The 57,671-nt window shown below is 35.8% G+C and carries 51 protein-coding genes (2 of these 51 running past the window's edge); 10 read left to right on the top strand and 41 right to left on the bottom strand.

Going from position 1 to position 57,671, the window contains the following annotated elements; genetic code table 11:
- Positions 1-358 carry the 5' portion of a MarR family winged helix-turn-helix transcriptional regulator gene (locus AB3I42_RS02545; protein ID WP_010719678.1) on the bottom strand. It extends 83 nt beyond the left edge of the window, so 358 of the gene's 441 nt are visible here — the first part of the coding sequence; the start codon lies at positions 356-358; its stop codon lies off the left edge, out of view.
- Positions 359-703: 345 nt separating this feature from the next.
- On the opposite strand from AB3I42_RS02545, the gene AB3I42_RS02540 reads away from it, so the two are divergent.
- Entirely contained in the window at positions 704-1,576 is an 873-nt protein-coding gene (locus tag AB3I42_RS02540; protein WP_179133086.1) for a GIY-YIG nuclease family protein, read from the top strand.
- Between the two features lie 342 nt (positions 1,577-1,918).
- Here the strand turns inward: AB3I42_RS02540 and AB3I42_RS02535 are convergent, their stop codons facing one another.
- The 6 genes from AB3I42_RS02535 to AB3I42_RS02510 form a co-directional block, all read right to left on the bottom strand.
- Complete coding sequence (locus AB3I42_RS02535; RefSeq protein ID WP_010719680.1) at positions 1,919-2,149, bottom strand: YkuJ family protein; 231 nt, start codon at positions 2,147-2,149, stop codon at positions 1,919-1,921.
- A gap of 86 nt (positions 2,150-2,235) precedes the next feature.
- Complete coding sequence (locus tag AB3I42_RS02530; RefSeq protein ID WP_010738140.1) at positions 2,236-3,123, bottom strand: NAD(P)-dependent oxidoreductase; 888 nt, start codon at positions 3,121-3,123, stop codon at positions 2,236-2,238.
- Positions 3,124-3,212: 89 nt separating this feature from the next.
- On the bottom strand, positions 3,213-4,436 hold the full coding sequence (locus AB3I42_RS02525) for a glycosyltransferase family 4 protein (protein WP_010719682.1): 1,224 nt from the start codon (positions 4,434-4,436) through the stop codon (positions 3,213-3,215).
- 17 nt (positions 4,437-4,453) lie between these two features.
- Positions 4,454-5,497, bottom strand: coding sequence for a glycosyltransferase (locus AB3I42_RS02520; RefSeq protein WP_014834761.1), 1,044 nt, complete (start codon positions 5,495-5,497; stop codon positions 4,454-4,456).
- 173 nt (positions 5,498-5,670) lie between these two features.
- The gene (gene ptsP / locus AB3I42_RS02515; protein ID WP_010719684.1) at positions 5,671-7,398 is read right to left on the bottom strand and encodes a phosphoenolpyruvate--protein phosphotransferase; all 1,728 of its coding nucleotides are present in this window, start codon (positions 7,396-7,398) and stop codon (positions 5,671-5,673) included.
- Complete coding sequence (locus tag AB3I42_RS02510) at positions 7,398-7,664, bottom strand: phosphocarrier protein HPr (RefSeq protein WP_010719685.1); 267 nt, start codon at positions 7,662-7,664, stop codon at positions 7,398-7,400. Before AB3I42_RS02510 ends, ptsP begins: the two co-directional genes overlap by 1 nt.
- 553 nt (positions 7,665-8,217) lie before the next feature.
- Here AB3I42_RS02510 and AB3I42_RS02505 point away from each other — a divergent pair.
- Together AB3I42_RS02505 and AB3I42_RS02500 are read left to right on the top strand one after the other, a co-directional pair.
- Positions 8,218-10,455, top strand: a complete 2,238-nt coding sequence (locus AB3I42_RS02505) for an AAA family ATPase (RefSeq protein ID WP_368022243.1) — start codon at positions 8,218-8,220, stop codon at positions 10,453-10,455.
- A 203-nt stretch (positions 10,456-10,658) separates the two neighbouring features.
- On the top strand, positions 10,659-10,979 hold the full coding sequence (locus AB3I42_RS02500; RefSeq protein ID WP_010719687.1) for a DUF1827 family protein: 321 nt from the start codon (positions 10,659-10,661) through the stop codon (positions 10,977-10,979).
- Between the two features lie 99 nt (positions 10,980-11,078).
- On the opposite strand, the gene AB3I42_RS02495 is transcribed toward AB3I42_RS02500, so the two are convergent.
- From AB3I42_RS02495 to AB3I42_RS02470, 6 genes are all read right to left on the bottom strand, one after another.
- The gene (locus AB3I42_RS02495; RefSeq protein ID WP_010719688.1) at positions 11,079-11,252 is read right to left on the bottom strand and encodes a hypothetical protein; all 174 of its coding nucleotides are present in this window, start codon (positions 11,250-11,252) and stop codon (positions 11,079-11,081) included.
- Positions 11,253-11,399: 147 nt separating this feature from the next.
- Positions 11,400-12,500, bottom strand: coding sequence for a non-hydrolyzing UDP-N-acetylglucosamine 2-epimerase (gene wecB, locus AB3I42_RS02490; protein ID WP_081123507.1), 1,101 nt, complete (start codon positions 12,498-12,500; stop codon positions 11,400-11,402).
- An 80-nt stretch (positions 12,501-12,580) separates the two neighbouring features.
- Positions 12,581-14,161, bottom strand: coding sequence for a peptide chain release factor 3 (locus AB3I42_RS02485; protein ID WP_010738143.1), 1,581 nt, complete (start codon positions 14,159-14,161; stop codon positions 12,581-12,583).
- A 348-nt stretch (positions 14,162-14,509) separates the two neighbouring features.
- Positions 14,510-18,421 carry a polysaccharide lyase family 8 super-sandwich domain-containing protein gene (locus AB3I42_RS02480; RefSeq protein ID WP_368022239.1) on the bottom strand — a complete coding sequence of 1,304 codons (3,912 nt, stop codon included), beginning with the start codon at positions 18,419-18,421 and terminating at the stop codon, positions 14,510-14,512.
- A gap of 634 nt (positions 18,422-19,055) precedes the next feature.
- On the bottom strand, positions 19,056-20,432 hold the full coding sequence (locus tag AB3I42_RS02475; protein ID WP_010738146.1) for a hemolysin family protein: 1,377 nt from the start codon (positions 20,430-20,432) through the stop codon (positions 19,056-19,058).
- Between the two features lie 151 nt (positions 20,433-20,583).
- Positions 20,584-21,675 (bottom strand): AI-2E family transporter, encoded by a 1,092-nt coding sequence (locus AB3I42_RS02470; protein ID WP_223603381.1) that lies wholly within the window; start codon positions 21,673-21,675, stop codon positions 20,584-20,586.
- 172 nt (positions 21,676-21,847) lie between these two features.
- On the opposite strand from AB3I42_RS02470, the gene AB3I42_RS02465 reads away from it, so the two are divergent.
- On the top strand, positions 21,848-22,282 hold the full coding sequence (locus AB3I42_RS02465; RefSeq protein ID WP_010719695.1) for a GNAT family N-acetyltransferase: 435 nt from the start codon (positions 21,848-21,850) through the stop codon (positions 22,280-22,282).
- A gap of 127 nt (positions 22,283-22,409) precedes the next feature.
- On the opposite strand, the gene AB3I42_RS02460 is transcribed toward AB3I42_RS02465, so the two are convergent.
- The 3 genes from AB3I42_RS02460 to recX form a co-directional block, all read right to left on the bottom strand.
- Positions 22,410-22,943 (bottom strand): DUF402 domain-containing protein, encoded by a 534-nt coding sequence (locus AB3I42_RS02460; RefSeq protein WP_010719696.1) that lies wholly within the window; start codon positions 22,941-22,943, stop codon positions 22,410-22,412.
- A gap of 93 nt (positions 22,944-23,036) precedes the next feature.
- The gene (gene mutY / locus AB3I42_RS02455; RefSeq protein ID WP_034698908.1) at positions 23,037-24,218 is read right to left on the bottom strand and encodes an A/G-specific adenine glycosylase; all 1,182 of its coding nucleotides are present in this window, start codon (positions 24,216-24,218) and stop codon (positions 23,037-23,039) included.
- Positions 24,211-25,008: a recombination regulator RecX gene (recX, locus tag AB3I42_RS02450; protein WP_010738148.1), complete on the bottom strand. Its 798-nt coding sequence runs from the start codon at positions 25,006-25,008 to the stop codon at positions 24,211-24,213. The genes mutY and recX overlap by 8 nt, the downstream gene beginning before the upstream one ends.
- Before the next feature lie 107 nt (positions 25,009-25,115).
- Between recX and rlmD the strand changes: the two genes are divergently transcribed.
- Positions 25,116-26,513, top strand: coding sequence for a 23S rRNA (uracil(1939)-C(5))-methyltransferase RlmD (gene rlmD / locus AB3I42_RS02445; RefSeq protein ID WP_010738149.1), 1,398 nt, complete (start codon positions 25,116-25,118; stop codon positions 26,511-26,513).
- Positions 26,514-26,676: 163 nt separating this feature from the next.
- On the opposite strand, the gene AB3I42_RS02440 is transcribed toward rlmD, so the two are convergent.
- The 3 genes from AB3I42_RS02440 to AB3I42_RS02430 form a co-directional block, all read right to left on the bottom strand.
- The gene (locus AB3I42_RS02440; RefSeq protein WP_010738150.1) at positions 26,677-27,357 is read right to left on the bottom strand and encodes a YcjF family protein; all 681 of its coding nucleotides are present in this window, start codon (positions 27,355-27,357) and stop codon (positions 26,677-26,679) included.
- A gap of 386 nt (positions 27,358-27,743) precedes the next feature.
- Positions 27,744-28,322, bottom strand: a complete 579-nt coding sequence (locus AB3I42_RS02435) for a lytic polysaccharide monooxygenase (RefSeq protein WP_010719701.1) — start codon at positions 28,320-28,322, stop codon at positions 27,744-27,746.
- A gap of 77 nt (positions 28,323-28,399) precedes the next feature.
- The gene (locus AB3I42_RS02430) at positions 28,400-29,953 is read right to left on the bottom strand and encodes a carbohydrate-binding protein (protein ID WP_181914583.1); all 1,554 of its coding nucleotides are present in this window, start codon (positions 29,951-29,953) and stop codon (positions 28,400-28,402) included.
- Between the two features lie 329 nt (positions 29,954-30,282).
- On the opposite strand from AB3I42_RS02430, the gene AB3I42_RS02425 reads away from it, so the two are divergent.
- Positions 30,283-30,753: a TspO/MBR family protein gene (locus AB3I42_RS02425; protein WP_010738152.1), complete on the top strand. Its 471-nt coding sequence runs from the start codon at positions 30,283-30,285 to the stop codon at positions 30,751-30,753.
- A gap of 52 nt (positions 30,754-30,805) precedes the next feature.
- Here the strand turns inward: AB3I42_RS02425 and AB3I42_RS02420 are convergent, their stop codons facing one another.
- From AB3I42_RS02420 to AB3I42_RS02400, 5 genes are all read right to left on the bottom strand, one after another.
- Entirely contained in the window at positions 30,806-32,023 is a 1,218-nt protein-coding gene (locus tag AB3I42_RS02420; RefSeq protein WP_010738153.1) for an LCP family protein, read from the bottom strand.
- Between the two features lie 346 nt (positions 32,024-32,369).
- Positions 32,370-33,854 (bottom strand): UDP-N-acetylmuramoyl-tripeptide--D-alanyl-D-alanine ligase, encoded by a 1,485-nt coding sequence (locus tag AB3I42_RS02415; RefSeq protein WP_034867859.1) that lies wholly within the window; start codon positions 33,852-33,854, stop codon positions 32,370-32,372.
- 31 nt (positions 33,855-33,885) lie between these two features.
- On the bottom strand, positions 33,886-34,125 hold the full coding sequence (locus tag AB3I42_RS02410; RefSeq protein ID WP_034698894.1) for a hypothetical protein: 240 nt from the start codon (positions 34,123-34,125) through the stop codon (positions 33,886-33,888).
- 22 nt (positions 34,126-34,147) lie between these two features.
- The gene (locus AB3I42_RS02405; RefSeq protein WP_034867856.1) at positions 34,148-35,812 is read right to left on the bottom strand and encodes a hypothetical protein; all 1,665 of its coding nucleotides are present in this window, start codon (positions 35,810-35,812) and stop codon (positions 34,148-34,150) included.
- A 91-nt stretch (positions 35,813-35,903) separates the two neighbouring features.
- Complete coding sequence (locus AB3I42_RS02400; protein ID WP_368022238.1) at positions 35,904-37,712, bottom strand: adhesive domain-containing protein; 1,809 nt, start codon at positions 37,710-37,712, stop codon at positions 35,904-35,906.
- A 531-nt stretch (positions 37,713-38,243) separates the two neighbouring features.
- Here AB3I42_RS02400 and AB3I42_RS02395 point away from each other — a divergent pair.
- Together AB3I42_RS02395 and AB3I42_RS02390 are read left to right on the top strand one after the other, a co-directional pair.
- On the top strand, positions 38,244-38,885 hold the full coding sequence (locus AB3I42_RS02395) for a helix-turn-helix domain-containing protein (RefSeq protein ID WP_368022237.1): 642 nt from the start codon (positions 38,244-38,246) through the stop codon (positions 38,883-38,885).
- A 9-nt stretch (positions 38,886-38,894) separates the two neighbouring features.
- Entirely contained in the window at positions 38,895-39,692 is a 798-nt protein-coding gene (locus AB3I42_RS02390; protein WP_010738160.1) for a hypothetical protein, read from the top strand.
- A gap of 98 nt (positions 39,693-39,790) precedes the next feature.
- Here AB3I42_RS02390 and AB3I42_RS02385 read toward each other — a convergent pair whose 3' ends face one another.
- The 3 genes from AB3I42_RS02385 to AB3I42_RS02375 all read right to left on the bottom strand — a co-directional run bounded on the left by AB3I42_RS02385 (position 39,791) and on the right by AB3I42_RS02375 (position 41,285).
- Positions 39,791-39,991 (bottom strand): cold-shock protein, encoded by a 201-nt coding sequence (locus tag AB3I42_RS02385; protein WP_010719711.1) that lies wholly within the window; start codon positions 39,989-39,991, stop codon positions 39,791-39,793.
- A 123-nt stretch (positions 39,992-40,114) separates the two neighbouring features.
- A complete protein-coding gene (locus AB3I42_RS02380; protein ID WP_034867853.1) occupies positions 40,115-40,723 on the bottom strand; it encodes a superoxide dismutase in 609 nt (202 codons plus the stop codon).
- 97 nt (positions 40,724-40,820) lie between these two features.
- Positions 40,821-41,285 (bottom strand): GtrA family protein, encoded by a 465-nt coding sequence (locus AB3I42_RS02375; protein ID WP_010719713.1) that lies wholly within the window; start codon positions 41,283-41,285, stop codon positions 40,821-40,823.
- A 240-nt stretch (positions 41,286-41,525) separates the two neighbouring features.
- Between AB3I42_RS02375 and AB3I42_RS02370 the strand changes: the two genes are divergently transcribed.
- Positions 41,526-42,323, top strand: a complete 798-nt coding sequence (locus AB3I42_RS02370) for a DUF1189 domain-containing protein (RefSeq protein ID WP_025480226.1) — start codon at positions 41,526-41,528, stop codon at positions 42,321-42,323.
- 100 nt (positions 42,324-42,423) lie between these two features.
- On the opposite strand, the gene AB3I42_RS02365 is transcribed toward AB3I42_RS02370, so the two are convergent.
- The 8 genes from AB3I42_RS02365 to mltG all read right to left on the bottom strand — a co-directional run bounded on the left by AB3I42_RS02365 (position 42,424) and on the right by mltG (position 49,022).
- On the bottom strand, positions 42,424-43,371 hold the full coding sequence (locus AB3I42_RS02365; protein ID WP_181914585.1) for a phosphoglycerate dehydrogenase: 948 nt from the start codon (positions 43,369-43,371) through the stop codon (positions 42,424-42,426).
- A 128-nt stretch (positions 43,372-43,499) separates the two neighbouring features.
- Positions 43,500-43,793: a HesB/YadR/YfhF family protein gene (locus AB3I42_RS02360; RefSeq protein WP_010719716.1), complete on the bottom strand. Its 294-nt coding sequence runs from the start codon at positions 43,791-43,793 to the stop codon at positions 43,500-43,502.
- A gap of 12 nt (positions 43,794-43,805) precedes the next feature.
- The gene (locus tag AB3I42_RS02355; RefSeq protein ID WP_010719717.1) at positions 43,806-44,471 is read right to left on the bottom strand and encodes a TrkA family potassium uptake protein; all 666 of its coding nucleotides are present in this window, start codon (positions 44,469-44,471) and stop codon (positions 43,806-43,808) included.
- 85 nt (positions 44,472-44,556) lie between these two features.
- Positions 44,557-45,189 carry a response regulator transcription factor gene (locus tag AB3I42_RS02350; protein ID WP_010719718.1) on the bottom strand — a complete coding sequence of 211 codons (633 nt, stop codon included), beginning with the start codon at positions 45,187-45,189 and terminating at the stop codon, positions 44,557-44,559.
- A 6-nt stretch (positions 45,190-45,195) separates the two neighbouring features.
- The gene (liaS, locus tag AB3I42_RS02345) at positions 45,196-46,263 is read right to left on the bottom strand and encodes a two-component system sensor histidine kinase LiaS (RefSeq protein WP_010719719.1); all 1,068 of its coding nucleotides are present in this window, start codon (positions 46,261-46,263) and stop codon (positions 45,196-45,198) included.
- The gene (gene liaF, locus AB3I42_RS02340) at positions 46,260-46,991 is read right to left on the bottom strand and encodes a cell wall-active antibiotics response protein LiaF (protein WP_010719720.1); all 732 of its coding nucleotides are present in this window, start codon (positions 46,989-46,991) and stop codon (positions 46,260-46,262) included. Before liaF ends, liaS begins: the two co-directional genes overlap by 4 nt.
- Positions 46,992-47,221: 230 nt before the next feature.
- On the bottom strand, positions 47,222-47,701 hold the full coding sequence (greA, locus tag AB3I42_RS02335; RefSeq protein WP_010719721.1) for a transcription elongation factor GreA: 480 nt from the start codon (positions 47,699-47,701) through the stop codon (positions 47,222-47,224).
- Positions 47,702-47,843: 142 nt separating this feature from the next.
- Complete coding sequence (mltG, locus tag AB3I42_RS02330; RefSeq protein WP_010738164.1) at positions 47,844-49,022, bottom strand: endolytic transglycosylase MltG; 1,179 nt, start codon at positions 49,020-49,022, stop codon at positions 47,844-47,846.
- Between the two features lie 193 nt (positions 49,023-49,215).
- Between mltG and AB3I42_RS02325 the strand changes: the two genes are divergently transcribed.
- Entirely contained in the window at positions 49,216-50,388 is a 1,173-nt protein-coding gene (locus AB3I42_RS02325) for a serine hydrolase (RefSeq protein ID WP_174270248.1), read from the top strand.
- A 219-nt stretch (positions 50,389-50,607) separates the two neighbouring features.
- Here the strand turns inward: AB3I42_RS02325 and AB3I42_RS02320 are convergent, their stop codons facing one another.
- The 6 genes from AB3I42_RS02320 to AB3I42_RS02295 all read right to left on the bottom strand — a co-directional run.
- On the bottom strand, positions 50,608-51,552 hold the full coding sequence (locus tag AB3I42_RS02320; RefSeq protein ID WP_010738166.1) for an NAD-dependent epimerase/dehydratase family protein: 945 nt from the start codon (positions 51,550-51,552) through the stop codon (positions 50,608-50,610).
- Between the two features lie 323 nt (positions 51,553-51,875).
- Positions 51,876-53,300, bottom strand: a complete 1,425-nt coding sequence (locus AB3I42_RS02315; RefSeq protein ID WP_368022236.1) for a lipopolysaccharide biosynthesis protein — start codon at positions 53,298-53,300, stop codon at positions 51,876-51,878.
- Between the two features lie 9 nt (positions 53,301-53,309).
- Positions 53,310-54,281 carry a glycosyltransferase gene (locus AB3I42_RS02310; RefSeq protein WP_010738168.1) on the bottom strand — a complete coding sequence of 324 codons (972 nt, stop codon included), beginning with the start codon at positions 54,279-54,281 and terminating at the stop codon, positions 53,310-53,312.
- Positions 54,282-54,361: 80 nt separating this feature from the next.
- Positions 54,362-55,186 (bottom strand): phosphorylcholine transferase LicD, encoded by an 825-nt coding sequence (locus AB3I42_RS02305; protein ID WP_010738169.1) that lies wholly within the window; start codon positions 55,184-55,186, stop codon positions 54,362-54,364.
- Between the two features lie 138 nt (positions 55,187-55,324).
- Positions 55,325-56,761 (bottom strand): O-antigen ligase, encoded by a 1,437-nt coding sequence (locus AB3I42_RS02300; RefSeq protein ID WP_010738170.1) that lies wholly within the window; start codon positions 56,759-56,761, stop codon positions 55,325-55,327.
- A 40-nt stretch (positions 56,762-56,801) separates the two neighbouring features.
- Positions 56,802-57,671: the 3' portion of a glycosyltransferase family 2 protein gene (locus AB3I42_RS02295; protein ID WP_010719729.1), read on the bottom strand. Its footprint extends 105 nt past the window's final position; only the last 870 of its 975 coding nucleotides appear in the window; its start codon lies beyond the right edge, outside the window — the gene reads right to left on this strand; its stop codon occupies positions 56,802-56,804.

Below are 57,671 nucleotides of genomic sequence, written 5' to 3'. Positions count from 1 at the left end.
AGATATTTTTGACCATTTCACGATGAAAGTGCTGATGGACACGATATAAAAGTTTGCCTTTTTTTGTCAGTCCTAATTTCACCACTCGTCGATCATCTTCACTTCGAATGCGTTCAACATAGTCTTTCTTTACTAACTTATTGATAGCAGTGGTCAAGGTCCCAACAGTAATCGACAGTTCTTTGGCTACTTCTGAAGTCGTTTTTTTCTTGTACATACCGATTGCCTCGATCGTATGCATCTCTGTAATTGACAAATCTTTGAACTGAGATTTTTTTAATTCAGATTCTTCGATTGTCAAAATATCATTGAAGACACTAACAAGATAATCATTTACTGTTTTCAAATCTGGTTCCATGTTCCACCATCCACTAATTAGTTTGATTATCAAATCATTTGATGTTCAAACTATATCTTAACTTTTTTCAAAATGCAACCTAAAAAGCTAATTTTTTTCGATTATGAACTTTTTCTAAGAAAAAATTCATTTTAAAATCCTATTAAATCAACAATCACTCATTTAAACATTAAAAATATTTCTCAAATAAATATTTTGATTATCAAACTATTTTTACTTAATACTCAGCAAACGAAAAGGTTGTTCCTTTGCCGTAAATTTGATATAGTATTTTTTGATAAAAAAGGAGAAAGAACGTTGAAAGAAAAAGTAAAAAAACTCCCCTTGCTTCCTGGGGTATACTTGATGAAAGATCATACCGGAACTGTGATTTACGTGGGAAAAGCGAAACAATTAAAAAATCGTGTAAGTAGTTATTTTCGTCATAGTAAACAACATTCAAAAAAAGTTCGCCGATTGATTCATCATATCGCTGACTTTGATTTTGTCGTCGTGGATACTGAATTAGATGCACTATTGTTAGAATGTCAATTAATCCAGTACTACCGCCCTTTTTACAACCGTCAAATGAACTATTTTAGTAACTATAATTATTTACATATTACAAATAATGGTTTTTCCCTTTCGGATATGCCACTTGCCCGTACTTACGGTCCCTTTCGACTTTACAAAAAAATGCCGGCTATTTTACGCATCATTGAAGAAACCTATCAGATGCCGTGGCTGTCTGAAATCAGCCTTTTAGCTTTAAATACACAATTACCGGAAATGAATCAGTTGTCATTTGAACAAAAGAAAAAAGAGATTCAAAATCTGTTGCAAGGGCGCAATAAAAAACTAATCACTTACTTGAAGAAAAGGCAAAATCATTTTATCGAACAATTGAATTTTGAAAAAGCTGCCCAAATCCAACAAGATATTGAGTTATCCACAGCTTTCATTAAAAGAATACAGGCGCAGAAACTATTTCTAAGGACGCCTAAAATCACTTTCCATTTACCTCTGGCAGCGGACGAAACGAAACAAAAACATTATTTGATTTGTTACGGTCAACTGGCTGAAACGGCCATTACGTCTAATGATGAATCTCCTTATTTTTATTATGAAAATGCAAAAGCTGGTTTGTCCTTGAAGCGACAGTTGCAAAAAGAAGAAATTGACCCCGTCCTTATACTAATGAGTTACCATAAGAAAATTCACGCCCAAAATGAATTGTAAAATAAAAAGAAACCTTGAACTACCAAACATTGGTCTACAGTTCACGGTTTCTTTTCGTTGTTTTATCCATTTAACCAATTATTCCCCTAATCTTCTCACTAGCCGAAAAAAATCTAAGGAAAAATAGGCGTCACACTTTTTCTTCTATTCATCGGAGCAGTCTCTTGCTGATACGAACGCTTGTGGATAGAACACGCCCATCCTGGTCACTTCAAGAAGACTTCTTACGAACGAAGCCTGATCCATTAAGCCATAAAAAAAGCAGCTCTAAAGCACCAAGAGAAGATTTTCTAAAAAATCCTCTCTTGGTTGCTCAGAGCTGAACGCTTCTTTCATGATCTTTTATTGGATCAAGTCATAAATTTCCATTGCAACGATATCGATATTGTCAAATTCATATTGTTGATGTGAATCTGTTTCAGTTAATTCAAATGTTTCAGTTGCTTTGTCATAAGTAACTGTACATTTTTCAACGCCCTCTTTTTCAAAACGACGGACTTGCAGTTCATTATCTGCTGATTCGACCATTGCCTCCAGTCGTTTAATGATTGCAACTAATTGTGAATGTGCCATCGGAGGTCCTCCTTTTCTTATTTCTGTTATATTGTAACAAAAGCACAGACGACTTGCATTGATTTTCTCCAAAAAAAGCGAGTTTTTTAAGATTTTTTTTCTGGGTTCTTTCCTTCAGGCCACCAAAGCTTAATCAATGCTTGAGTACCGTCATTTTCAAATCCCTGATCTGCTAATTGTTCATATAATTTTAAAGCTTGCGTTGTCGCTGGTAACTTCAATGCCATTTTATCTGCTTCATCTAACGCAATTTTCAAATCTTTAATAAAATGTTTAACAAAAAATCCTGGCGTATAATCCTCTTTTAAAATACGAGGAGCATAATTACTTAATGACCAGTTTGCAGCACTGCCTCCTGAGACTGTTTCAATGACTTTTTCAAAGTCAAGTCCTGCTTTTGAAGCATAAGCAAGTAACTCGGTCATGCCTGTCATAGTCCCTGCAATCATGATTTGATTTGCCATTTTCGCATGTTGGCCTTTTCCTGCTGTCCCATGTAAAGTAAAAGTAGATCCCATCACTTGAAACAAAGGTAAAACTTTTTCATAGACACTTTTTTCACCACCAACCATGATTGTCAAAGTGGCATTCTTCGCACCCAGATCTCCACCTGAAACTGGTGCATCTAAAGCAGCTGCACCTTTTTCTGTGGCTGTTTTTGCAATTTTTTCTGCAAGCGTTGGGGTACTAGTTGTTAGATCAACCAAAATTCGATCTTGGACATCCGTTGCAAAGATCCCATTTTCGCCATAGTAAATTTCTTCTACATCTTGGGGATAACCAACCATCGAAAAGATGATCTCACTATTTTTAGTGACATCTTTAGGTGTTTCAGCCCAAATGGCTCCTTTTTTGACTAGCTCATCCGTTTTTGCTTTTGTTCGATTATAGACAGTTACTTCATGTCCTGCGTTCATAAGATGCTCAGTGATTGCGCGTCCCATGACTCCTGTCCCGATAAAACCTAATTTCATATTCGTGACCTCCTAAAAATCAAAAAATCTTTGTCTCTATGCTAAGTATACGCCAGAAACAAAGATTTTTTTAGGATAAATACCTAAATTTATCGTTTAAATGAATTTAATTTGATTTTTATTCTTTCGATGGATGCCTCTTCTTCTTTTCGTTGCATTTCTTTTTCATGATAGATAATCATATCTTCATAAAATTCAATCATCGCTTCTCCAAAGTGCGTAGAGGAAATATCATATAATTTTGATTCCAATACTTTTTGGTCACGAGGGACTTCACTTTTTATATAATCAATAAGTGCTGGTGCGAAATCCTCATCGGTTTCAAATGTTTTCCCAAGGGAGGGATGATCAAACAAACGATTAAGATAAGCATTTCCCTCAATTACACAAGGTGTCCCTGAAGCCATTGCTTCCGTATAAGTTAAACCTTGTGTTTCTGAAGTTGAGGCACTAACAAAGTAATCAGCTGCTTTATAATACAATGCCACATCTTCGTTATCGACTTCTCCAGTAAATTGGACAAATTCATCCAATGCTAGTTCGTTGATTAGCTCTTGCAACTCTTCAAGGTAAGGCCCTTTGCCAACGATCACCATTCGTGCATTGGGATATGCTTTTAGAACTTGGGGAAACCCCTGGACCAATGCTTGAATATTTTTTTCATAAGAGATACGACTTAAAGATAAGATCATTAACTCATCATCTTTGATATTCAGCGATCCTCTGATTTCTTTGATAGCTTTTTGCGTGATTCCTTCCCTTTTAAATTTCTCAATATCGATCCCTGTAGGAATCACTCGAAGTGGTGCGACAACACCATAACTTCTTAATGTATCAATTACTCGTTCACTGGGACAGACAACTCCTGTTGTATGGTTAACAAATAAGCGGGAGAGATATCTGACATGAGATTGACGTATCACTTTGCCTTTAGCAATATAGTGTAGATAATCTTCATACATCGTATGATACGTATGGATCAATGGTATTTTCAGCTTTTTAGCAACCATTTTACCTAAAATCCCTGCACCAAATTCTGTATGAGTATGAATCAGTTCTAATTCAAGTTCCTTCGCTACTAAATAAGCGTACCACATACCTCGTACCACTATTCGCCGATCTTTAAAGGAAACGAATGGAACACTCGGCATACGAATGACATCTTTTTCTATTTTATCAGCATTTGGATCGGTTGTCGTAAAAATATAGACTTCATGTCCATGTTTTTCTAGTTCATTTTTTAAGGTTTTGATCGATGTAGCAACTCCGCTTACCTGCGGAAAATAGGTATCGGTAAAAAAGCCAATTTTCATGATTTTTTGCCTCCAAACTACCCTTTATTATTTTGTCTTTCATTTATGGAAGAATCTGCTTCTTCTAACACTTGTGTATACACCAATTTCAGTTGCTCACCAATTTTCTCAATACTTCGTGCTTGGGCAGTCTGATATCCAGCTGCCACTAGACTAGGAACTTCTTCTTCCACGATCTTTTTGATCAATACGGTAAATTCTTCATTAGAGCGACCCATGTAACAATTTTTTTTATCTTCTAACCAGCCATCATAGACTGGAATGTCTCGTACAAGAACATTTTGCTTACTTGCTAGTGCCTCTAATACTACAATTCCTTCTGTTTCTTCATAAGATGGGAAGAAAAAAAGGTCAGCGCCTGAGTATGCACCCTCAATAATTTCTCCCCGAATATATCCTGGAAAGATCACATTATCTGGGTGTTCTTCTTTCACAATCTGTCGGATATTTTTTGGGATCGAATACATAGGTACATGTCCAAACCAAATAAATGTATATTCCGGGAGTTTTTTTGCAATTTCTACAAAATCAATGATCCCTTTACGAGCAAAAAAAAGGCCAACACAGATAATCACTTTCTGATCTGGTGATAATTTGAAATAGTCGCGAAATTTTTGTTCTTTGATTGGATCTGGTTGATATTTTTTTAGATCAATCCCATTTGATATCGATTGGATCGGTAAATCTATGCCGTAACTTTCCAGTAATCGTTTAGAATATGGCGTAGGTGTGATGAGATAATCCGCCTTTTGATATAATCCCACTAAATATTTTTTTACTAATGGCGATAATTGATTAGAGCCAATAAATGAGTTACGAAAATCTTCCTCTGTTGAGTGAGCATGATAGACGATCTTCTTGCCGTCTTTTCTTGCTTTATTGACCATATTGTGACTATTGATACCATATGTATTGATGTGTAAGATATCATAGTCATCTTTACTATCTAGCGTGTAGGGAATCCCCATTTCTTTTAGAGCACGTTTTTGGTGGTCAAGCGCTCGTCCAATACCAGATTTCGCAAGTATTTTTTCACTTTCAAAATATAATAATACCTTCACCTTACGTCCTCCTTCATTTATATAGTATAACATAGCGCTGAACCTGTCACTCAAACTTAAGCCCTATTTTAAAATAACTCTATTTTTCATTCCTTATTTTAACCTATATGTAAAAATCCCATTGTAAAAAGCTGATACAGCTACTATCGCTGTACCAGCTTTTACTCGTATTATTATTTTACGTATTCATTTACAAGTTCAACGACTTCTTCCATCGTGTCACATTCTTTCAAAGCACGATCAGCAAGTTCTGCCATCTTCGTTGTATCTAAACGTTTCATTAAACTACGTGTTTTCAAGATTGATGTTGCACTCATTGAGAATTCATCTAATCCCATACCTACAAGTAGCGGAACTGCGGTTTGATCCCCAGCCATTTCGCCACACATACCAGCCCATTTACCTTCAGCATGCGCTGCATCGATCACGTTTTTAATCAAACGTAGGATTGATGGGTTGTAAGGTTGATACAAGTATGAAACACGTTCGTTCATACGGTCAGCTGCCATAGTGTATTGGATCAAGTCATTCGTTCCTACTGAGAAGAAGTCAACTTCCTTAGCAAACTTGTCAGCTAAGACAGCTGCTGCTGGAATTTCGATCATGATGCCGACTTGGATCGTATCAGATACTTCCACGCCTTCATTCAATAATTTTTGTTTTTCGTCTTCAAAGATTGCTTTTGCAGCACGGAATTCTTTAAGAGTCGCTACCATTGGGAACATGATACGTAAGTTTCCATGAACAGATGCACGTAATAATGCGCGCATTTGCGTACGGAACATTTCGTCACCTTGTTCTGACAAGCTGATTCGTAATGCACGATAGCCTAAGAATGGGTTCATTTCATGAGGCAATTGTAAGTAAGGTAATTCTTTATCGCCACCGATATCCATCGTACGCACGACAACCGGTTTACCTTCCATACCTTCAAGAACTGCTTTATATGCTTCATATTGGTCATCTTCAGTTGGGAAATCAGGAGAATCCATGTACAAGAATTCTGTACGGTAAAGACCAACCGCTTCCCCGCCGTTATTATGAACACCAACTAAATCTTTTGGTGTACCAATATTTGCTGCTAATTCAAAATGTTTGCCATCAGCAGTAACAGTTTCAGCATTTTTTAATTTTTCCCATTCTGCTTTTTGAGCAGCGTATTCAGCACCGATTTTTTCAAATTCAGCTTTTTGTTCAGCTGTAGGATCAACGATTACATCGCCTTCAATCCCGTTAACAGCTAACATGTCGCCTTCTTTGACTTTAGCAGTGATTTCTTTTGTACCTACGATCGCTGGGATTTCTAAAGAACGTGCCATGATCGCTGAGTGTGAAGTACGTCCGCCGATGTCAGTTACAAACGCTTTAACAAAATTGCGATCTAATTGAGCAGTATCACTTGGTGTCAAATCATGAGCAACAACAACTACTTCTTCGTTAATCATTGATGGATTTGGTAATGTCACACCTAGTAAATGCGCTAAAATACGTTTCGCAACGTCGCGGATATCAGCCGCACGTTCTTGCATATAAGCGTTGTCTTCCATAGCTTCGAACATACTGATATACATATCAGTTACTTCTTTTAATGCTGATTCAGCGTTTACGCTGTTATCATTAATGTTTTGTTTAATTTGACCAACCATTTCTGGATCAGACAGAACCATCAAGTGTGCGTCAAATACTTGCGCTTCTGCTTCACCTAAGCTTTGCGCTGCTTTTTCACGAATTTGTTGCAATTCTTCAGTAGATTTTGCTAAAGCATCATCTAAACGAGATGCTTCAGCTGCTGTATCTTCTACTGTTGTCTTACTGAATGTTAAATCCGGTTGAACTAGCAGGTAAGCTTTTGCAACGGCAACGCCGTCACTAGCGGCAATCCCTTTTAGCATTTCAACCATTATTCAGATAATCCTTCTTTCTTCATTGTATCAACGATAGCTGCCATTGCGTCTGCTTCGTCAGCACCTTCAGCTGTGATTGTAACGTCAGAACCTTGACCCACACCTAAAGACATAACGCCCATGATAGATTTCAAGTTTACTGATTTACCTTTATACTCTAAGTTTACATCAGAGTTAAATTTGCTTGCTGTTTGTACTAATAATGTAGCTGGACGTGCGTGGATTCCAGTTTCTGCTACTACGTGAAATTCTTTCTTTTCCATATTAATCGGTCTCCTTTAAGTGAGTGTTGTTTTTATGTGAGGGTTTTCTTTTTTAGCAGTTTACTAAGAACACTAATAAGTAGTACCCTTTCATTTGTAAAGATTACCATTTTTTCCCGATAGATACAACAGTTTTCATTTAAATTCAACTAAAAGTGTGGAAAATAATTAGCACTACTTTTAAAAATATGAATACATAGGATAACAACCGTATTCATTCTACCTCACTTCTTTTTTTAGTTGCTTTGATTCTCTTTACTGATCCCTCAGTAAAGAAGCAAACAAAACTAGACTCTGCCAAGCGAAATATCTCCTTCTATTTATCACTTTTATCGAAGAACGACTTATTCATTTCTTCATTTATTTTGAAAAACTAAATACTTGCACGCGTCCTAAAATTTAGTATAATTATAGCCAAAGGTCAATAATGGTCAATAACATTTTTTGCCTTTTCAACTTTTGAGTAAATGAGGGTTATTCTTTTACCTTCGTAGTCACGCGTTGTAAAATAGAATGGAAACATGTGAATCATGTGAAAGGACGTGAATCATTTATGCTTTGTCAAAATTGTGGGAAAAATGAAGCAACGATCCACTTATATGCAACAGTAAACGGACAGAGAACGCAACTTGATTACTGCCAAAGTTGCTATCAAAAAATTAAAAATCAACAAAATGGAGGTCTGACTAGTATGGCTCAAAATGATCCTTTTGGTTTTGGCAGCTTGGACGACTTATTCCGCTCCATGTCCCGCCAAATGCAACAGCAAGGAAACTATGAACAAACTCCTCCAACCCAATTCGGTGGTAACAACAACTTTAACGGCGGTCAACCACCGCAACAAGGAAATTCCGAAGGTCTTTTAGGAGAATACGGAATCAACATCACCGAACAAGCTCGTCAAGGTGACATTGATCCTGTGATCGGCCGTGATGATGAAATCAAACGTGTGATCGAGATTTTAAACCGTCGAACAAAAAACAATCCGGTATTAATCGGTGAGCCTGGTGTTGGTAAAACTGCCGTAGTTGAAGGACTTGCACAAAAAATCGTAGATGGCGATGTGCCGCAAAAATTAATGGATAAAGAAGTGATTCGTTTAGATGTGGTTTCTTTGGTTCAAGGAACTGGTATCCGTGGACAATTTGAAGAACGGATGCAAAAATTGATCGAAGAAATTAAGCAGGCTGAAAATGTCATATTATTCATTGATGAAGTCCATGAAATTGTCGGTGCTGGTTCTGCTGGTGACGGGAACATGGATGCGGGAAATATTTTAAAACCAGCTCTAGCTCGTGGCGAACTACAAATGGTTGGTGCCACTACATTAAATGAATACCGCATCATCGAGAAAGATGCAGCTTTAGAAAGACGGATGCAACCGGTTCGGGTCGTTGAACCTTCTGTTGAGGAAACAATCAGTATCTTAAAAGGATTGCAAAAACGCTACGAAGACTACCATCACGTCAAATATACCGATGAAGCAATCGAAGCTGCAGCTATTCTCTCAAATCGTTATGTTCAAGATCGTTTCTTACCAGATAAAGCGATTGACTTGCTTGATGAAACTGGCTCAAAGAAAAACTTAACGATTCAAATCGTTGATCCTAAAACCATTGATAAAAAACTTGAAGAAGCACAGGAACAAAAAATCCAAGCTTCTAAAGAAGAAGACTTTGAGAAAGCCGCTTATTATCGTGACCAAATCAGTAAATTAGAAAAGATGAAAGAACGTCAATTAACAGATGAAGAAACGCCTGTTATCACAGAAAAAGATATGGAAAAAATTGTGGAAGAACGTACGGGCATCCCCGTTGGCGATCTAAAAGAAAAAGAGCAAACACAATTGAAGAATCTTGCGACTGATCTAAAAGCACATGTGATTGGACAAGACGATGCCGTAGATCGTGTGGCAAAAGCTATTCGTCGTAATCGGGTTGGCTTGAGCAAGAAAAACCGCCTTATCGGATCATTTTTATTCGTAGGTCCAACTGGTGTCGGCAAAACTGAATTAGCCAAGCAACTGGCATTTGAATTATTCGGTTCCGAAGATTCAATGATTCGTTTTGATATGTCTGAATACATGGAAAAACACAGTGTATCTAAATTGATTGGTTCTCCTCCTGGCTATGTGGGCTATGAAGAGGCAGGTCAACTTACTGAAAAAGTACGTCGTAATCCTTATAGCTTGATTTTATTGGATGAAGTGGAAAAAGCACATCCTGATGTGTTACACATGTTCCTCCAAATTTTGGATGATGGCCGTTTGACTGACGCACAAGGTCGGACAGTAAGCTTTAAAGATACGATCATCATTATGACAAGTAATGCTGGTACAGGTAAAGTCGAAGCAAATGTCGGTTTTGGAGCAGCTCGTGAAGGGATTACTCGTTCTGTTTTAAACCAACTAAACAATTACTTCACACCTGAATTCTTGAACCGTTTCGATGGAATCATCGAATTTAGTGCGCTATCAAAAGAAAACTTAATGACCATCGTTACCTTGATGCTAGATGAAGTCAATGAAATGTTAGCAGCACAACAACTGCATATCGAAGTGCCGACAAATGTCAAAGAAAAACTTGTTGACTTAGGCTATGACCCAGCAATGGGCGCACGCCCTCTTCGTCGAACGATCCAAGAACAAATCGAAGATGGAATTGCTGAATTTTATTTAGACCATCCTTCAATCCATGAACTAAAAGCAAAATTGGATAAAGAAGAAAAAATTGTGATCACTTCTAAACCAGAACGTTTAGTCAAAGAAACGACAAACGAGCCAACAAACTAAACATCTGACAAAAACTTCGCTTTGCGACTGATAAAAAATGAAGCACCCATGAAAAAGCGACAGCTTTTCTCACGGGTGCTTCATTGCTCAAAGCGGATTTTTGATTGTTTTTTGACAAAAAGCAAAATACTGTTCTTTTCATTAGAAAAAAATTATAATGAAATTAAGTTGTATCTAAAATCTACATAAAAGAGGTGAGCGCCATGAAATTTGTCAATGTAACGAATAGTCATTCACGTTTGGTTTTAAACCAATTGGAAAATACAGATGCTCATATGGTGAAGGTTTACACTGCAGGCAATACAATGATTGTTTACACTGAAGCACCGGAACATAACGAGATTTTACTGATTAATGAAAAACGAAAAATACAACCCAAAGAAATTGAAGAAGTCAAAACGTACTTCCTCAATAAAATCCATGACGCCCTATATCAAGAAAACGAAATCCAAGTAATTGAATTAGATGATTTAGTTGAAATCTCGATTCCGAAACATCATCCCCACACTGAGGTTGCAATGTGATGATTACAAATAAACAAAAAAAAGAAACCTTTTTTAGAAGGATCGAAGGATAATGTTTGATTTTATCCTTGATCCAGCTCATTTATAGAGCTGGATCTTCTAAGATTGATTGGTTTCTTTTTTTGGTGTTTTTCCTAGCCGAACGATTGCTCTTACTTCGTTAACGATCGATTCATTATGCTCCCAACCTTCAACATCTAACAGCCTGCATAAACGCTGCATTTCTAACTTTTTTCTTGCTTTACGTTGTTTTCGTTGCTCCAGTGTTTCCATCCAACTCCCCCTTTTTTCTTTTTATATGTACACATCTTTATTTTAATTCATTTTATTTCAAAGAATTTACCAATTTTTTCTTTAAAATAAAAAAACTTTCCACCAAAATTGTTGGAAAGTTTTTTTTGCTTTTTTGGTAACCTGTAATCAATGAAATGAGGCTGCGATAGCCTCTAAGATTCGTTGACTTGCGTAACCATCTCCATAAGGATTTTTTGCTTGTGCCATCTTTTCATAAGCCTTTACATCAGTTAACAATTGTTTTGTCTCGTCATAAACTGTCTCTTCGTCTGTACCAACGAGTTTTAAAGTTCCGGCTTTTACACCTTCCGGTCGTTCAGTGGTATCACGTAAGACAAGAACCGGAACACCTAAAGAAGGTGCCTCTTCTTGAACTCCGCCTGAATCAGTTAATATAAGATAACTTTTGGCTGCACAATTGTGAAAATCAATGACATCTAATGGTTCGATCAGCTGAACATTCTCATATTGTCCTAAAATAGTATCAGCTAATTCTCGTACTTTAGGATTTTTATGCATCGGAAAAATAATGGATACATCAGAAAATTCTTCAGCAATCCTTCCTAATGCTTGAAAAACGTTCGCCATTGGCTCGCCTAGGTTCTCACGTCGATGCATTGTTACTAATAATTGTTTAGTGGAGCTGCTCGAAAGATGATCGCTTTTTTGATCCGCCACGATCGTGTACCTCATCGCATCGATCGCCGTATTGCCAGTAACGAAGATGTTTGCTTCATCGTGGTGCTCTCTTCTAAGATTATCAGCACTTTCATTGGTTGGCGCAAAGTAGAGATCCGCTAAAACATCTGTGGCTTGCCGATTGATTTCTTCAGGAAACGGTGACCATTTGTTCCAAGTTCGTAATCCTGCTTCGACATGTCTGACTTTAATTTGTTGATAAAATGCTGCGGTCGCTGCAGCAAATGTTGTGGTCGTATCTCCATGAACTAAGACGATATCAGGCTGTTCTGCTTGTAAGATTGGTTCTAATGATAAAAGAACTTTCGTTGTAATAGCGGTGAGTGTTTGATTGACACTCATCACATCTAGATCGTGATCAGGAGTAATTTCAAACACTTCTAACACTTGGTCTAACATTTCACGGTGCTGGCCTGTAACCGTCACGATTGATTCAAAGCGCTCATCTTTTTCCAGCGCTTTGATCAAAGGTGCCATTTTTATTGCTTCTGGACGTGTTCCAAAGACCGACATTACTTTAATCATCATTAAATTCCTCCGGATTATTTAGTTATTCTCTCCCGGCTATTTTCATAGTACTCCCAAAGCACCACCATGTGATGAGCGCTTTACATTAAACTTTTTAATTTGACATTTGGGTACTTGTCAGCAAACCAACGTTCAGCAAATTGGTTTTCGAACAAGAATAATGGCTGATCAAAACGGTCACGTGCCAAGATATTACGACTAGAACTCATCTTCTCATCTAAATCTTCGGGCTCGATCCAACGGGCAATTTTATGACCCATAGGAGACATAATCACTTCTGCATTGTATTCATTTAGCATCCGGTATTGGAATACTTCAAATTGAAGTTGTCCAACTGCGCCAATGATGTATTCTTCCGTCAAATAAGTTTTATAGAGTTGGATCGCACCTTCTTGGACTAACTGATAGATACCTTTATGGAATGATTTTTGTTTCATCACATTTTTAGCAGTGACTTTCATAAATAATTCCGGAGTAAAGGATGGTAACTCTTCATACGCCACCTTCAATTTCCCTTCATAAAGAGTATCGCCAATTTGATAATTTCCTGTATCATAGACCCCGATAATATCCCCTGCTACAGCATTCTCGACATTCTCTCTTGAGTCAGCCATAAACTGCGTCACATTACTTAACTTCAATTTTTTACCTGTTCGTTCTAATTGAACATCCATCCCACGTTCAAAAGTTCCAGAACAGATTCGCACAAAAGCAATCCGATCTCGGTGAGCTGGATTCATATTGGCTTGGATCTTAAAGACAAAACCTGAAAATTCTTCTTCATAAGGACTAACTTCTTGTCCTGATTGTGTTTGATGTCCGTAAGGTGAAGGGGCTAATTCCACGAAGGTTTCTAAAAATGTTTGCACACCAAAATTTGTTAACGCTGAACCAAAGAAGACCGGTGTCTGATCTCCCCGAGCAATTTTTTCTTCATTAAAAGAATCTCCTGCTTCTTTCAACAATTCTACTTCTTCAAGAACTTGTTCATACAATGAATTTTCCGTCAAAGGATGGCCTTCTGGCAGCAATCCTTCTTCATCCAAGGCAACAAGGCGCTCATCATTATAGTTTTCTGGACGATAAAACTCAATACGATTATGGTGGATATCATAGAGTCCTTCTAAGCCTTTCCCCATACCAATCGGCCAATTCATTGGATAAGACTCGATATCGAGCAACTCTTCCAATTCTTCTAAAAGTTCTAATGGTTCGCGACCATCTCGATCTAACTTATTGATAAAGGTAAAAATAGGGATTCCTCTTTTTTTAACGACTTGGAATAATTTTTTTGTTTGAGCTTCAATCCCTTTGGCACTATCGATGACCATAACCGCACTATCGACAGCCATCAATGTCCGATACGTATCTTCAGAAAAATCTTCATGCCCTGGGGTATCTAAGATATTGACTCTTTTACCATGATAATCAAACTGCATCACAGAACTGGTAACTGAGATTCCACGTTGCTTCTCAATTTCCATCCAGTCAGATTTTGCAAAGTTACCAGTCTTTTTCCCTTTGACAGTTCCTGCCTGACGTATTGCGCCACCAAATAAAAGCAATTGTTCAGTAATCGTTGTTTTACCAGCATCCGGATGGGAAATAATCGCAAACGTGCGTCGGTTATCTACTTGTTGTTTTAAGTTAGGGTTATTCATGTTTTACTCCATTTCTGTTACATCATTATCATCTTATTCGTCATCCTGTTCGAGGAATGATCGAACTAGCTATCTCAACTTACCAAGTATATCATGGAAACTATCAAAAAATAAACACTTGTTATGAGTCTTCTCTCTTTCTCTGTTGAATATCATATAAACGACTTTTTCAATAGGAGAAAATAAAGCTTTTCCTGCTACTATAACAACTGAAAACAGATTAAACGAAAAAAGTTGAACTTGGAACAGGCTTTTGTTCCAAGTTCAACTGTCTATTTCAATCATCTACAGACAAACGATTATTTATTTTACCTTGTGTTTTTCATCAGATTACTTGCCTAATTTATTTTAACTCCTCTTAGATTCCTTTCGACCTTTCAATAGGAACAAGCTAACGAATACCACTAATAAAATTGTATATCCTAATTTTTGAATAACTTGGTTATTTTTTTCACCTGTTTTTGGTAATAAACCTTCCTTACCGGTCTCTTCACTAATAGAAGATTTACCTATTTCATTGTTGCCCTCTTGTGTATTTTTACCTTGCTCTGCTTTATTATTGATGTTTTTATCTTCCTCAGAGGATGATGCAGTTTCTTTATTCTCTAATTGTTCGATGGCCTGCACCAAATCGTTCATCACTAGTTCGACTTCAGCTTGCGTAGTATTTGAATCAGCTAACACTGCTTGCGCTGCTTCCAGCGCTTTGCGGAACACTTGCCAACTTTCCTCTGTATAACTACTTGCAACTCGGCTTTGGTTTTCTTCGACCAATTTTTTTAATGCTGTTTTGTCTACTTTAGTTACTTCTTGCAGTTGCTCGACGGCTTTTCTCACTGCTTGAACTGCATCGTCTACTTCGGCTTGCGTTGCTTTTGGATCTGTTAACACCGCTTGGGCTAATTCCATTGCCTTAGTGAAGACTTTCCAACTTTCTTTTGTATAGTCGCTTTCGTTTCGGTTTTGGTTTTCTTCGACCAATTTTTCTAATGCTGTTTTGTCTACCTTAGTTACTTCTTGCAGTTGCTCGATGGCTTTTCTCACTGCTTGAACTGCTTCATCTACTTCGGCTTGCGTTGCTTTTGGATCTGTTAACACCGCTTGGGCTAATTCCATTGCCTTAGTGAAGACTTTCCAACTTTCTTTTGTATAGTCGCTTTCGTTTCGGTTTTGATTTTCTTCGACTATTTTTTCTAATGCCGTTTTATCTACTTCTGAAGGAACTTTGATAGTAATTGATCTCGAACTTCCTTTTAACCCTTTGCTATCAAATAGAAATGCTCCTGAATCCATGGTAATTTCGGACTCTTTTTCGATAACCTCAATGATCTCTTTCTCAATCGAAAATTCAATCACCTTATTATTTTGAACAGGATTCGCAATTGACAGTCGATAAGTATCATTACTCAATTTTTCTGCAATAATGGATGCAGGTTCAGATACGTGAACAAAAGCTGCCTGTTGATTTCCACTCCAAGCATTCAACATGAGATAGTCTTTTGTCTCAATCGCTTGGATTTCTGGTGTGTTTGCTAACACATTATAGCTTTTATGTTGCGCCATTTCTGCCATTTCTTCTGCTGTCTTTCCAGCAACAGTCAAATACTCATAAGTATCATTTTGAGCGTTACTTCCATGATTTTTGATGATTTTTACAAATTCTTTTGTATATGATTGATCATTGACAAAATATTCGTTGATATCCAAATATTTGCCAGATCGAATTTCTTTTTGAACGTCAACGTTCGACATGGTATTTGGAAAAATGTAACCTAAATTATTGAGTGGATTTGTCGAAGTAAGATTGATCCAAGTAGAATCAGCTGTTTTCTTTTGGATAATTTGCATGTTACTTGAATCCATCATTCGATTATCAAGGATCGTCTCAATTGTCGCATTCGTTGTTCCGCTGATTCCACTGCCTAAATTAATCAATTTATCTTCTAACAAAAACCATGATTTCTTTGCTACCAAATCCATATTTTCATTTTTCTTATCTAAAAACATTCCGACTGCAGCTACTTTGCCATTATTCGATCCTCCCACCCAAGACTGAGGACTCTTTTTACCAGTAGAAGCACCTTCTGCTAACACTTTTGTGTCTATAGTGGTACCTGGTAAGCGATAAGAATCAATAGTGACCCAATAACCTTCATCAAATTGAGCGAGGTCACCGTTATAAAGATAAACCATCCCATCGGCCGTATGCCATCCTTTTTTATTTTCAGTATTTCCAAATTCATAATTTCCAATACGACTAGAGTACATACTTATTCCGAGACTATAACTCTCGTTTTTTTGAAACACCCGATCCATTGAACCATAAACATTCACGAGATTTCGTTCTTCTTTACTAGTTATCGAAGGCTCATTCATGATTTTCTTAAGATCAATCAACGCTTCAAAGTCTCTTGGATTTTCAAAAAAATCATAAAAATAACTACTATGCTCAAGCCATGCTTTAATAGACGAATCAATTTTCTTGCGTAAAATTTCTGGCGAAAATTTCGCTACTAATGTAAGATTGGCGATTGTTTCCTTTCCAGATTCAAATTCAGAGGTAAAGGGATTCGTCCCAGGAGCTCTAGAAATACTTCGTCCTGATACCATTGAGGGCATTTTTCCATTTACCATCAATTGTAAATAACCTTTATCGGTTACTTGAAACAAGTTATTTATATTGTCATCTTTGATTTCCCAATGTGTCCCTTGCAAAATCGTTTGAACCCGTCCAAAGCCTTTCAGCAATTCATTTCCATAACTTCCGTTATATGGGAAATGACTATGTTGGATTAATGAGCCGTCTGAATATAAGCCATCTCCTCCTGTCACCATTTTTAAAACGGATGGAACAGCGCTTTGAACTGCCTCTACTCGGGAATCATTTTCTAATAAAATGGCTGTTCCTAAGACGGTAATAGATATATCTGTTAAGTTCGCTCCTGTAGCCGTATAGCTAGGCCATTGAACTTTAGGATCTTGCGCATAGTGGTTTAAAGGTTCAACAAATTTAGTTAAGATTGCATCATCTTTTTCGATTAAATCATCATGTAATAAAATCAGTGTGTCTGTTAATGGCTGTGCTGATCCAATTTGCCAATCCCACCAATTCCCACTCCAGTAAGTTCCATTGTAGTTTTTGGTTTCAATCATAAAATCAATTGCTTTCAAAATTTGCGTAAAAACCTCTTGATTCTTATGTAATGAACTCGAAGGATCATAATAACCTAATGTCAATTTTTTGATGTTGGTAAATTGAGTGGTATAGTCTGCTGATAATGTGTCTGAACTTTTTTTCTCCCACAAATAAGTTCTATTTTCTGACTTATTAAGTGTTTGCCATAATTCTAAACTATCTTTGGCTATTCTCGCTCGATATTTTTTTACGTCCGAATCCTGATCAAATTCTTCATGATCTTCTTTAGATCCTAGAAAGCGTGCTTTCCATTTCTCACGCATTTCACGATACTCTGCTTTTTCTTGAATAACCGTAACTGGAATCGTATCACTTAAATCCGTATTTTTGATTCTCACAGTCACCTTTGCTTCTCCGGTTTTGAGTGCTTTCATTCTTCCTTGACTGTCTACATTGACAATACTAGGATCACTACTGCTCCACTCAATTTGTTTTTCAGGAACTTGGACGCCTGTTGGTGTTAATATGTAAGTTAATTGTTTGGATCTTTTCTCGCTGATTTCGGCTGAATCAATCGAAAACTTTATCCCATCAGGTAAACGTGCTTGACGATAAGCTTCCATTGAAATAATGCTCGAACCATAATATTGACCATTCGTGTGCTTCCACATTTTTAGTTGTTGGTATTTAATATATCGAGCTGTTACATTCGCTACTTCAATATATTTTTTTGCTTCTTTCCCGCCACTTCCACGCTCCTCCTTATAGATGGATTGATAATTTTGATTGTCGTTAGAAACTAATACCTCATATTCTGGACTCTCCGCATGAAAGTGTAAAACCACCTGACCAATTGTTTTTTCTTCTCCAATATCAACAGTCAGCCACTGATTATCTGTTTTATCCGCTGACCATCTCGTCGATACATCCCCATCAACCGCTTTTTCACCTACAAATTGCGGATATTTCCAATTATCTCCTTGTTTCCCACCTTCTACTCCTGAGTAGGTAACATTCTTTTGAAACAAAAAATCTTCAGTATCTTCAGCACAAACGATTGGACTGTAAAAAGATGTAACAACAAGCGCCAATCCTGTTAAAGCAAAAATGATTGCCTTCTTCATTAAAAAATTCCTCCTTTAGTTAAATAGAATAGTCGATAAAAAATTTTAAGTCGTGAGGCAAAATGAATGATCATCAATTTTTTATCCATTCTTTGCAACTTTTGTACATACTACTTTTACTTGAGAGAACTACCTAATATTTGTTCTTAGTTTTTTAGTTTCAATTGAGATAAATCATTGGAAGAATCGCTCATATCTGCTTATTCGTAAAATATTTAAAATCTGTCTTTCTACTAAAAACACTACTTTACATTTTTCCCACCTCCTCACTGATTCACTTAAACATATAAAAAAATAGGCATGAAAAAACGACGGAAGACTCCGTACGTGTTTTCCATGCCTAGTATAACCTAGTCACATGAAACTTGTGTTTGCGTTTTCATAATACTCTAGCAAAAATTTATTGTCAACCAACAAAACATTTAAATATACTGGTTATATTATGTATAAGTTAACTGGGAGCATAGGATCTTATTGTATGTTTTAGTAATCTTTACAAAAGGGTAAAGCTCTGCCTCTCTTGCTTCTGACTACCCCTCAACTTAGGGAACCACACTGATTTACGTATCAACTTTGAAAAAAAGAAAAAAACATCCTTGCACAAAATCTCTTCTGTACAAGGATGAAACATATCTTATCTTCTCGGCTCATTTTCATCAAAATCTTTATAAAATAAACGACGGTCCTCATCTGGTTCCACAATTTCTTCTTTAGGATCATGGAACACCACGCGAATTTTTAAAATTCTAGAACCTTCCATTTCTTCAGAAGTCAAAGTAATGTTATCTACATCAAACGATAATTTTTCTCCCTCATCAGGGATCATGCCCAAAGCAGTGATTAAATAGCCTGCCATCGTGTCAACATCGCTCATGTGTAAGTTACTGTCAAATACTTCGTTGAACTCATCGATCAACATTCGTCCTTGGATCACGTATTCATGTTCAGCAACCTTTTCATATAATTTTTCGACTTCATCTGATTCATCATCAATTTCACCGACGATTTCTTCTAGTAAATCTTCTAAAGTCGCTAAACCAACGACTCCACCATATTCATCCAGTAAAATAGCCATCTGGTTTTGAGTTTTTTTCATTTCGTACAAGAGATCATCAATGAATATTGTCTCTGGTACAAATAAAGGTTCTTGCATGATTTTTTGAATATTTAAATGTTCAAAGCCAAATTTATGAGCAGCTTTCAATAAGTTTTTCGTATGAAGAATCCCAACAACTTTGTCTTTGTCTTCATTATAGACCGGAATCCTTGAATAATTTTCTGATAAAACTTCATTGACATTCTCTTCAACGGAGTCATTGATATCGATCATAAAAGCATCTGTTCGAGGAACCATTACTTCCCTAGCTACTTTGGTATCTAAAGAAAAAACACCTTGCAGCATTTCTAACTCTTCATTATCAAGTACACCTTCAGTTTCCAACATATACCGCATTTCATCTCTCGTCATTTTTGAATCTTCATCATCAAAAGTCATTGGTGTGACACGAGCTAGTAAACTAGTCGATGCAGATAATAACCAGACGAAAGGTTTGGCAACCACACCGATCAGACGGATAATTCCTGAAGTAAAGTTGGCTACTTCTTCTGATTTGTTCAAGGCGATTCGTTTAGGATACAATTCACCAAAAACAATCGATACGTAGGTCAAAATAGCTAAAACAATAATATTGGCAATATTTCTTGCTGCTACACTACCACCTAATAATGGTGCTAATTTTTCTGATAATGTATTGGCTAACGAAGCACCGGATAGGATATTGACTAACGTGATTCCTACCTGGATCGTTGACAGAAAGTTATTTGGGTTCTGCAATATTTTTAAAAGCTTTTGAGATTTAACATCTCCTTCTTCCGCTTTTTGCTCGACTCGATTTTTGTTGATCGAAACAACAGCAATCTCGGAAGCAGCTAAAAAAGCATTGATCAAAGTTAAAATGATCAGTAATAAAATTTGCGCTAACAGCGACTGACTCTCAGGGTCAGCATTCATAATCGCATTCTCTCCTTATATTTTTTAATTTTTTTGTTTACGATAGAAAAAAAGCGTGACTATAAAGATAGCCACGCTAAAATGTTATCACAAAGAATTTTTCTTTGCAATAAAAACAACTATGAAGCAATTAGTCGGAATTGCTGATACGTTATTCCAATGTCGTTGCAATTTTTTTCTTTTTTTCATTTTGCTGGTCTTCTTTAACAATTTTGATGACATAAGAAATAATCGTCTTACAAATGGCATAAAACGGTACACCTAAGAAAATCCCGATCAAACCAGCAATGTTTCCTGCTACTAATAACACAATGATGATCGTTAGCGGATGGATTTTTAATGATTTTCCGATGACATTTGGATAAATCACATTTCCATCCAATTGTTGAACGATCAAGACAACGACACAACAAAGCAGTGCTTTAACAGGATCATTGAATACTGTCACTAAAAATGCTGGAGCTAAGCCTAGGTAAGGACCTAGATAAGGAATCAAATTAGTCAAACCAGCGATGACGCCAAATAAAAAGGCATAATTGACCCCTAGAATCAGATACCCCAAAAAAGTAAATGTTCCGACAAAAAGACATTCAATCGCTTGACCACTAATGTAGTTAGCTAATGTTTTGTTCAATTGACCAAGTAATTCAACAATTTGATCTCTTCTCTTTTCAGGAAAGAATTTCTTGACTGTCGGAACCATTTTTTCTCCATCTTTCAACATATAAAACAAAATAAATGGAGCTGTGATGATCACGATTGTAGCAGAAGCGATCGTACCGACAAGCGATCCTAAGCTGTTTGAAATCCCGCTGAGGAACTGTTGGATAATCTTAGCATAAGAAATATCTAATTGATTCAAATAATGATTGATATCTACCTCTTTGAAGATCGGTAGTTGGGCCATATTATTTAACCAAGTCTCTACACGACTAATAAAGTCAGGAATATTCGATGCGATGGATGAAATTTGTTGGATCAAGCTAGGAATCACGCTGAGCAAAATCCAGATGATCGCTGCGACAAGCAAAAGTAATACGATTGCTACCGCCCAAATGCGTTTGATTTTGATTTTCATCAATAGTTTGACAATAGGATTCAACAAATAATACAAAAATCCAGCAATCAAGACTGGTGCGAATAATGTTGAGAAAAACGTTCCAATTGGTTGAAAGATAAAATTGATTTTTGAAGAAACCAAGATCAACGTGGCGATAATGAGTAATTCGCAAGACCAAAACATCAATTTTGATTGTTTCAATTTTTCAAACAATATACTTCCTCCTTTCGTCTTTTTTACTAGTATATATTATTTGTGTGAAAATTTCTTTTATTCTTACTGATATTTGTTTTTTTATCCACTTTTCATTTTATTTTCTTTACAGTATACTAAACGAATGAAAGGTGAGTTTCGGATGAAAGTCGTTCAAACAAAAGATACATTAAGTGATATTTACCTTGATGCCGTTCGTATTAGAAACCAAGTTTTTGTCAAAGAACAAGGCGTTCCTATAACTAGAGAAATTGATCAAAATGAAGCACATTGCATCCACTTTGTTCTTTATTCAGACCAAAATCTACCTTGTGGGACCGTTCGGCTATTACCATTAGAAAATGGAAAAATGAAGTTACAACGAATGGCGATTCTTGCAGATTATCGTCATCAAGGATTAGGTCAAATTTTAGTAGCTGAAGCTGAAGCTTTCGCCAAAAGTCAAGGATATAATACGATTTTGCTAGGCGCCCAAGCAACAGCTGAGAATTTCTATAAAAAATTAGGATTCACTGCTTATGGAGAACCATTTGAAGATGCTGGTATTGCTCATATTGCAATGAAAAAAGTCTTTTAATTATTGACAGGCTATCAAAGCAAGGATCATCCCTTGTCCTTTTTCTTCCATCATCAGTGTCTATGTTGAAGAACCCATAGCAAAAAAGCAGTAAGCGCAAAACTTTTGCGCTTACTGCTTTTTTTGTTTACTTGCGCGACAATTGCTTGTAACGGTTATACCAAATATCAATATAGCCTTCGGAGAAAGGGCCCTCACCATTATTGATCCAGTCAACCAAGATCTTCACGTTTTCTTTTAGGATGAAGTCGATATCATTCGGATAATTCATCATTTGGCTATGCATCTCATATTCATCGACATCTAGTAATCGTTTCTCTCCATCAGGAAAAACTTTGATATCTAAATCATAATCAATATACTTCAATGCCTCATCGTCCAGCAAAAAAGGTGAAGCTAGATTACAATAATAGGAAACCCCCTTTTCTCGAATCATTGCTATTACATTGAACCAGTATTTTTTGTGAAAATACACAATTGCTGGTTCTCGAGTCACCCAACGACGTCCATCAGACTCTGTAACTAGAGTATGATCATTGACACCGATCATCGAATGCTCACTTGTTTTTAATACCATGGTATCACGCCACGTTCGATGCAATTTGCCGTCATGTTTGTAACTTTGGATCGTTACAAACTCACCTTCTTTTGGGACTCCCATAGCAACCCTTCCTTACGCAGCATCTCATGCTTTGTGTTTGGGTGTTCATTACACCGACATCGTAATTATTATATCAATAAAAAAGAGCTTTGCCTAGAAAGGATTACTATTGTTTCGATTTTTCTCTAATTGTTCGTTTAATTTTACCTGTACTTTTGGAAAAGCCACGTTATCGAAGTCTTCTGGTAATAACCATTGTGTTATTTCAGTTTTAGGAAATTTGTCATTTGATTGAGAAGGTATTCGACCGTAAAATAGTAATACGTGCCATTTCAAATGGCTAAAGATATGCGTTACCTCTCCCAAATGCCGCTTTTGCCAAATCAATTGTTCTTTAAAATGAAAGGGTAGCTCTGTTTCTTCTTCTGCAACTTTGTCTTGATCGAATAAGCTTGGTTCATGAGATTGAGCCCATTCAGCTTGCAACCATTCGTATTTCTCTTTTGTGACTTCGACCATCGGGAACGTCCACATGTTTGCTAATAACCTTTGCGTATGTCGTTCCTCAAAATAATAGGCTCCCGCCTCATTTTGAATCGCTGCACACACATAATAGACATCTTTTGGTTTGGCTTTCTTTGTTTTTACTGGAAACGAGGTTTGCTCATTTTTTTTGTAAGCTAAGCAAAATGATTGGATCGGACATGATTCACAATTAGGTGAAGTAGGTGTACAAATGGCCGATCCTAGATCCATCATTGCTTGGTTAAACTCACCAGGATGCTTTTCATCAATGATCTTACGCATCGCCTCATCAAAAATTTTCCGACTAGAAGCTTTGGCGATGTCAGCTTCAATACAAAATAAGCGACTCACGACTCTCATGACATTCCCGTCGATTGCTGGTTCTGGCAAACCAAAAGCAATACTTGAAATAGCGCCTGTAGTATAAGGGCCAATCCCTTTCAATGAACTGATTTCTTCTGGTGTTTGCGGCATACGTCCATCAAATTCTGTCATGATCTGTTGGGCAGCAGCTTGGATATTTCGAACGCGAGAATAATACCCCAATCCTTCCCAAGCCTTTAAAAGTTTTTCTTCTGGTGCCGCAGCTAACGCTTCAATCGTCGGAAACCATTCCATAAAGCGATAAAAATAAGCAATTACCGTATCTACACGGGTTTGTTGAAGCATGATTTCAGAAATCCAGATACGATAAGGATCACGATCATAGCGCCAAGGTAGATTGCGTTTTTCTTTTTCGTACCAGCCAACAAATTGCGTTTGAAACTGTGCGATTTCCTCTTCCGTCCATTTTTCCCATTCTTTATTCACTTGCTTCTTCCTTTTCTACGATAAATCGTTGGATCATTTCTAAATCAAATCCTTTTTGATATAAGCTTTGTTTGATTTTTAAATTACGTTTTTTCGGTTCAAATCTCTCATTTTTACGCCATAACTTGTCTCCTTGTGAAACTAATGCTTCATATTCAGCGTCTTCATCCGTTTCTTGTGGTAAATGGGCGATGGCTTGTTGGATCGCCTCTTGGGTGAATCCCTTTGTCATCAAGTTTTGTTGAATTTTTCTAAAAAGTTCTTTATGACTTTTCCCATGATTTTTATTGAATAATTTTTCTGCCGTTTGCGATGCTATCGCTATTTGTTCTTCTTCTGGATATTGCAACAGTGCCTGCTCGATGATTTCCGGTTTCAAACCCTTTTGTTGTAATTGCTGAGCTATTTTTTTTGGTCCTTTGTCACTTAGTCGTACATTTGTCCGCACGTAGCTTTCACCATAGACGAGGTCATTGATCAAATCTAATTCCTTTAAACGATCCACGATCTTATTACGGTCAGCTAGTTCAATCTCTTTTTCTTTCAAATAAGTTCTAATTTCTTTTTCCGAACGCAATTGATAACTTAGATAATTGAGCGCTTGTTGGAGACCAAAGTCAAACCCACTACTTTTCTTGATTTCCTCAATTGTTTCTTCTGTTAATTCTTGTCCCTTTAACAAGCGGTAACGCACCAAGATATCTTCTGAAACCTTCAAAGAATCTCCTTCAGATAATTCGACTTGATAAAATGGACCTTTGCCTTTACTGATCCTAGTAACTGTTATCATTGAGTTACCTCCTCGAACGTATATTCTTATCATAACATAGAAAATCCCCATCGCTATTAATAATATGTTAGAATAAAACCACACTATTAGAAAAAAGGAAGATACTTATGACAGAAACCATTGTCAAAAACGGCCAAACCATCCCTTTAAAAATCAAACGACTGGGTATCAACGGTGAAGGGATCGGTTATTTCAAACGTTTGATCATCTTTGTCCCTTATGCACTGCCCAAAGAAGAAGTTCTTGTCAAGATCACGAAAGCAACACCTCGCTATGCGGAAGCTCGGTTAATCAAAGTCAAAAAGCAAAGCAAGGATCGAGTGGTGGCGCCTTGTCCAGTGTATTATGAATGTGGTGGCTGTCAGCTTCAACATTTAGCATATCAGGCGCAACTTGATTTCAAAAAAGATTTGCTTATGCAAGCGCTAGAAAAATTCAAACCGGCTGGCTTTCGTTCTTACAAATTACGTCCAACGATTGGCATGGAAGAACCATGGCATTACCGAAACAAAGCACAATTCCAATTAAGAAAAAATAAGAAAACACAACAAATCGAAGCTGGGCTATATCAAGCAAATTCCCATGAACTTGTGCCATTAATCGATTGCTTAGTTCAAGAACCACAGACACAGAAAGTGATGAATACGGTCGTCGAGTTATTGAATAAGTATGACCTTCCTATCTATGATGAACGGAGCAACAGTGGCATTTTTCGGACGATCATGGTACGTGTTGGAATAAAAACGGGTGAATTACAAGTTGTATTTATTACTCGTAGTCAAAAATTTCCACAAAAAAATGCAATCATCCGTGACATTAACCAACAATTGCCAGAGGTTGTTTCAATCATGCAAAATGTTCAACCTGCTAAAACTTCTCTCGTAATGGGCGATGAAACAATCCACCTTTGGGGAAAAGATGCTATTGAAGAACATCTCAATGAAGTTACTTTTGATCTCTCACCACGAGCTTTTTTCCAGTTGAATCCGCAACAAACAGAAGTCCTTTATAATGAAGGAATCAAAGCACTCGCGATCCAACCAAATGAAACGATCGTAGATGCTTACTGTGGTGTGGGAACGATTGGTTTAAGTGTAGCAAAACAAGCGAGAGAAATCCGTGGAATGGATGTGATTCCTCAGGCTATTGATGATGCACGTAAAAACGCTCAACGTTTAGGGTATACTAATACCCATTATGAAGTTGGAACTGCTGAAGAATTATTACCAAAATGGCTTGAAGAAGGATTTGAACCAGATGGGATCATTGTCGATCCCCCTCGTACAGGGCTTGATCCCCAGTTGATTCAATCGATCCTCAACTATCCGCCAACGAAATTAGTATATATTTCCTGCAACGTCTCAACCTTAGCACGAGATCTGGGACAATTAAGTAAGAAATTCAAAGTGGAATATTTGCAGTCAGTGGATATGTTTCCCCAAACGGCTCGATGTGAAGTCGTTGTAAAATTGACTAGAAGATCAAGTGTTACCAGCAAAAACTAGCTGAACTTTTTTCGGTACTTTTTCTGCTCGTCTGACTTAACTCAACCTAAGTAAATAAAAAACATCCAAAACACAGCTCTGTGTTTTGGATGTTTTTGTTATGCAATAGTTCATGATTGTCCACTTTTTTAACTCTTACTAATTCAATTTATCCACTAAATATTTACTTTTTGATACTTTTTAACGCACGAAACAATGTCTGGGATTGTCCTTTGAATGACATGACTTGTTCAAATATATCTTCCCCATCATTCAGCATCTTTACGGTGGTCCACCCTAGTGATTCGGTGATGGCACTTGCAACAGTGGCATTGATCGCTGCCCCTGTAACAGTTCCAACTGCTGGTACAAATTTGACAATATTTCCGACAGTACTTCTTCCTAAACTGACTACTACAAGTTCTTTAGAAACACTTTTCCCTAAACTTTCTGACCAAGATTGTCCAAAAAGTTTATGTAGCCGAGCCATCATAGTCAATTGAACTGGAACTAATAAAAACGCATCTGAAAAAGGGATCGGAGAGCAACCGATGATTGCAGCTGTTAACGAAGCCGCGTGAATGATCCTATGACTTTTTTTGCGTGTCGTTTCATCGACTCCTTTTAAGAAATCTTTAAATACATGATCAAATTTTTCTTGATTTTTTGCAAGGATTTTTTCTGCTACGATTTTCGATTGGTCATAAGCATTAAGGATCACTCTAGCTGATTTTTGTGGCATTTTTTTTAACACTTCAGCAAAGAAAGAGTCGAACTCTTGCTGGTCAAGTGTTTCTTTAGCAAGTGGTGCAACATGATTAGTTTCATCGCTTGTATCTTGCGTATTCTTCTTAAAAAATCTCATCATACTTTTCCCCCTACTAAAAACTACCAATACTCCATTTAATGAAGTATTGTTGTAGCTCTATCATACATTAAACCTTTCCTTAACCAAAATTATTCACTCATGAACAAAAGAAGGTTGAAACAACAATGTTTAGCATCAAGAATTTAGAACGAATTTCCGAAAACTGCTTCTCAAATTTAAAGATGAAAATCTCGAAACAGCTTCTCATGTTTTGAAAAATTCAGGCTTATTTCGAGGAGCTGATGATTGAACACCATTTACACATTTTTAGAAATAAAGAGACTGAAGCAAGTTTTGCCTCAGTCTCCTACACTTGTCTTTGAATAATTGGTATTTCTAGCACATATTCGCTGAAATTGAACCCAAAAGATTCTTATGCTTTATTATTGAATATTCGCATCAATTACTTGATAAAAAGCATTGGTTGTATCACTAATATTCCATACAGCCAAGATCACGTGATAGCCTTTACGATCTTTTGGAATATTGATTGTTTGTTTGACAGTTTGTGGCGGTCTTGCACCTTTGTCATCAATTTTTGATATCAATTCAAAATCACTGATTTTCAATGGTGCATTAGGATTCCAGCCAGTTTTAGTGATATAGTAATCCCAAGTACTTGTACTATGCTGCGCAGTTAAAAACCAAGTAATATTCAAGTTGCCAGTATTGATGATATTTTTATGCCATCTAGTTGCTGTTTGCTCATCTAGTGGCTCAAATCCAGTAACCCCAGCACTTGCTATTTTCCCATCGATAAAGGTATTTTTTGGTGCTTCAATACTTTGTGGCTCCCACTCTGCTCGTCCAACATTTTGGTTCAAATTACCAGCTGCTGCAGTTCCGAAATAAGCACGACTTCCAGGTGAGGTAATATAGCCATGAGCATAGCCAGATGCACCAAATCCAAACAAACCTAACATAACAACGCCAACAAACATTAAGATATTAACCTTTTTCATGATGAACCTCCCATTCATTGATAGGTTCATTGTAAGCGATTTTAATAAAAGAATTAAACATTATGCTTTTATAACTTTTAATAGATTCTTACCCATAAAGCTTCTGTAATATCTGGTTCCCATCCCTCAGTAGCTGGATGTGGTTGAATACAACGATAACGATGTCCCTTATAGGTAACGATATCGCCTATTTTATATGATTTTCCGATAACCCAAGTATCACCTTGCGTACTTTCACTTGTGGTTTTCACTGAGATTGCTTGGCTAAAGTCAGAGGTTCCTGCAGCGTTAACTGCTTTAACTTTATAGCTGTAGGTTGTATTTGCTTGTAAATTTTGATCTTTAAATGTATTCGTTGCACTTGTAGCGATGCGAATATTGTTTCGATAAACTTCATAATGAGTGACTTTTTCTTTTGAAGCATTATTAGTCCAGTTTAAAGTCACTGAATTTTGCGTAACATTACTACTAGTTAAATTTACCGGAATTGATGGTTTAGTTAGCGTTTCTACTGGGTCATTTTCTCCACCAGTCGTTCCATCAGTGAATTGTTGGGCAACAGTTAAGAACTCATATTGATTTTTGACTTGACCTTGACCACCATCGACCATGGCATCACAGTTCATTGACCAATAAGAAACCATCCCGAGTTTTCTTGATTTTGCATGTTGGACGATTTTATTGAACATATCAGTTGTAAAGTATGGATGTGTGTCTCCTTCAAATCCAACGGAAGGGGTTGTTCCTAATTTAGCATAAGCTTGAGCATCAGTTAACGTTTTGTTCGCATAACGTTTGTAGTAATCTTGTAATTGTTTTTTCGTATTGTCCACTGCATCTAGTGAACTTTGCGCATAATCGGGAACAACGCTACCGTAACACATCGTCATGATATTAACAGTAGTTAGATCAACACCTGCCTCAAGATAGGCTTGCAAGACAGATAAACCTGTAGATACCAATCCAAAGTCCATCACTGGTAATGTAAGGGTCACACTAACACCTGTTTCATCTTGGACTTTTTTAATCGCTTTAGCATTAGCTAAATTATGCGCATAATTCATTGCCCCAGCTTCTACGTCGAAATCAACACGAGTTAATCCATAACCATCAATAATTTCTTTATAAGCATTTGCTAAAATGGTTGAATCTTGTGTTGTTTCCCAAAATGCGCCAGAATTTAGACCACCAAATGATACAGCAACATCGCCACCAACTTCTCTTAATTCGCGAATGGATTTTTTGATTCCTTCATATTGCCATTGATCGCTATCACTTTCGCTTAAGCCTCCAAATCCACCCCAGGCCCAGTCGATCTTACCATTTTTAATACCTCTTGATTGCATGAATCCTAAATTGAAGAATTTTTGTCCAGTGCTTTTTACCACTGCAGCTAAATTAAGCGCTCCGTTATTTGATAGATTGCTGCCTGAAACATATGCCGTCATATCGACAAATGGTGCTACTACTTGATCCGCCCATTTGATCCCTTGACCAACGCCAAAACCAGCTTGCTTGTTCGTACTTTGTTCTGTCGCAAATGCCTCTTCCATGTTCAATAATAATGGCGCAATCATCAGACTACAAAGAGTTGCTCCCGCTAACATTTTTTTGATTCTTTTATTTCCCATATCTTCTTCTCCTTTCGTGATCAGTGCTATTATCATCTGTTTTGTAATCGATTACATATATTATCTTATCAGATAAATAACATCAAAAATAACAATAAATTTGACAATTAACGTTATTTAATCTAATTGACTGTTTTCTTTAATAATGTTCGGAGTTACAACATTACAACGACAATTCTTTTCTTTATTCAATAAGAGATAGGGGTTAATATTCTAATATAATAACTGATTTAAAATAACTAAACCAAAAGTATAATCTTCCAAATAAAATTCAAGTATGTTTAAAACGTTCATGGTAAACTAGAATTATAGAAAGGAGTTAAAACAATATGGCTATACTGAAAGATTATCGTTTTTGGGTTTGTACTGTTGGCATAGTGATTTTAGGTTTCTTATCGGGGATACTAAGTGGTAATCCAGGTAGTTATTATTATTCACTTGAGCTACCTCCTTTTGCACCACCTAGTTGGATCTTTGGTCCTATGTGGACAGTGCTATATATTTTAATGGGAATTTCGTTATATTTACTATTGGTAATGAAAAACAAAAGGGTCAAACAAAAATTAATTACATTATTTGTTATTCAATTTGTATGTAATTTTATCTGGTCTGCTTTGTTTTTCAACTTGCAAAACACCTTAATTGCTGCACTAGATATTACTTTATTATTGATCCTTCTCTCCATACTGCTTTATCAACTATGGAACCACTATCGCTTAGTGATGTGGTTACTGGTACCATATTATCTCTGGGTATTATTTGCTACGCTTCTCAACTATTCTATTTTATTTTTAAACTAGTAAAAAAAGCATCCGCACAGTCGGTTATGACTGTTGCGAATGCTTTTTTTACTTAATATCCATTTCCATAATTATATCCTTGTTCATTGTTTTCTTGTTGGTAAGTTTGTTCATTGTTTTGGTTGTAATTCTGATTGTAGTTCTGATTGCCGTACTGATCATAATTTTGATCGGCGCTTTGATTGTATTCTTGATTATACTCGTTGTACTGATTTGTTGTTTGCGAATTTCCTGAATAAGTTGAATTATTCTCACTTGTCGCAGTCTCGTTCGAATCTTCAGCGGATTGCGAGTCATTGTAGAACATGATAGAAGCATTGTCATTTTTTAAATTAGGTAATGTCTTACTTGGTTTGATGTTTAATTGTTTTTTTAATTCGTTTTGGATACTTAATAAATCATTTTCACCTAAAATTTGATAGTAAATACTATCAATGGTTGCATCTTTACCTTGCAATTGATCTTGTTTGATCGTTTCAAATGCTGGTGTGTAATTAGTTGCTACATCTAGCATATCATCCCAATCTAGGTCAGTTGTGACATTTTTTTCGACCGCTTTTAAAATTTTCCGATAATTGCTGACACCATCTAAACTCAATACTTTATTAACAATTTTGGTAACGACTTCACGCTGTCGTGCTTGACGTCCGATATCCCCCTTAGGATCTTCGTGACGCATCCGTGAATAAGCAAGGCCTTTCTTACCATCTAATACTTGTTTACCTACAGGAACATGAACACCATCTAATGTAAAATCAATTTTATTATTGACTTCCACACCTCCGACAGCATTGATCAAATCTTCCATTCCATCTAAATTAATGGTTACATAATGGTCAATGGGGATATCGAGTAACTGTTCGATTGAGTCCATGGCCATTTCAACGCCTCCAAAAGCATAGGCGTGATTCAACTTATCAACAGTACCATGACCAACGATATTGGTATAGATATCACGGTCTAAGCTGACGATCGTTGATTTTTTTTGTTGGGGATTCACCGTTACCACCATCATTGTATCCGATCTTCCTTGTTCGGTTCTACCTAATCCGCCAGTATCCAGTCCTAACAAAAGGACAGAAAAAGGTTCTTTGTCGTCAATACTCACTTTATCTTTACGCTTTGTTGACTGACGATTCGATCCCTTGGATATTTGATTGACTGTTTGGTTTGCTTCACCCATGAGTTTAATTCCATAAGCTGAGACTCCGCCAATAAAAACAACGAGAATTCCCAGTAAAGCTATTACGACTTTTTGCCACCGCTTCATAATGCACCTCTATCTCACATTTTCTTAAAATATTTTCTCATACAACTAATAAATCAGCAAACTACCTATTTAATCATAATAAAACTTTAAAAAAATAGTCGTGAATAAAAAACTAATTAATATGTAATTTTTTGAATTCTTAATTATCATACCATAGCATCATTACAGAGAAAAGCTTGAATCTAAGTATTTCAAAACGCTTTTATTTTTAAGCACTGAAATGCCTCTTACTCGTTCTCTTTCTTAATTACAATGGTCATCTTGGATCTGTCGTTTTATTTGCAAAAAAAGAAACGATGCCATTCAGCAGATATTGTCTCTTTTTTACAAATTGATACCACCTATTTTATACAGCTTTTAACTGTTTTTTATTAGCGATTTTACGGATGTAACGATCTATATCATGAAAATCACTCCCTGTTACAGACCCCTTCGCTAAAATTAGACTGTCTTCGATTAGTAATTCCTCTAGATAATCACTTAACTCTTGTAAAGTAGCAAACCATTTGAATCGTTGATCTTGTATTTGTTCTTCCTCAAAAATCTTTTTAAAATGCTCACCATAACCTAATATATGATCTGCTCCACAATGTTCCATCGAATCTTTCAGTGATTCATGGATTACTTGTGCAGTACTTCCTAAGTCAGCAATCTGTCCAAGTACCAAAATACTTTTTCCTTGATAAAAGGTTCGAACTTCATCAAAATAATCGATAGCATTTTTCATCGCAGGCAAAGAAGCATTATGGGTGTCGTCAATAAATGTGAAATTCGTTCCATTCAAGGAAGCATAATTCGTTTTATCGAGAATCTTAGACAATGGCTTAAATGTAGTAAATGCTGGCAGATACGATCGAATGTCGCCTTTTATTTTCCAGACTGTCAATAAAGCAGCAAAAGCATTAGAAATCATACCTGCAGAAGCAACTGACAAGTTCATCGAAAATTCTTGTCCTAAAAAAGAAAATAAAATTTCACAATACTCTCTTTCTTGTCTCGTTTCAATTAAGAAGACATCCTTTGTTTGATCATACAAAGAGTACGTGAGAATCTCTGCTGTTCTTTTTTTGGCTGCTGTCATTAGAATCGCTAGTTCTTCCTCACCAATATCTGTATTGATGATTGCAGTGCCATCTTGCTTCAGTCCTTCAAAAATTTTTGCCTTATGTCGTGCCACTCCGATAGTATCTTTTAATGAACTAAGGTGTGCTTCTCCAATTGAGGTTACAATCGCAATCTCTGGTTGCACTAAATTAGACATTGATCCAGTGTCATAAGAGTTCAACGCATTGACAGAGACTTCTAAGTTCAACATATCTGGCTCACTTACTAGCTTGCTTAGATATAGAGGAATCGCAAAACGAACATTGTGGTTCCCACGATTTTCTAACACTTTTTCATTTTGGAATAAATGTGAAATCATCATTCGTGTGGATGTTTTTCCTGCCGAACCAGTGATCGCTACAATTGGTTGTACAAAATTACTTCGGATTTTCTCTGAAATTTGTAGTAAAAATTCCCAACTATTTTTAACAATAAATTGAGGTGTTCTAACAGCTGGGTCATCAATGGGGATCTCAGTAATGATTAAACCAAACTCATTTTCCCTTCCTTTGATTTGCTCGTTCCCATCTCGCCAAGCCACTGTCTTTCGATTGATGTAACTTCTTCTTTCTGGTGTCAAACAAACAAATGCTGTGGTATTATAATTGGTTCTTTTGTTTAAATGTCCAGAAAAGTACTCAAAGTTGTCAATTATTTGATCAAGATGGTCGTACTTTTGTAAATACGCACCATCGATATCAGCCAATAATTCTTGGATCTTCCACATTCTTTTACACCTACTTTGTTCTAGATTCTCTCTACCATTTTCCTCGTCTTGGTCTTGCTTGATTCACATACCTTGTTGCTGTTTTTTCAATTCTCTGTGGAGAGTCATCTTGGTCTTCTTCCCAAGGATACAACCCCTCTTCATTTTTTTGATACTGACTCCAATCATTTTCTAAAGTTTCTGATTGATGGTCTTTTTTCTTTTTCAGCCGAAACCCTAAATAGGAAAGACCAATCAATGCTAAAGCAGCAAATCGAATATAACCAACCATTATCTTCACTCCTCTTCTCTTTTTAAAGGCATAAGTAATTGATCAAACCAGATAGAAAATGCTCTGCATCATCTATTCTCATACGGAAACGATCATGACGCGCAAAAAAACCATATTTGATCACTTGCGGTTGTTTGAAAAACTGTGCAAACTCTGGAAACATGACTCCTGTTGTGATTTCATGTAACACTCTTTTTTTCATTACCGTATTGATTCGTGCTTTCGTTTCAAAAAATTCGTTCTCTATCGGAAAAAGCTTATCTTTTAAAGGACTTCTTTCTAATTTGCTGATCATTTTTGAGGCTGCTACTAGTAACTCAAGCATGGTTGGATAAGCTGTATCTCGTTGATCGATAAAGTTGATGTTGACCATTGCATTCTTAATACCAAATTCATAGTAAGTATCTTTTTCTTGATATTTAAGCATCTCATTCGTTGCATAACTTAACCAGTGGTCATGGTATTTTTGATAATTATTTGCGACAAATTGTTCCATCAATCCTTCACAAATCTCAAAAATCTCAATTTGTTTTAAAATCGCATGTGCTCTTAAGAGGGAAAACAGAATTTCACCATCATAATAAATAATTCTAAAACGCTCTTTTGTCATTAATTCGGCATTCAACACATGGATCGTCTGATCATCTGGAGTGATAAATTTTTCTGAAACAGTCGTGATTAAACGACTAAGGGAACTATGAAAGATGGTCTCTTTAGTCACTTCTGAATATTTTGCTAAAGCCAAGATTGCTGTCGCCTGGGCTCCTAACTTATACTCTACTTCTTTATTCAAGTAATCTTTAATCAACAGCTGACCATTGACTTCAGAAGTAAGATTTTCCAATCCCCATAGTAATCCTTCTTTGACTCGTTGCATCAATTCCTGGTCGGATAAATATTCTGCCGATTCAGCTAATGCATACAAAGATGAAAAATGGCGAACCGAATTATACCCTTTTAGTAACTGATCATAGCAAGGATAATAGCCATAAATGAATTTACCAGTAGGAGTCAACTGTTTGGTTAAATAATTCGTTCCTTGTTCAATCACTAGTTCCGTAATCTCATCAAGATTTTCTGTAGTCACTTCTCTGACTTGATTGCCATTGCCATAATCTTTCAAAGGGAATACTTCACCATTTTCAAAATAGAAGGAGGCTGTTTCAAAAAAATAACACTTTGAACGCTCTAAGTAGCTCAAATCACTTTCTTCACGTCCATATTTACGCTTAACATAGCCACGGTAATTTTGGGAATCAATGTGTAACTCAGGATGATTTTTTCCAACTATATGTGCTTTACTTGGTTTAATGATTGCATTTGCTACTAATTCTTCTTTTAAAAAACTTCTTTTTCTGATTCCATCTATTCGCAAATTAAAATCGATGTAATTATTCCTTTTTATTTTGTTTAACCGTTCTTTGACTTGTTGAAAATCAACTTGCTCTTCTTTCGTCACTACATCCAACCTCAGATACGTTTCTGTCTCAAAATGATAGGTTCGATAAGCTGTTAGAAAATTATTCCAAATTGTTTTTAGATTGTTTCCGTAAAATTCATAAGTCTTACCACGCTTACTAAAATCTCCTACGGATACGATTAATAATTTTTTCTCCGTATGAATGACTACTTTTTCAAGTACTTCTTGGATGGTTGCTAAATCATTTTTATCTGTTTGAACTGGCATAGACTCACCCCTATCAAGAATAAAGAGGTTATAACTACATCCATTATGATTTTTAAATCTATTTCTATAGTTATAACCTCTCCGTTAATTATTAGTTATTCTTTTTATTTCTTTTCATTTTCCAAATACCCATTCCCGAAATCAACGATACTAAGCCACCTAACCAAGAAACAGATGAACTTACCGTATCAGAGGTTTTAGGATACATTTTTAGTGTTGAGCCATCATGGTAATTCAATGGTTTTGTATGACTTGTCCCACCATAGTGCAAAGGTAATTGTGGTGGATTTGAACCTGATCCACCAGAAGTGTTGATCGGCACCATTCCTGGGTCGCCGTTCTGATCCGTATCTGTACCATTTCCTGCACTTCCCATGCCGGCATCCGCATCGGCGTCAGCATCCGCATCAGCATCTGCGTCGGCGTCAGCATCAGCGTCGGCATCTGCATCGGCGTCAGCATCGGCATCCGCATCGGCATCGGCATCGGCATCAGCGTCAGCATCAGCGTCGGCGTCGGCATCCGCATCGGCATCAGCGTCAGCATCGGCGTCGGCTTCTTCATCGTCTGGGATCACAGCAGCAGCTGGTAAACTTGGATTGTCATTTTCATCATACGCGATTAATTGGATGTCTTCTAAAGGTGACACATCTGTGGCTGCAATTGGAATCGTAAAGTTTCCATTTTCATCAGCCTGTCCTTCTGCAATCAAATTATTCTCTTGATCATAAATACGAACTGTTGCATTAGGATCTGCCATCCCAGTTACTTCATAACCATCAGTTGAGTTCCCTGTAACAACAACATTATATGGTGGTGTTACTTCAGCAGCTTGATAAAAAACTGGCGAATAGCCATCAGAGCTAGAGGCGATATCGATAGATAAAACATCTGCTTTTACAATATTTCCAACGAAGCCAGCTTCATAAGGAACAGACATATCTACTCCGGCTGCCGCTAAATCACTATAATTAGGATCTTGAATCAATGTCGGAATCGTGACCGTCGTTTCACCTAATACGCTCGCATCAGCTAATGTTCCAATCAATGATGACCCCACACCAACTAAACCTGTTGCAGTAGCAAAAGTAAGATTAAACGCTGGTTTAATCGTTGCGGACAACGCTGTATTGATCGTACCTGCTGCTATCGTACCAAGAGCACCGCTTCCTGCATTCGGTGTCGCTTGGATTGCTTGGACAGCATCATTGATTCCATCTAAAATTTCAGTCAGCCCTTCTCGAATAATTGTTTCTAATGAGCCATCTAATTCACCATAGATATATTCGTCCCCTTGCATTTGAAGATTCAATGCTACTTCAGCTGACGTCAATGTACTAAGGTTCTCTAATAATGCTAGTTGAGCATACACTTCATCTAAATTGACTGATGCCAACGGGTTAAGGTTAACAATGTTTTCCACAGCAGACACTAGGGTAGTTACCGCCCCATCTACAATCGACAATAGTGGTTGTAGTTCTTCTCCTGGTAACAAAATATCTGTTTGGAAAGTACCCGTCCCATTTGGATTAACTAAACCTTGCATTTCAGTTGGGATTGCTAAAACTGCTCGTCTCGAGCCATTTAGAACACTTAGATCAATCCCATTATTAGCTGAAATAACAAAATCAACATTACGAGTCGTTCCAGCCAATGGAAAAGGTGCACTTGCTGTTGTTCCACTGGTATTAGACGTCGTTAGATTATTGAACAACTGGCCACTAATCAAGTCAGCATATACTTGTTGTGAACCCACAGTAAACAACGGTGTAGCAATTGAAATAGGTGCTGTCCCCAACAGCATCCCTGCAGCAATAGACGTTCCTACTAATAAGTATTTTTTGGATCGACGTTTAGCTCTAGCTTTTTGATCCATACTTTTTTTATAATCCTTTTTCATTTTTTTCCCCCTTAGATGCTTCCATTATTTACTTATGCTTTATCCCCCACTTAATCAATCACTAACAACAATTATTTCCGCTAGGAACTGGCCTCCTTTCTTTTTGTCAAAAAGATATCTTTCTGAAAAAACTTCAGTTAACTTAAGTTACAAAGATTTTAGCAATCGTTAAATTAAAAATCTATTATTAAGTTTTAATCTTTTTAAAATAACTTTATTATTTTAAAAATAAAAAGAAACTGTAGCAATTATGTAAAAATATTGCATAACATTTCGTTTTTATGCTTGGATAAATTATAATGTCATTAAGGAATTTCTCTATATGTCCATTCATGAAAAAAACTAACAGCCCAAATTAAAATAACGTATTTTCCACTTATTTTTTTGGCTATTTTTTATAAAAAATGATTATAATAAATTTTTTTCTCATTTTTCGTAAAAAAAAATGACAAAATTTAATAATTTGTCATTCGGAAAATTTCGATGTCATTCGGAAAATTTCGAGTATAAAAATATAGGAGGGAAAAATAAATGAATTTCTCTGTCATGTTAGAAAGGAATATCCAAGTCCAATTAACGATCTTGGACAACTTATATCGCTCACAAGATACTTGTACGTTAGAAGAATTATCGAAAACAGCTCATTGTGACAAACGTTCTGTGCTTCATCAATGTGACTATCTTAAGGTTTTATCTGACGATCACATCACAAAAAGTACAAAAGGCTTCACTTTTTCTGGAACGATCAGTGAGTATCAACTATTACTACTAAAAATCTTGGAACATTCCGCCATCTTTCAATTGTTAAAAGACCTTTGTCTTCAACCTAGAGTTGATCTGGTTTCCTTTGCCACAGAGCAAAAGATTAGTATTCCCTCCTTAAGAAGACATCTTACTCGAATCAATCAGTTGCTTACTACCTATCAATTACAATTAAAGACTTCAAAAGGCTTCGTGTATCTCAAAGGTAGTGAACCACAAGTCCGTTATCTTATTTATTTATTTTTGTGGCAATACTATCAAGGGGTCGTTTGGCCCTTTCCAACCGTTGATTTTCATGAAACCTTTGCAGGGATTGAGTATGCTTTTCAGCTGACAAAACAAAAACCAAATAAACTGAAAATTATTGAATGGTGCTTTATTATTGCTATCACTTTCGTCCGATCAGCATAAGGAAATCAGATGAATCAGAGAGAACTTCCTGATTTTACAGAAGAGATTTGGGATAGCTTTGAAGAGATTACCCATTTTCTTAAACGAATGAGCGTGAAAGCCAAGCTCGATCTTTTGGAAGTCCAATTTTTATTTCTTTGGTTACAAGCACGCCCAGCTTTTTATTTAAAAGACGATCACTTAGAACGAGCCATGAAATTCCATCTAAAAAAAGCCACAGCGATCAAACAATTTCAAAATAGTTTCTATAGCTATATTTATGAAATTGGGTTTAAATCTACACAAATCAACGTAAAGAAAAAATTACTAAATAGTACGATCTTTGCCAACGGGATGAGCGGGCTGTTGTTCCACCGATTTTCCACCATTAAATATGACTTATCAGTCTTTGTAGAAGAAAATTACCCAGCATTCAATCGAGAAATCAATCAATTAGCTTCCCAATTCCAAAAACAGCAACAAGAGCTGTATTGGGTACAATCCTGTCATTTGATCGAAGCATTTATGATCATTACTTCTCCAACATACTTTGATAAAGAAATAAAGATAAAGTACGAAAGTGACTTGCCATTAAGTATTGAACTGAGTTATATGAGTATGTTACAAGAACAATTACGAGTTTACTTAAATGTGGTTTTTACAAATGATCTTTTGTTTGAGCCAGACTTAATCATTCGAACAACCGATATGCCATTAAAGATCCTGACCTATGAAGAAACAATCCCGTGTTTAGTCGCTCCGACTGATATGTCTAGTGAGCAGATTTATTTATTAAGCCAAAAAATCAAGAAACTAGTCAACGAATAATTAACTTGGGTTTTTATAAAATAAAAAAAAGATGGCAGACGCCATCTTCTTTTTATTATTTGAATAGACCGCTAAGCGGGCTTTTCTTCAACAAGTTATTATAATTTAGTCACTTCAGCAGCTTGAGGGCCACGTGCGCCTTCAACAATTGCAAATTCAACTTCTTGACCTTCTTCTAAGCTCTTGAAGCCGTCTCCTTGAATTGCTGAAAAATGTACGAACACATCGTCTCCGCCGTCTACTGTAATAAACCCAAATCCTTTTTCATTGTTGAACCATTTAACTGTTCCATGTTCCATAAATGTATAGCCTCCAAAAAAGTTCTTGCAAGAAACCTTGCATAAATATTATACCGAATTTAGAAAACGCTCGCAAGACTTGCTCAATTTATTTTTCATTCTTTTTTTTAGGCTTGAAAATGATTATTTGGCAGATGATAATCGATTGTTTACTTCTTCCCAGTTCACAACGTTCCAGAAAGCTTCAATGTAATCAGGTCGTACATTCTTATATTTCAAATAATACGCATGTTCCCAAACATCTAAACCTAAAATAGGTGTTTTGCCTTCCATTAATGGTGAATCTTGATTGGCTGTTGAAGTGATCGCTAATTTACCATTTTCCATCACTAACCAAGCCCAACCTGAACCAAAACGGCCAGCTGCAGCTTTTTTAAATTCTTCCTTAAATGTTGCAAAATCACCAAAGGCTTCATCAATCGCTTCTTTAATTGCACCAGTTGGTTCGCCACCAGCATTTGGTGCCATGATTTTCCAGAAGAAAGAATGGTTTGCATGTCCGCCACCATTATTACGTACAGCAGTCTTGATATCTGTAGGGACAGCATCCATATCAGAAAGTAGTTCTTCGATTGTTTTTTCACCTAGTTCTGGATGTTTTTCAATCGCTGCATTTAAATTTGTTACATAAGTATTATGGTGTTTGTCATGATGCAAGTGCATCGTTTCTTCATCGATATAAGGTTCTAACGCATCGAATGCATATGGTAAATCTGGTAATGTGTAAGTCATAAAAAAATTCCTCCTCAATGTGTTTGTTCATAGTTTCTACACTACAAAGAGTAACAAAGAGCAAGGAATTCTTCAAAAATTATGCCTACTGTGGATTTTACTTCTCTTTTTCAGGAAGTTCTTCCTCAATAATGGTTGTCCCTTTAAAAATAAACAATTTACTAAAGACATAATTGGCGACTACCACGATGACTTGGGTAATAATCTTAGCCACATAATCATTTGTGTGCATCACCTGAATCAGCAGCAACATGGAACCCATATCCATACCATAAGAAAGAATCCGATAGAACAAAAATTTACTAAATTCAATAACTAAATGGAAAAAATTAGGTGACTTGGAATGAAATACCCATAATTTGTTCGTTACAAAAGCAAATAAAACAGAACAAATCCAAGAAATAGTATTTGCTATCGGCATACTTAGATGGAGCATCTGTAATGCAATTGCAAAAGTAACGATATTCACGACTGTTGCTAAACCACCAAAAAATAGGTAAATAAATATTTCCCAGTAACCTTTTTCTTCTAAAAATTGTCTCACTCGATAATAAAAATTCATCGTTCATCCTACCTTACTAATCAATTCTTATTCATCATACCTTATTTGTCGCTGGTTTTCATCTTTATTCCTTAAATTCATCTTTGTAACTAGTAAATTTTAACATTATCGTTATTTTTTATAAAAGCAGGTTCTCACATGAACCTTAAAGGAAGATTGCCAATTGGTATTTCCCCTTGTATTTCTTCTAAGACTTCGCTAGAATTGCTAATGATGACATTATGTATAGAAGGAGTAACTATGACAACAAAACAATTAATTATCAGCTCATTCACGCAATTTAAAGAGCTCAAAAATGCTAGAAAAACCCCGTTCGCTAAATCGGTTCTTTATCTTTTGGTCCTTAGCATCATCATGGCTTTGCCTATTTCCTATCAAGTGTTTCAAGTGCTAGAAAACATCAAACAAGATGGTCAGAAAATTGCCACCAAGATTCCAGATTTTTCCATAAAAAACGGGAAAATTGATGCAGCAGATCATGAAGGTTTCATCTATCAAACAAATTCTATCATCTTTACTTTTGATCCGGAAGGCAAACGATCTGAAAAAGATATTACTTCTGACTTAGTCGGAAATTTTCTTAGTGTTGGACTACTAAAAAATAAACTCGTCGTAGCTTTGCCTAATACCGGTACTACTTTTCTAAACAATAACTCACTTGAACTTGACTATAAAAATGATGCCTTAAAAAATCTAACAGGAAAACAATTGCGTACAACCTTAAGTGAAGCAACAATTCCATTTTGGATCAAGATTGTGACTTTCTTAATTTCTATTTATCCAAGCTTTTTGAATTTGATCGTTACTTTACTTTTAGCTAATTTTGCAGCTTATATTTATGCGCGCTTACGTTTGACTGGCGCTTCTTTTCTTGATTGTTTAAAAACGATGATCTATTCAATCACCCTACCAACAGTCTTAGCCACGATCTTAATGATTTTCTTACCGGCTTTTGACACAAGTGCTTTTATCGCAATAGCAGGACTTTTTATTTTTGCACAGGCGGTAAAAGGCTGGCCAAAAAGCCAAATGATGTAGTTCACGAATGTCAAACATAGGAAACGACTTTCTTCGATTAGGCGGCAACGCTAGTCAAAGAAAGTCGTTTTTTAATGTCAACTATTTTTCTAAGTAAGGATCAATATCCTTTTTGTAATGCCACTTCATTTATCTTAAGCTCTTGATTTGTGACATAGCTTTTAAGATTGGCTAGAAAGATTGTCATTAACTTATTTTGAAAATCTGAGGTTAAGCCAGCGATATGTGGCGTAATCAATACTTGATCCATTTCCCACAATGGACTTTTTTCAGGTAATGGTTCTTCTTCAAAAACATCCAACGCTGCAAAGGCGAGTTGTTCTTCATTTAATGCCTGAACTAAATCAGCTGTTTTTAAAGAAGCCCCACGTCCAACGTTGATGAATAACGCATGGGAAGCGAATTTTTTGAATAATTCATAATTAAAGAAGCCCTTAGTCTGCTCTGTCAGAGGCAAAATATTTACAATGATATCCATATCAGCTACTACTTTTTCCACTTCGTTTAAGGAATACGTTTGACTGAATCCTTCTACTGGATGCCCGGTAGTATTTATCCCATAACTGACCATAGAAAAGCTGTCTGCTTTATCAGCAACCATCTTGCCGATTTGCCCCGTTCCGATGATCAATAATTTTTGTTTTTCTAATGGCTGATAATGGACATGAGTTCCTAACCATTCTTTCTTTGCTTGTGCTTTTTGTGCTTGGAACAGCCCTCGAGAATAGCCTAAAATCACTCCCATGATGTGTTCAGCTATTGATTCACTATGAATACCACTACCATTTGAAAGTAAGATCCCTTTTTCAGAAAATGCCGTTAGTGGTAAAGTGTCTACCCCTGCCGAGATCGAATGTACCCATTTTAACCCTGGAGATGCTAATAGCTCTCTTTCGTATTGGCGATTCCACCCTAAACTAATTTCAACATTCATCAAATCTGTAAGTTCAAGCTCAGTTTTTATGACATAATTAGGCGCTAATTCAGTCATTTTATCAATAAATTCTTGTCTAAATCCTCGATCTAAATAAATAATTTTTTCTGCCATCTTAGTTACGCATCCCTTCTATTACTAATTGTAATCAAGTGTTTCGTGACTCAGTCTTATGAAAAAAGAGGTAAATATAAAAAAGGAGTTTTCCAAGCTAATGGTAGCTAAAGAAACGCTCCTTTGTTTTATTGTTCTTTGAAATGATAAGTTGGCTCATTTAAAGATGCATCATAATCAACAACAAGATCATACCCCTTGAAAAACCAGTCATCTGCTTCTTCAATAAAAAACAGCATCCCGTCAATGGTTTCTTCTTTGATTGGTCGTTCAGGCTGTTCGACAGACATTCCGATAGAAAAACCATCATGTACTTCTGTCTTGCCGTAGACTTTCCCAAAAAAACGAATCCCATAATTTTCAGGGATGGTTACTTCCTCTTCGAACCATTTACGTGCATTATCTGTTACTGATAATTTCATTCCTGCATCTCCTTATTGATTCATTTTATCGTCTAATATATCTACATCTTCGGTTTCCCCAATTACTAATAAATTATCATTTTCTCTGACATATTCATCTGCTGAAGGTGAAACAACGACCGAACGATCAAAGCGTCGAATTGCTACAACTGTTAGATCATAACGTTGCCTAAAATTCAGCTCCGCTAATGTTTTATTAAAAAATTTGGGATTAGAAACTCGAATTTCTGCAAGAGAAAATTGATCCGATAGTTCTAAGTAATCCAATATATTTTTTGAAACAAGATTATGAGCAATACGAATCCCCATATCTCTTTCCGGGTGAACCACACGATCTGCTCCGATTTTTTCTAACACTCTTGCATGATATTCATTTTGAGCTTTAGCTAAGATGTTGGGAACTCCCATCTCTTTGACCATTAATGTAACGAGGATACTTGCTTGGATATCTTCACCGATTGCAATGATCACATGATCAAAATTTCTGATTCCTAGTGAACGCAATGTCATTTCATCTTGTGCATTTGCTACAACTGCATGAGTAGCGATATTCATATATTCATTGACTCGATCTTCATTGCTATCAATAGCTAATACTTCTTGTCCTGCTTCAACTAAGGTTCGGCAAATACTGCCACCAAATCGTCCAAGCCCGACAATTGCAAAATTTTGTTTCACTTGCTTCCTCCCTTACCTATTTTATTTAAGTATAGCAAAGGCTTTCTAAAAACGAAAGTAAGCTTTCTTTTGTAGAATAAACAATTTATTTAACTAGTCCATGTTTGAAAGCATAAATAGCTGCTTGCGTTCGATCTTCTACTTCTAATTTTGCTAATATATTTGAGACATGGGTTTTGACTGTTTTTAAAGTAATAAATAATTCATCTGCGATCTCTTGATTGCTTTTTCCTTCTGCTATCAGCATCAGGATTTCATTTTCGCGTTTTGTCAATTCTTCATGAAGAATTGGCTCGTTTCTCTTACTTATTTTTTCCATCATTTTTGTTGTTACTTCAGGTTCTAGCACTCGTTCCCCTCTTTGAGTTGCTCTGATCGCATCTGCAATTTCATGAGCGGTAGAAGTTTTTAATAGATATCCCGCTGCACCAGCTTCAATGGCTGGATAAACTTTTTCATCATCGATAAAGCTGGTCACAATAATTATCTTTGCTTCAGGCCAGTCTTTTAAAATAGCTTTAGTTGATTCAATCCCATCCATTTCTTCCATAACAAGATCCATCAAAATCACATCAGGTCGTAATTCCATTGCTTTTTCATAGCCTTCTCGACCATTTTCTGCTTCACCGATCACTTGAATGTCTTCTTGAATCGATAAATAAGAGGAAACTCCTAAGCGAACCATTTCATGATCATCTACGAGTAATACTTGTATCATTTTCAATTATGCCTCCTTGATCAAAGGAACTTTGATCTCAATACTGGTGCCTTGTCCTTTAAAACTAATAATTTTAACTGTTCCACCAATACCTGCTACTCGTTCCCTAATATTATTTAATCCATAACTACCTGTTTTCGTTTCGTTCATATTAAATCCGGTACCATCATCAATCACTCGTAACAATAAGTTATTATTGATTTTGTGTAAATAGACTTCTAATTCATTTGCTTTAGCGTGACGTAAGGTATTCGATAATAATTCTTGCACGATACGAAAAAGATGATCTTCAATCGAATTGGACAATTTTACGTCTTCGATCTCCCATTTCAATGAAATTTGAATTTTATTTTGTAGTTCTTTTAATAATTGCTCAATTCCTTGTTTCAAACTCTTCTCCTCCAGATTCACTGGGCGAAGATGAAGTAGGAGCGCGCGCATTTCAGATTGAGAAGCATTGATGATATCAGCAACCATACGTAATTGTTTGCGAAATATTTCTGAACTATCTGTTTTTTCGGCTTGTTCTGTTAAAGCAGACATCATCATCATCGCTGCAAATAATTGTTGTGAGACAGAATCATGGAGCTCCCGGGCTAAACGATGCCTTTCTAGTTCTAAGATTTCCTCTCTTGTCTGTCCATCCACATACTGGGGTCTGCTAGTGATAATTTGTAGTTCACTAGAAACTTCAATCATTTTTTCTTTTATTTTGGTTATTTCTTTATCAATATCTTGTACATAAATATCATCATTTGCACTGGGAATGGGTTCATTCAAATGACTAGACTCATAATTACCAGAAGATAATGCTCTTAATTTTTCTTCAATTTTACCATACTTTGCTTTTTGGATAAGTGATACTATCAAAAAAACCACTAATCCGACACCTAAGGCAATAGCAAACAAATGAAAAATCAGCGGCACATACAATAGTCTTGCACTTAAAATGGCACGCCACCAATTCGTTTGGTTACTTGCATAAAAATAAGTGAACAACGAAAACAAGATGATTAAAAAAGAAGCCGCTGAGGCATAGATTGCCATCATTAATTTTGATAATCTGCTCATCATACACGTATCACCTCAACGTCACCAAGTAATGTATTCGTGATGATTTTTAACCGTCTTGGGTTTTCATCATAATCGTTACTATAAATTTTGATGGATTCATTTTTTAATGAAAATTGTTCCTCTTCAAATAAAACATTTCCAACAAGTGTCGCATGCTCTAAACTGATGGCAATCCCTAAAGGTACCAAAATTCTCGTTCTGCCAATTCCTTTTCGCACAATAACGATATTATCATCCTTTGGTAACAATGTATTGCCAAGATCAATGATCGTATCCCCTGAAATTAAAGCAATATTGATGTCATCCCATTCATAAACATCATTACCAATACGTTGATTTCCAAATAATTGTTGTTTTTTTCGTTCATTATTATGTGTTTTTAATTGATCGGTTTGTACCATGATCATCTGTTTCTTTCGCCAAAAGGTATTTTTTGTTAGATCAATCCCAGAAATTTCAACCCCTTTTAGTCCGATAAACAAGATCGCAAATACTGCCATCAACCATAGTGCAGGGCTATTGACTAAACTAAAGAAAACGATCAAACTCCCTATAATCAATTGAAAATTTCGAAATCCAGATCGTGGATATTTTCTTAATGCTAAATATATGTTCAATGCACCAAACAATACGAGAAGAAGTAATTCTACGTTGTTCACAATTTGCCAAACTGCAAATAGTAATAATAAAGCCTCGACTACGATAAAAAAACGCCAAGAACTATTCATCTTTATTCTCCTTTCATGCACATTCTCATTCTATCATAGCTATTTTTTTAGAAATATACTATAGGACTTGAGATGTAAAGTTTGTCCTAAGTCAAATGGTTCTGGACACTCATTCCTTAGAAAAATAAATAAGCCGAAGAATCCCAAAAATCGGAGAAACGATTTTCTGATTCTTCGGCTTATTGCTCAAAGTTGTAGATGTCACAACTTCATTTTTGTTCAAGTATTTCTTATGCTTGCTCTACTTTAACGATTTTAACTAACATATCGCCACCAGGGGTAGCAATCGTTACTTCATCATTGACTAATTTACCAATCAAAGCTTGAGCAATTGGTGAATCATTAGAAATTTTACCAGAAAATGGATCAGCTTCTGCACTTCCTACGATTGTGTATTCTTCTTCTTCACCATCCGGTAATTCAATAAATGTTACTGTCTTACCAATTGATACTTCATCTGCATCAACACCGTCATTGTCAATGATTTGAGCAAAACGAATCATATTTTCGATTGTTGTGATTCGACCTTCAACAAACGCTTGTTCATCTTTAGCAGATTCATACTCTGAGTTTTCAGATAGATCACCAAATCCACGAGCGATTTTAATGCGTTCAATGATTTCTCCGCGTTTAACTGTTTTTAATTGTTCTAATTCTTCTTCTAGTTTGGCTTTGCCTTCTAGAGTCATCGGGTAAACTTTCTCAACCATGTATAACGTCTCCTTCTTGATCTATGGAATACCGCAAAAAGTAATCTTTTGAGGAATATAATCCAAAAAAGATTACCACGCTTTTCCTAAAATGTAAATGTTTTTCTATTTTAAATAAATAGTCGATGATACAAATACTATTCTACGAATTATTGACATATTTATCAACTAATTCCAAATGTTCTTCGTAAGTTTTTGCAAAATAAACATCGCCTTTTTTGATATCTGCCACAAAATAGTAGTAATCATTTTGAGTCGGCTCTAATACGGCTTCGATAGCTGCTTCACTAGGGTTATCAAATGGTCCAGGACCATAACCTGTGTTCGTATATAGATTATATGGAGAGTCGACAGCCGTATCTTTATAAGAGACCGTTTCTTTGTGTTCTCCCAAGGCATATAAAACAGAGATATCTGATTGTAAAGGCATATCTGCCTTGATACGGTTGAAAAATACTTGGGCGATGTTTTTACGATCGTTTTCTTTTATCCCTTCTTTTTCAACTAATGAGGCCAACGTCAGGACTTCTTGAACCGTCATATTTTTTTGTTTGATGGTTGTAAAATAAGGCTGTAACACGCTATTTGTCTTGTTTACCATCTGAACGACTAAATCTTTCAACGACATTTTTTTGTAGTAATCATAAGTAGCCGGGAACAAATAACCTTCTAAGCGATATTTGACATTTTGAGCTTTGCTCGCACTGTCCAATAAATCTGGGAATTTTTTATAAAGCTCATTGAAAAACGTTTCATCTTTCATCAAATCTAAAAATTCTTGTTTATCTTTTCCAGTGACTTTCGCTACTCTAGCAGCGATTTGTTCAATGTCGTATCCTTCTGGTATCACGACTTTGCCATCTGCTACTTTAGTTGGCTCTGAGGTGCCACCTTCTTGCAATTGTTTTCCGATCTCATCCAAAGTCATATTTGGTGCCATTTGATAATATCCAGCTTGAAAGCCAGTCATATTTTTAAATTTAGTATAGTAATTGAACACGATGCCGCTTTTAATCACTTGATCTTGTTCGAGTATCTCACCTATTTGTTTATTTGATGAACCGCTAGGTATTTCAATTTGAACAAGTTGATCATTTTTAGGATCCAATGGTTTCAACCCGCTATCCACATAGCGGTAAATGGTGAATCCAAGGACGCCTCCAATGATTAGCAACGTCAAAACGATCACTAAAATGATTTTACCAACGATTTTTTCTTCTTTTTTTCGCAAATTTTTTCTCTGATTAATGACTGCATTCTTTTCAGCAGATTGGTCTGATCTGTTTTTTTTCTCTTCTGGACGTTGTTTGTTTTCTGACAAAACAACTCCTCCTTACTATCAACTTCGTAACTTCATCTATTATACATGATATTTTGATTGACGTGAATTAATTTATTTAAATATTCTATCAAAATTGTAAGTAGTAAATCAAATGAAAACAGATTAAAATTAATATCAATGAATACAATAGTTATTTTAACTATGAGCGAAAATGAAAGGACCTTATGACACAATGATAAAAAAAGGCAAACATGCAAAAAAAGGGGCATTTCCTTTTTTTTCTATCATTCTAGTATTGCTTAGTATCAGCGTACTTTCCACCGGTATGATTATAGGATGGAGTATTTATACGAAAGAACAAGCTAGAAATGATTCCGATTCACTAAAAGCTAAACAGACATTATCGCTTACACCTGAAGAAAAAAAATTATCAGAAAAAATCAACCACCTGTTAATTAAACATGATTACATTGGCTCAATTTATGTAAAGAAAAATAATCATGTGATTTTTGAGCGTGGCTATGGTTATGCAAACAAAGAAAATGATCAGTTAAACCGCCCTTATCTTTACTATCAAATTGGCTCGATTCAAAAAGCGATGACAGCTCTGTTAATTCTCAAACAAGTAGAATTAGGACACCTTTCTTTGAATACGAAATTGGCTAAGTTTTATCCTCAAATTCCGAATAGTCAAAAGATTTCCATTGAAGATCTACTTTATATGAGATCTGGGTTGAAACCTACAGCTAAACCTACTACCCCATTATCAGATACAGAAGTCGTTCAATTTGCGGTTCAACATCTAAAATTAGTTGACTACCATACTTATCGTTATGAACCATTAAACTTTACAATTTTAGCGGGTATTTTAATCAACTTAACTCACCAACCTTATGAAAAATTAGTAGAGAATGAGATTATCAAACCTTTGGATTTGAAACAGACCGCTTTTTATGATCAAGTCAAAAACTCTCCGCATCATGCCCTTTCCTATCAGATGTCTGCTAGTGATGATTACTGGAAGCCATTAACTGAATCGCAAACAGCGATCCATAATGAATTAGGGACTGGAAATATCAGTATGTCGGTGCTTGATTTAAATACGTTTTTCACTAAAGTTTTATCAGGTAAAATGATCCCACAGAAATTACTTTTTACATTATGGAAACCCAGTCCTACTGGCCACCCATATCGTGGTGGTGTCTATTGTGGTAATGATTATGTTTTGGCACAAGGAAACATCAATCGTTTCCATTCAGTCGCTGTTTTCAAACGTGATTTGAAAGATGCGGTTGTCATGGAAAGTAACGACCAATCAGATAAAAAAATAAAATTAACTGCTCTAGACTTGCGAAATCGAATTTATAATTTAATTGAAGGGTCCAAGATATTAGAAGAAAATTAATCCTGAAAACGAAAAAGATTATCGTCCCAAAAATTAAGTACGTCATAGTTCAAAAATTTTTTTATTAAAAAAATCGCCATGCAAAAGTTAGAATGTTATCTGACTTTTGCATGGCGACTGTATTTAGCCGACTATCATAGTTCTATTTCTCAAAGCTTAAGATTTCGTTCCATCCACTTTTCAAGTGTACGAATAAGAACTGTCGACTCTTATTATTCACTATATTTCAGTTTTTAAATAGCTTTTCATACCACTTAATACATCATAATTTGGTAGATAACCAATAGACTGAATCTTAGAAATATCTGCTAATGAATCGTGAATATCTCCTGAACGTTCTGGCTGATATTCTAAAGCTAATTCCGTCTCTAAAATTTGATCAATCGTCTGGATCAATGTTAATAATGTAGTTGCTTTTCCCGTTCCGACATTAAATTGTTGGCCTAAAGCCGCTTCTTTGTTAGCTACCAGAAGTAAAGCTTGGATCACATCATCGATATAGACAAAGTCTCTTGATTGGCTACCGTCTCCATATAAAGTAAATGACGTTTTTTCTCCCGCTAATTGTTTTTTATAACGATCAACTAAGATTGAAATCACACCACTGTAAGGTGAATTTGGGTTTTGGTTTGGTCCGTAAACATTGAAGAAACGAACTGCACTTCCTGGAACATCATATAAATGACAGTAATCCAAAACATATTGTTCAGCTGCAAACTTATCGATTGCATAAGGGGTTAATGGACGAATAATGGATTCCTCTTTTTTTGGTAAAGTTGGTTCATCCCCATAAACTGCTGCTGAAGAACTAAATACGATTCGTTTTAAGTTTGGTTGATATTTCCGGACCAATTCTAACAGCATCAGCACACTTTCAAAATTAACTCGATGTGTTTCTACTGGTCGGGCAACCGAATCTGCCACACTAGCAACTGCCGCTAAATGGAAAATGTAGTCAAATTGATTGGCACGGATGATTTCTTCCATCAATACTGAATCCGCTACATCACCTTCGATGAACGTGATGTTTCTATCCATCTCAAGATTTTCTACTTTTCCCATTGATAAATCATCAACAACAATCACTACATTTTCTTTACCTAAGTGATTGGCTAAGGTAGAACCGATAAAACCAGCCCCACCGGTAATCAATATTTTTTCCACTATTTTCACTCCAATTATTGATTTACATAAAAGATAAGTTTAGTGTAACACGTTTATTCTGAGAATACTATCTTATATATATGCCCTAAATAGAGCGATCATAGACTAATTGTTCCCTTTCCAATAGTTATCTCCTGTCTAACAAGAAAACCATACCATGCATAAAATATTCTAATAGTAGATAATATTTTTCTTATTTAAACGCTACTTCTTTGTTATTGCCTTGGCAGAAGTTGGTCAAGAATGTATTTCTCTATCACCTTTTGCAAGAATAAGGGACTGTGACAAGTCTTTTGTCACAGTCCCTCACTGTCTTCTTTATATTAATGATCTTTGACTAAGTATCGCAAATCTTTTAAGTCGCTCAAAAAACCACGATGGACAATCACTAAATAAATGATATATATCAAAATATAGGCAACCATACTCATATAAGTGCCATCAAACCAAAGATTACTAAAAATGAATAATAAAGTTAGACAGGTTTCTAAAAACATTTTAGCACCAATTTTAATATTCATATCTCTACACAAGAAAAATTCAGCTAAATTACAACGGAATGCTAAACTAGCAAGTATTAATCCGACAGTTAAGTTTAAATTCCCTATGATGAAAATGACGAATAGAGAAAGAAGCAAGGATAAGGTCAACGTCAAGACGTTTACCATTAGAATCGTTTTTTCTTTACGCAATGTCTTCAAATAGGTATTGATTAATAAGGACATTCTTCCTTCATAGATAACGATTGGAAATAAGATCCCCATGAATCTTAAACTAACTTCATATTCAGGTAGCCACATGCCTAAAACGATTTTTGCTGGAATATAAAAAATCAAAATAGCATACGTCAAAGGAACAAATACACCTCTTAGTGTTTGAAATAAAGAGGAAAGACGATCTCGATTTGTTCTTCTTAAAAGCGGGAACATGACGATCCCCACCGCATTGATAAAGGTCAAAAACATATTAGAGATACTTAAAGTAAAAGATAATTTACCAAAAGTCTGGATTGACCATTGTTGTTGAACAAAGAAACGGATCGTACCCATAATTAACATACTAGCAATACTACTCAACATTAATTTGCTACCAATATTAATGTTATCTAAGATTTCAGGTACTAGTTCTTTTAGACCAATCATTTTAACTTGCAGCATATCTTTTATTCGGGTCATTCCCCAAATTGTAATCACTAATTTTGAAATGATATCCATAATGATCAACCAGTAAAATTCCCGCCCACCTGTGGCAAAATATATACCGATTAAGACAACATATAAATAGCGATCATTTCTTGATAACTGGGCATACTCTTTAATCCTATTTGTTGATTGGAAAATATAGAGAATAAATGTTTTAACGATGGTCACTACAGAAACAACAGCTGTCAAAATCAAGATCAGTGCTTGGTATTCTCCAGGCATAAAGAAGTAAGCCCATAAAATAACGAAAATCGAAACAAAAAATTCAAATATCGCTAAATACCAAAACTGCGATCCTAAAGAACGTTTATCAATGTCTTTGTACTCTTCTCCACCGATTTTCAAGTAAATACCATCAATCCAACCAAAATGTAAGAATCCTACATAAGAAGAGTAAAAGACATAGAGTTGCCAATAACTATATTCAGTCACTCCTAATAATTTTGGAACAAATAAATTTAAAAGGACAGAAATACCTAATGTAGCAAAGTTAGCTGCTACGGTATAATATAGATTTTTTGCGACAGCTTTTGCTTTATGGTTCATGCTGATACCTCACTTTCCTGACTTATATTTTATAAGATGATAGATATCAGTACCAAAATAAAATTTACGCTTATAGCGGAAGAAAGAAGCAAGAATTGTTGATAACTGTTCCTTTTCCAATATAGCAATACGCATTTCTAGTTCATCAATCATTGACAAGAGCATTTTTTGTTTCTTCTCAAAATCATCTATATCAGTTAAATTAGCTAAATAGTTATTGGCTGCATGTACACGTTGCAATCTTCGTCGTAACGTATTTAGTCTTTTTTGGTAGGCTGTTACTTTGTTTGCTTGGTCAATTTCTTTTTTAAAAGAGCTTTGACCATGTTTACGCCATTCAATCAACGGTTTTCTTAAGAGAAATAACCCATTGCTTAAAACAGCACTTCCCCACATGGACATATCATGGACTGCATTCTCCATTCTTGAAGCATAAAGCATCACATTCGCAATAAAGCTTTGGCGAATAGCATAGACACAGCCTGGACGTCTTAGGAATAAGTTGTTTTCATTAAAAACCACTCGTTCTTCTGATTGTCCCTCTATTTTTTCTGTATCAACCCGTTTTAACTCTTCTGCTAAACCACCTGGCTCTACTAATTCATGATAATCTGATACTAAAACTTGAACTTGTTGATTCGCAAAAGTACGACTCATTTCTTCAATCTTTTTTTCATGCCAAATATCATCTTGGTCACAAGTAAACACAACATCTTTACTTGCTAGATCCAGCAGTTTAAAAAAGTTTTTTCGCCATCCAACGTTTTCTTCATTAACAATCAATTGCCAGGTAGCCTGTAACTGATTTTCTTCAATGAATCTTCGTACAATATTGACTGTCTGATCAGTTGAACAATCATCTTTTATGATAACTTCATCAATTTTTTGAGATTGATTTTTCAAAGAATTGAGCTGTTCTATAATATTTTTTTCGCCATTATATGTAGCCATTACAACAGTTGTTTGCAGTTTTTCACGCATTTACTTCACTCCTTCTAAGATATAGTATTAAAGATGCTACTTTGTTGTTTCGTCTTACTTTTTGTAACCATTTCGAGAGGCTATTTTTCGTAAAAGTTATACGGATGGTGTGTCACGCGTTCATTTTCCGGTGGCATTGTCATGTAATCTCCGTAACGCAATGTAAGAAAATCTCCTCTATTTTTGATAGCCATTACTTTGTGTCCTTCAAATTCGACGTCTTCATATTCAGTAAACCATTGCGTTGGAAAAACACCCCAATCAATATGGATCCATTCTAAATAACCACATGTGTCCGTATCTCCAAATCGGATTTTTTTAGCAGCTTCTTGATATTTTTTTTGCCAATAGACATTATCTCCGATTTTCAATAATTTTTTATGATGAGGATAACGCACTACTAATTTTACGATTGCTTTCAAAAAATCAAAGCTTCGAGCATAAGCTAATCCCAAAGTGTCCATTAAGTTTAGACGATAATTCTCTGTTGTCTCTCTTAAAGCTTGACGTTCTGTAGCAGAATCTGGAATGCCGTCAATAGGAAAAATATCAACAAAAACGCCTAAATCAGGTTCTTCCCCACTAAAAAACTGCTTTGTTTTAGCTACAGTTTTTGGGTCAATCACTTTTGCAAATGGATATCTAAAATTTTCTCTTGTTTCAAAGGACAACAACTTGTAATTTGTATCATTTTTTAAGATCAAAAGCAATTCTTCATAATCTGGTCGGGGCATCACGATATCAATATCATCATCCCAAGGGATAAAACCTTGATGGCGTTCAACACCAATCAGACTTCCATAAAATATGGTATATTTTAGGTTGTTTTCACGACAGATTTTATCAATATAAACTAAAATATCAACTGCTTTTTTTTGTACCTCTGCCATTGTTAATTCTCTCATAAGAAGTCTCCTATATCCAATTAAATTTTTTACTAACGAACGGGAATATTTATTTGCCTTTGATCATCAAATTGACCAATAATAGAAAATATCCTTGCATCCTTTGTTTCTCTGCAAGGATTTTTCCTATTACCTTAATTATTTTTCCAGTCTGTTCAATTGTTTTTGTTGATCGAAATCATATTGAAGTTTTCCTAAATACAACCAGAAAATAAATGTTGCAGAACGTCTAGTTAGTATAATTTCAGTAATCAATAAACTAGAGACTAAGATGATCAACACAATTTGATTATCTATCAGAAATTCCAGATAATTTTTTTGCTTTGTAGCAAATAGAATCCGCAAAGACTGCCACATTTTTGATAGTAAAAATAGGACAAAAACAATTGTTCCAGAGATACCAGTTGCTGCTAATAGATAGAAAAAGGCACTGTGAGGTGTTTGCCCCGTTTTAGCAATATGAGTCTCTGGGATTTTAGCTTTGGCAATTGCCACAAAACCTTTTGGTGTTGTTCCGAAAATGGGTTCAAGTCGCATCAATTCAGTTGCACTTTTCCATAAAGCAAAACGACTGTTAGAAATATCTTTATTTTCAACAACATCCGGTCTTTCGGTAGTGACCAATTTTTCGTCAGGAATTTTTTTCTCTGAATCTTTTTCAAAAAAGTCAACGACCTTAGGACTTGTGATTTCCACACGGTTTGCTACATTGACGTAACCTGTTTTCATCAATGATACGCCACCAAAAACAACGGCTGAACTAATCGCAGCTAGGACTGTTGCTCCTACTACTTTCAATACTAACGATTGATTTTTTTTCGACTGATAAAATAAGTAAAAGAAGAAAACACCAAAAAAGGCCGCAACTACCAATTGGATCATACCAGATCTTGAACCTGAGAGAGAAATATAGCTAAATTGAACAAACATAACAAAAATAGAAAGAACTTTCACCCATAGCTTTTGATTAAAAATAGCTTTTCTAAGGGCAAAAATAATACAAACCAATGAAATAGTTGTCGCATAGTTTGGATCAACAAAAATCCCATAAAGACGATTTTCAAAAAAACCGATTCGCATGCCATAATACAATGATTTAACTGGCGTAGAAAAACTTACACGAGCAAAAAACAAATAAAGAGAAAATAGGACAAGTGCAGACCAAACAACTAAAAGAATCGTTTCAAACACAGTAAATAGTTTTTTGTTATTTTCTCTTCCCACTTCAAATACACAAAAGAAAAAGATACATTGCCAAATAATCAGTTTGATGTTTTCCGTGAAAGCATATTCTCGATTCAACAATGTACTGATTGCTAGAATCACTATAAAAACAATTAACCAATATTCAATTTTTATTTTCTTTTTTTCGAGAATCATTGGTAAAAAGTGGCTAAGGAAAATGACTCCTGATAATAACATGATAATCATCGAAAAGATGGAATCGATTTTTGGTGGTAGTGTGGAATAAACACTAACCATCCGACAGATTAAGACAAGCTCAAAAAAAACAATATAGGGCAATGCTATTTTTTGTCCTATACTATGGAATTGCTTTGAAAATTTAGTAAACATTTTATCCTCCATTAGTATAAAAGATCAATCACCGTAACGGTTAATCTTTAGTTTTAGTTATATGTTTCCTTCTAAATTCTACTGGAAACTTATATAAATGTAAGCTAATCATTAAGAGTAATGTAGAAAACTTACGACTCTTGGTAAATATCTCATTCTCCATAATGAATCGAAAGTTATGTCTTAAATAACTTACGATTTCTTTTGTTTCCGGACGATCCGTTACGTTTGCTACTATAATCTTATCGAGAACTAAAAAGTTAGCAAAACAAACACGTTGATGTGCTGCTTTTTTGATTTCTTGACTTCGGTCTTTGAGCTTTATTTCATTGTTTTCCCAAGCTTCAATAAATTCAAATTGTTTTTCTGAAAAACTTTCTGTATTGATACTTCCAAGACGATGATAATAATAGTACTTTTGTTCAGAGTCAATGGCTACTTTGTGGCATTGATTCAATAAATCTACAATAATAAAAGAATCTTCATGATATTTTCCCTCTGGATAGCGGATAGTTGAAAACAGTTCTCGCTTATAGAGTTTGTTCACTGCATGAACAGAGATGATATTTCCTTGTAAAATTAATAATAACGCTTCTTCAGCGGTTACTGTTTTTTTGATTGTGGGTTTGATTATCGGATCTTTTCCCTCGTAGACATCATAAATACCACAGATCGATAAGTCTGCCTCTTCTTTGATGATTGCTTTATATAAAAGTTCATACATATCTTCTGCGATATAGTCGTCACTGTCAACAAAGCCCAAATATTTTCCTTTGGCTACTTCGATTCCCGCGTTTCTTGCACTACTCAATCCACCATTTTGTTTGTGGACGACCCGTACACGAGCATCCTTCTTTGCATAGTCATCACAAATACGTCCACTATTATCAGGTGAACCGTCATCCACTAA

Source organism: Enterococcus sp. C53, from assembly GCF_040887425.1.
Lineage (GTDB): Bacteria > Bacillota > Bacilli > Lactobacillales > Enterococcaceae > Enterococcus_B > Enterococcus_B hirae.
Note: the sequence above shows the minus strand (reverse complement) of the source record. Positions and strands in the feature narration are given on the sequence as shown.

Bases quoted from the DNA above. Each gene is read 5' to 3' on its own strand.
- AB3I42_RS02380 (WP_034867853.1), bottom strand. From the start codon at position 40,723: ATGACTTACACATTACCAGATTTACCATATGCATTCGATGCGTTAGAA.
- AB3I42_RS02315 (WP_368022236.1), bottom strand. From the start codon at position 53,300: ATGAACCATAAAGCAAAAGCTGTCGCAAAAAATCTATATTATACCGTA.
- AB3I42_RS02360 (WP_010719716.1), bottom strand. From the start codon at position 43,793: ATGAAATTATCAGTAACAGATAATGCACGTAAATGGTTCGAAGAGGAA.
- AB3I42_RS02440 (WP_010738150.1), bottom strand. From the start codon at position 27,357: ATGAGATTTTTTAAGAAGAATACGCAAGATACAAGCGATGAAACTAAT.
- AB3I42_RS02530 (WP_010738140.1), bottom strand. From the start codon at position 3,123: ATGAAATTAGGTTTTATCGGGACAGGAGTCATGGGACGCGCAATCACT.
- AB3I42_RS02300 (WP_010738170.1), bottom strand. From the start codon at position 56,761: ATGTTTACTAAATTTTCAAAGCAATTCCATAGTATAGGACAAAAAATA.
- AB3I42_RS02395 (WP_368022237.1), top strand. From the start codon at position 38,244: ATGAATTTCTCTGTCATGTTAGAAAGGAATATCCAAGTCCAATTAACG.
- AB3I42_RS02350 (WP_010719718.1), bottom strand. From the start codon at position 45,189: ATGATACAAGTATTACTCGTAGATGATCATGAAATGGTTCGCTTAGGA.
- AB3I42_RS02390 (WP_010738160.1), top strand. From the start codon at position 38,895: ATGAATCAGAGAGAACTTCCTGATTTTACAGAAGAGATTTGGGATAGC.
- liaS (WP_010719719.1), bottom strand. From the start codon at position 46,263: ATGATGAGCAGATTATCAAAATTAATGATGGCAATCTATGCCTCAGCG.
- AB3I42_RS02535 (WP_010719680.1), bottom strand. From the start codon at position 2,149: ATGGCACATTCACAATTAGTTGCAATCATTAAACGACTGGAGGCAATG.
- AB3I42_RS02305 (WP_010738169.1), bottom strand. From the start codon at position 55,186: ATGAGAGAATTAACAATGGCAGAGGTACAAAAAAAAGCAGTTGATATT.
- AB3I42_RS02370 (WP_025480226.1), top strand. From the start codon at position 41,526: ATGACAACAAAACAATTAATTATCAGCTCATTCACGCAATTTAAAGAG.
- AB3I42_RS02495 (WP_010719688.1), bottom strand. From the start codon at position 11,252: ATGGAAACACTGGAGCAACGAAAACAACGTAAAGCAAGAAAAAAGTTA.
- AB3I42_RS02460 (WP_010719696.1), bottom strand. From the start codon at position 22,943: ATGGGAGTCCCAAAAGAAGGTGAGTTTGTAACGATCCAAAGTTACAAA.
- AB3I42_RS02485 (WP_010738143.1), bottom strand. From the start codon at position 14,161: ATGAATAACCCTAACTTAAAACAACAAGTAGATAACCGACGCACGTTT.
- AB3I42_RS02540 (WP_179133086.1), top strand. From the start codon at position 704: ATGAAAGATCATACCGGAACTGTGATTTACGTGGGAAAAGCGAAACAA.
- AB3I42_RS02525 (WP_010719682.1), bottom strand. From the start codon at position 4,436: ATGAAAATTGGCTTTTTTACCGATACCTATTTTCCGCAGGTAAGCGGA.
- AB3I42_RS02365 (WP_181914585.1), bottom strand. From the start codon at position 43,371: ATGGCAGAAAAAATTATTTATTTAGATCGAGGATTTAGACAAGAATTT.
- AB3I42_RS02325 (WP_174270248.1), top strand. From the start codon at position 49,216: ATGATAAAAAAAGGCAAACATGCAAAAAAAGGGGCATTTCCTTTTTTT.
- AB3I42_RS02475 (WP_010738146.1), bottom strand. From the start codon at position 20,432: ATGAATGCTGACCCTGAGAGTCAGTCGCTGTTAGCGCAAATTTTATTA.
- recX (WP_010738148.1), bottom strand. From the start codon at position 25,008: ATGATAACAGTTACTAGGATCAGTAAAGGCAAAGGTCCATTTTATCAA.
- AB3I42_RS02500 (WP_010719687.1), top strand. From the start codon at position 10,659: ATGAAATTTGTCAATGTAACGAATAGTCATTCACGTTTGGTTTTAAAC.
- AB3I42_RS02310 (WP_010738168.1), bottom strand. From the start codon at position 54,281: ATGCGTGAAAAACTGCAAACAACTGTTGTAATGGCTACATATAATGGC.
- AB3I42_RS02375 (WP_010719713.1), bottom strand. From the start codon at position 41,285: ATGAATTTTTATTATCGAGTGAGACAATTTTTAGAAGAAAAAGGTTAC.
- AB3I42_RS02465 (WP_010719695.1), top strand. From the start codon at position 21,848: ATGAAAGTCGTTCAAACAAAAGATACATTAAGTGATATTTACCTTGAT.
- rlmD (WP_010738149.1), top strand. From the start codon at position 25,116: ATGACAGAAACCATTGTCAAAAACGGCCAAACCATCCCTTTAAAAATC.
- wecB (WP_081123507.1), bottom strand. From the start codon at position 12,500: ATGATGATTAAAGTAATGTCGGTCTTTGGAACACGTCCAGAAGCAATA.
- AB3I42_RS02385 (WP_010719711.1), bottom strand. From the start codon at position 39,991: ATGGAACATGGAACAGTTAAATGGTTCAACAATGAAAAAGGATTTGGG.
- ptsP (WP_010719684.1), bottom strand. From the start codon at position 7,398: ATGGTTGAAATGCTAAAAGGGATTGCCGCTAGTGACGGCGTTGCCGTT.
- AB3I42_RS02480 (WP_368022239.1), bottom strand. From the start codon at position 18,421: ATGAAGAAGGCAATCATTTTTGCTTTAACAGGATTGGCGCTTGTTGTT.
- AB3I42_RS02430 (WP_181914583.1), bottom strand. From the start codon at position 29,953: ATGGGAAATAAAAGAATCAAAAAAATGTTAGCGGGAGCAACTCTTTGT.
- AB3I42_RS02405 (WP_034867856.1), bottom strand. From the start codon at position 35,812: ATGCCAGTTCAAACAGATAAAAATGATTTAGCAACCATCCAAGAAGTA.
- AB3I42_RS02510 (WP_010719685.1), bottom strand. From the start codon at position 7,664: ATGGAAAAGAAAGAATTTCACGTAGTAGCAGAAACTGGAATCCACGCA.
- liaF (WP_010719720.1), bottom strand. From the start codon at position 46,991: ATGAATAGTTCTTGGCGTTTTTTTATCGTAGTCGAGGCTTTATTATTA.
- AB3I42_RS02400 (WP_368022238.1), bottom strand. From the start codon at position 37,712: ATGAAAAAGGATTATAAAAAAAGTATGGATCAAAAAGCTAGAGCTAAA.
- AB3I42_RS02470 (WP_223603381.1), bottom strand. From the start codon at position 21,675: ATGTTTTGGTCTTGCGAATTACTCATTATCGCCACGTTGATCTTGGTT.
- AB3I42_RS02410 (WP_034698894.1), bottom strand. From the start codon at position 34,125: ATGGTTGGTTATATTCGATTTGCTGCTTTAGCATTGATTGGTCTTTCC.
- AB3I42_RS02425 (WP_010738152.1), top strand. From the start codon at position 30,283: ATGGCTATACTGAAAGATTATCGTTTTTGGGTTTGTACTGTTGGCATA.
- AB3I42_RS02435 (WP_010719701.1), bottom strand. From the start codon at position 28,322: ATGAAAAAGGTTAATATCTTAATGTTTGTTGGCGTTGTTATGTTAGGT.
- AB3I42_RS02415 (WP_034867859.1), bottom strand. From the start codon at position 33,854: ATGTGGAAGATCCAAGAATTATTGGCTGATATCGATGGTGCGTATTTA.
- greA (WP_010719721.1), bottom strand. From the start codon at position 47,701: ATGGTTGAGAAAGTTTACCCGATGACTCTAGAAGGCAAAGCCAAACTA.
- AB3I42_RS02505 (WP_368022243.1), top strand. From the start codon at position 8,218: ATGCTTTGTCAAAATTGTGGGAAAAATGAAGCAACGATCCACTTATAT.
- AB3I42_RS02420 (WP_010738153.1), bottom strand. From the start codon at position 32,023: ATGAAGCGGTGGCAAAAAGTCGTAATAGCTTTACTGGGAATTCTCGTT.